This is a genomic window from Rhizobium sp. CB3171 (assembly GCF_029714265.1).
Taxonomy (GTDB): domain Bacteria; phylum Pseudomonadota; class Alphaproteobacteria; order Rhizobiales; family Rhizobiaceae; genus Rhizobium.
Genome location: NZ_CP121652.1, coordinates 2,332,796 through 2,388,615, shown reverse-complemented (window position 1 = coordinate 2,388,615; position 55,820 = coordinate 2,332,796). Strand labels below are relative to the sequence as shown.

Below are 55,820 nucleotides of genomic sequence, written 5' to 3'. Positions count from 1 at the left end.
GGGCTGGTGCATGAAGTCAAATTTTGCCGTGCGTACAATGCGGGCTGGGGAATTGGAGCTCGCTCTCGAATGGGCGCGGCAGGAGGGATGGAATCCCGGTGTCGATGATGCCCTGGCATTTTGGGAGGCGGATCCTTCCGGCTTCTTTATAGGCGCGATCGGCGAAGTGCCGGTCGGCTGTATTTCCGTCGTGCGTTATGGCGAAAGCTTCGCCTTTCTCGGCCTCTACATCGTCCACCCCGAATTTCGCGGCAAGGGTTATGGCAAGGCGCTGTGGAAGAAGGGCATGGCGTTTGCGGGCAATCGTACCATCGGTCTCGACGGCGTCGTTGCGCAGCAAGAAAACTACCGCAGCAGCGGCTTTGAAATGGCCTATCGCACCGTGCGCTATGGCGGTGTCCCGAGAATGCCTGATATAGGCGAAGCAAAGGTGGACGTCGTTCCGGTCACGCAGGACAAGCTCGAAGGCTTGCTGCGATATGATGCCGCCATCTTTCCAGGGCTGCGCTACTCCTTCCTCACGGCCTGGTGCGGCGCGCCGGAAAAACGAAAATCCGTCATGGTCGGCAGCGGCAGCAAGATTCGCGGCTACGGCACGATCCGGCGCTGTTTCGAGGGGTACAAGGTCGGTCCGCTGTTTGCAAACAGTTCCGATGTGGCATCGGCCTTGCTGGCCAAGTTGCTGCCGGAGGCCAAGGGCCGGCCTGTATATATGGACGTGCCTACGGACAACATCGACGCGATCAGGCTTGCCGAAGCGGCCGGATTGTCGCCGGTGTTCGAAACGGCGCGAATGTATCGCGGCGAACCACCCAAAATGCCACTCGACCGCGTCTTTGCCGTCACCACGCTTGAGCTTGGCTAGTTCCATGTCCTCTCGCGTAGGGTGGGCGAGCGATTTTCTTCGCGTACCCAGCTCCAATATTTCGCATGTGGATATGCGCCGACGGGAAAAATCCTGTTAGGCGCGCTGATTCGTCACGTAAAAAGCCGAATCTCCTGAGACAACAGGGTCGCTTTCCCAAAAACAAAGTTTTATAGATGCGCGGGTTTGAGCAAGGCGCACCGCTGTGCGCAGGAAGCGGGAATGGATAAATGACGAACGTTGTAGTGATCGGCTCGCAATGGGGTGACGAAGGCAAGGGCAAGATTGTCGACTGGCTTTCGGAACGCGCAGATGTGATTGTACGCTTTCAGGGCGGTCATAATGCCGGTCATACGCTTGTTGTCGACGGTGTCAGCTACAAGCTTGCGCTGCTTCCCTCGGGCCTCGTGCGCGGCAAGCTCAGCGTCATCGGCAACGGCGTCGTCGTTGATCCCCATCATTTCGTCGCTGAAGTCGAAAAGCTGCGCGCCCAGGGCATCGCGGTTACGCCCGACGTTCTGCGTATTGCCGAGAACGCCCCGCTGATTCTGTCGCTGCACCGCGATCTCGACGCTCTGCGCGAAGATGCCGCTTCCAACAGCGGCACGAAGATCGGCACGACCCGTCGCGGCATCGGCCCGGCCTATGAAGACAAGGTCGGCCGCCGTGCGATCCGCGTCATCGATCTTGCCGAACCGGATACGTTGCCGGGCAAGATCGACCGGCTGCTGACGCATCACAATGCGCTACGCCGCGGCATGGGCCTCGATGAAATCTCGTTCGATGCTTTGCACAACGAACTCACCTCTGTTGCTGAGCATATTCTTCCCTATATTGATCAGGTCTGGCGGTTGCTCGACGAGCAGCGCAAGGCTGGCGCCCGTATCCTTTTCGAGGGTGCGCAGGGCGCTTTGTTGGACAATGACCATGGCACCTATCCGTTCGTGACGTCGTCCAACACGGTCGCCGGCCAGGCAGCAGCCGGTTCCGGCCTCGGCCCGACGGCGCTCGGCTATGTGCTCGGCATCACCAAGGCCTATACGACGCGCGTCGGCGAAGGGCCGTTCCCGTGTGAACTGCATGACGAGATCGGCAAACACCTGTCGACGGTTGGCCGAGAGGTTGGCGTCAACACCGGCCGTCCGCGCCGCTGCGGCTGGTTCGATGCCGTGCTGGTTCGCCAGACGGTGAAGACTTCCGGCATTACCGGCATTGCCTTGACCAAGCTCGACGTGCTCGACGGTCTCGACGAACTGAAGATCTGCGTCGGCTACAAACTAGATGGCAAGGAGATCGACTATCTGCCGGCCAGCCAGGCGGCGCAAGCCCGCGTCGAGCCGATCTACATCACGCTCGAAGGCTGGAAGGAATCGACCGTCGGCGCCCGCAAATGGGCCGATTTGCCGGCACAGGCGATCAAATATGTCCGGCAGGTGGAGGAGCTGATCGGCGCTCCGGTGGCGCTGCTTTCGACCAGCCCGGAGCGCGAAGACACTATACTTGTGACCGATCCGTTTGAGGGCTAATGTCGCGGATCAATGACGAATCCCGGTTCGGCCACGTGCCGGGCATCATGAGAAAGTACTGATGGCGGATTTTGTAGCAGTCATTCGACGGGCCGTGGACGGCTTGGCCGATAATACTCCCGAGATGCGGGTCAAGGTTTACGAGCGGGCTCGTGGTGCCGTTCAGCGGCAGCTTGAGAGCATGAAGCCGCGCCCGCCGGAGGAGATGCTGCGCCGTCAGCTCGACAAGCTTGAAGCTGCGATCGTCGAGGTGGAAGCCGAGCATGCCGAGGCGCTGCCGCTGGCTGAAGAGCCAGTCGCGGAAACGCCTTTGGTGCAGGAGGAGCCGCAGCAGGAGCCTGCTGAAGAGCATCATGTTGCGCAAGAACACCATGTCGAGGAACCGGAGCCGGCCCATCCGGAGGTCGCTGCGCACGAGGAGCCCGCCGCTCACGAGCCGGTGCACGAAGAGCCGACCCATGAAGAGCCGGCTTATGCAGAGCCGGCCCATGAAGAGCCAGTTTACCATGAGCCAGCTCACCAAGAGCCTGCTTACGAGGAGCCTGTCTATGAGGAGCCCGCGCATGCTCAGCATCAGTCCGCTGAGCACCATGAGCCGGTAGAGGAATGGGCCGAGGCGCCGCAGGAGCAGGCGCCCGCGGCTGTTCACCACGTCGAGGCCTATGCGGAGCCGGTCCAAGAGCAGGTGCATGAGGAAGCGCCGGAGCACTATGCGGAGGAGGTGCCGGCCGTTGCCGCCGAGCCCGCGCATGCCGCTCCGCAGACGCATACTGCTCATCAGGCGCCTGCCGATGATGTCATGAGCCAAGTCGAGGAAATTTGGGCCGAGGTGGATGCGCCTGCGAAGCGGGCCGAATCCGAGCCGGTGGCGGTACCCGTCATGCCCGCCGCCGCCTTTGCGCCTGCCGTCTTCGGCCATCCCGTGGAGCCGCCCGCCCCGACGAAAGCGCCGGCGAGCGACAAGGCTTTTGCCTGGGATGCGGATGTTTTCGAAGAGCTGCAGTCGGTGCCGGCGCCAGCCGCCAAGTCGGCACAGCCCGCCCGGCAGCAGATGCCGGACAACGCCTTTGACGATGTCGATCTCTTCGCCGATGTGCATTCTCCGTCCAAGTCAGCGCCGAAGAACGATGCAGGCGAGGATGGCTGGCGCGAGCTCAAGGAGCTTGCCGGCTTTGACAAAATCGCCGAGGGGGACCGCGGCGGCGGCTCTTCCATCCCGCCGGATCTCAACCGGGCCATGGCGGCGAAGCTGCAGGGCAAGAGCTTCCGTATGGAGCCGAAGCGCCGCCGCTTCAGCGTGACCAGTATTATCGTGGCCCTCGTTGGCCTCGCGATCGTCGCCGGCGGTGGCTATGCCGCCTGGCTGAACCGTGAAGCGCTCAACAAGATGGTCGCCGACCTCATCAGCTCGGCACCGAAGACTGCGACCACTCCGGCTACCGAGACGGCCAAGAACAACAATACGGCCGCTCCAGCCACAAATGCGCCTGCCGTCTCGACACCGGGCGCGACCGCTCCGGCGCAAAACAATAATGCCGCCACGCAGCCGCCGGCAGCGGGCAACACCAATGTCGCCTCGCTCGACAACGACGCCAACACGGTCAACAGCAAGTTCACGCAGCGCCTGTTGGCGAATGGCACGGAAGAGGATCAAGGTCCGGCAGCGGGCGCTCAGCCGGGTGTCGCTGAAGGCAAGTCCGTGGCCGAGCAGAATGTAGCCTCCGCTGCCCCGGCAAGAGCGGCAACGGCGCCCGCCAACAATGCGAATGGCGCGCAGGCGCCCGCCGCGACCGCGCCGACCACGACGCAGCCTTCAGCCGATCAGCAATCCTCCGCTCCCACCCAGCAATCGCCTGTCGCTCAGCAGCAGCCACAGGCTAATCAACAGCAGACGGCGCCGGCCACGGATGGGCAGAAGGTGTTCCTCTATGAGGAGCGTCTCGGCCAGACATCGCCGACGGCTTTCGAAGGCACCGTCACCTGGTCTCTGCAGGAGGGTAAGGGTGAGGATGGCCGTCCGGAACCTTCCGTCCAGGGCCTCATCAACGTGCCTGAGCGCGGTCTGACGGCGACGATCACCGTGTCGCGCAATACCGACGCCTCGCTGCCGGCAAGCCATCTGGTAGAGCTCGCCTTCCAGGTTCCGCCGAATTTCGAAGGCGGCGCCATCGACAACGTGCAGCGGATCGCGCTCAAGTCGACCGAACAGGATCGCGGCGACGCCTTGATCGCTGTGCCGGCCAAGGTTACCGACGACGTCTACATGGTCGCGCTCAACGATTTTCCGGATGCGCGGAAGACCAATCTCGATCTCCTGAAAACCCGCAATTGGATGGACATTCCCGTGGTCTACCGCAATGGCCGTCGTGCATTGCTGACCATGGAGAAGGGCCCCGCCGGCACCGACGCCTTCAACAAGGCGATTACAGAGTGGCAGGCGCTTGGCGGTGTCGCTTCGAGCGGCCAATAAGCGGTCTCAAATCACCGGAATCAAAAAAGGCGGGCCTTGCGGTCCGCCTTTTGTTTGAATTCGTACTGTAATGTCTGAAATCGGAAGCGTTAAGCGGTGGCTTCGACCACCCGCAGAGCCTTGGCGCGTTCCAGCGCATCCTTCTGCACGGCTTCCTGCACCTTCTCGAAGGCGCGGACTTCGATCTGGCGGACGCGTTCGCGGCTGATATCGAACTCGGCCGAGAGGTCCTCCAGCGTCACCGGCTCTTCCGCAAGGCGGCGAGCCTCGAAGATGCGGCGCTCGCGATCGTTCAAGACGCTCATGGCGCGAGCCAACATGCGGCGGCGCGTATCAAGTTCGTCCTGCTCGATCAGCACGTCTTCCTGGCTGTCATGATCGTCCACCAGCCAGTCCTGCCACTGACCCGAATCGCCCTCGGCAGCCTTGATCGGCGCGTTCAGCGAAGCGTCGCCCGAGAGGCGGCGGTTCATCGAAACGACCTCTTCCTCGGAGACGTTCAGCTTGGTGGCGATCTCGGTGACATGCTCCGGCTTCAGGTCGCCGTCATCGATGGCCTGGATGCGGCCCTTCAGACGACGCAGATTGAAGAACAGACGCTTCTGATTGGCGGTCGTGCCCATCTTCACCAGCGACCACGAGCGCAGAATATATTCTTGGATCGAGGCCTTGATCCACCACATGGCATAGGTTGCCAGGCGGAAGCCACGTTCCGGGTCAAACTTCTTGACGGCCTGCATCAGGCCGACATTGCCTTCCGACACCACTTCGCCGATCGGCAGGCCATAACCGCGATAGCCCATGGCAATCTTCGCCACGAGGCGCAGATGGCTGGTGACGAGTTTATGGGCCGCTTGACGGTCGGCATGTTCCGCGTAGCGCTTAGCGAGCATGTACTCTTCCTGCGGCTCCAACATCGGGAACTTGCGAATCTCGTCGAGATAGCGGTTGAGGCCGGCTTCACCGGCGGTAATGGACGGCAAGGTATTACGGGTCATGAATGCACCCTCCTATTCGAGATCTGGCCCCTTCTGGAGACGTATTGCGCGCCCTTTGCGAAGCAGACCAAGGCGTGCAGGTCGTGAAGACCCCGCACTAAACCAATGTGTAGATAAGTACGGCAAAACAGTGATTCAAGAACGTAGTCACGCAAGAGTTACCCCGGCGCGACAGCTATGCCCGCCGTAACGTTTGTCTCTGAGACTATCTTCCCGAATACTCCGGTCCTGTGAGATTTGGCGACTTCAGCATCAAAACGCTTCGCGTTTTGGATAACTGCGTGACGCACGCCGGAGATCGGTTCCCCCCAATTATAGGCGGCGAAGGGGCCGGCGTCCAGTCGCGCATTTGTGGAGCTCGGTAGCAGTCTTTTCTTTCGATCCATCAGGGCGAGCCATGCATATGAATAAAAATAGTTGAATATAAGAGCATATGCTCCTATATCGATCTAAGTAAGAGCATATGCTCTCATTTAACGACGGAGAAGCGATCATGAGCGAAGCTGAGATACTTGTAAGCGGTGCGACGGGACGGACTGGGGGCGCCGCCATCGGCGAACTCTTGAAGATGGGCAAGAGCGTGCGTGCCTATATGCGCTCGTACGACGAGCGGGCAGCGGCGCTGAGGCAGCGCGGTGTCGATATAGCCGTCGGAGATTTCACCGACATCGATCACATTCGGACGGCCATGGAAGGCATCCGGTCGGCGTATTTTCTTCACCCGATCGCACCAGGCATCCTTGGCGCTGCGACCTATTTCGCACAGGCTGCAAAGGAAGCGGGTGTTAGCGCGATCGTCAACATGTCGCAGATTTCGGCGCGCCGAGAGTCGGCAAGCCATGCGGCGCAGGACCATTGGATCTCGGAGCGGGTCTTCGACTGGTCAGGCGTTTCGACGACGCATCTTCGCCCTACGTTTTTTGCGGACTGGCTCGCTTATCCCCATTTCGCAAAGGAAATCTGGGCGACGAAGAAGATCTCGTTCCCCTTCGAGAACGGGCGGCATGCGCCTATCGCCTCCGATGATCAGGGCCGGGTGATCGCCCATGTCCTGGCTAATCCGAAGGGCCACGAAGGCAAGATCTATCCGCTCCATGGTCCAGTCGAGATGGACTACACAGAAATCGCTGCCGTCGTGAGCGACGTGCTTGGAGCGAAGATCGAATATGCGCCGTCCTCGATAGAGGCGTTCAAGGATAGGATGGAAAATCTCTACAAGTTCCCGCCGTTCCTTGTGCAGCACCTCGTCGAAGTCGCCCAGAACTATCGTGACGGCATCTTCTCGGGCACCAACGATTTGGTCGAGGCGATTACCGGAACGCCGGCGCTCTCGGTCCAGCAGTTCGTCTCCAACAATCGCGCCGCCTTCGCGTGAATGCCGCGAAGACAAATCGGGGATTTTACAATGTCACATGCTCAAGAAGAACGTCATCCCTTTCTGGACGACCTGACCGCCGACGCGGAGCTTACCAGCTCCGTGTTGCGAGGTTCCGTCATCGGACGCGACGAAATCAGGCTCGCCGTGAACGCCGTCGGAACTTTCTATGCATCACAGACGCCGACGTTCCTTCAGACCGTCGGCTCCCGGCTCTTCCTTGAATATGAGGCCGTTCTGACGAACGGAGAGAAGCTGACCGCCGTCATGGTCGTCGATCGCGCCTCCGACGGTTCGGTACCGCGGGTCAGCGTGCGGATGAGTCCGCTCGGCGCTGTTCTGTCGCTCGGCGCCCATTTGCGCGGGGCGCTCTGCGGGCAGTTGCCCGAAGAGCTTTTTCTTTGAACCCAACCGACCGCCGGGCCAGCGACAGAGATCGTTTGCCCCGAGCTGCTGCCCCAGAAAGGAAATTCGTTATGGACGTCGCCAACAACACAGTCTTCATCACCGGTGCCAATCGAGGTCTGGGCCTAGCATTCGCACGCGAGGCACTCCGCCGCGGAGCATCGAAGGTTTACGCAGGCATGCGCAACACGAGCGGCTTCGACGAGCCGGGCATCGTTCCGGTCAGGATCGATGTCACGGATAAGGCATCGATTGCCGCAGCCGCAGAACTGGCAGCAGATACCACGCTATTGATCAACAATGCGGGGATCGCCGCCCTGATCGACGGGCCTCTGGCAGACGATGTCGAAGCGCAGTCGCAACGTCTTTTCGATACCAACTATTATGGCGTGGTGCGCGTCTCGCAGGCCTTCGAGCAGATCCTTTCAGCCAAGCCCCATGCCGCCATCATCAACGTGCTGTCTGACATCGTCTGGCTTCCACGGCCCTATCTGACACCTTATGCCGCTTCCAAGGCGGCGGCATGGAGTTATACGAACCAGCTTCGCTTCCATCTTCGCGATAGCGGCATCGAGGTCCTTGGCTTGCATGTCGGATTCGTGGATACCGATCTGACCAACGGCATCGACGTGCCGAAGGCGAGCCCAGAGGACGTGGTGCGCCAAACCTATGACGCCCTCGCCGCTGGCAAGAGCGAGATCATGGCCGATCAGGGCACTGCGTTACTGAAGAGCACGCTTGCGGCCGACGTGCCCGGCTATATCACTCCGCCGGAAGGGGTATTCTAACTTCGGCGATGGCGGAATTGCTGTGGAGCGCGGAGATTCTTCGGCTTCGCGCCTGCGGCGCTTTGGTTAGGAATGGGATTCGAAAGGAACATAGAATGCTGTCGGCCAACCAACCACTCGGAATCGATCAGTGCAACTGCTCCGCCATGAGAAAGGCGAGCCGACAGATCACGCGGTTTTATGATGATCATCTTGAGCCGGTCGGGCTGCGCATCACGCAGTTTCTGATTCTGGCGGCTCTCGGGGAGGCTGGCGGCGCCACGGTCAACGTTCTCGCCGAACGGCTCGATATCGAGCGGACGGCGATGGGAAAGATGGTCGGATTCCTGGAGCGAGATGGGTTTGTTACCATCAAGCCGTCTCCGGCAGACGGAAGGGTTCGTGTCGTTGAACTCACCAAGGAGGGTCGCCTCCTGCACAAGAGGGCCGAGCCTCTCTGGGAGAGGGCCCAGCAAGAATTCGAGCAATTGAACGGGGCCGCAAACGTCGCAACTCTGCGCCGGGGACTGAGAGAAATCGCCGTCGGCGATTCTGCGAAGGTTTCACCCGAAGACTAAAGCTTCGGACTGATTGCTGGGCAGGGGCCAATCACCAATCCGCTGTTGGCCCCTTCAAGCAATTTGGAGGCGCTTCTCAAGCACGCAACGCTGCCACCAGATCCTCCATATCATCCGGCAGCGGCGCTTCGAAGTGCATGACTTCGCCGGTGCGAGGGTGTTCGAATTGCAGGAGGTAGGCGTGGAGTGCCTGGCGGGGGAAGCGGTTGACCACCTGCTTGGCGGCATCCGGCAGCAGGTTGGCCTTGGTCTTGAAGCCGCCGCCATAGACGGCGTCGCCGAGCAGGGGATGGCCGATATGGGCCATGTGAACGCGGATCTGGTGGGTGCGGCCGGTTTCGAGGTGGCAGTCGACCAAGGAGGCGAGGGCGGTGGCGTCCGGAGCCTCGTGAAAACGTTCAATCACTTCATAATGCGTGATCGCCTCGTCGGCATCCTGATTGTTCGGGCGCTTGACGGCACGGCGGGTACGGTCGCCGGTGGAGCGGCCAAGCGGCGCGTCGATGGTGCCGATCAGTTGGCGGGGGCGGCCCCAGACGATCGCCTGATAGGCGCGTTCCAGCGACCGCGTGCGGCCGTGGTCGGCGAATTGCAGGGACAGGTGGCGGTGGGCGATATCGTTCTTGGCGACGACCATGACGCCGGTGGTGTCCTTGTCCAGCCGATGGACGATGCCCGGCCGGCGCACACCGCCAATACCAGAGAGACTTTCGCCGCAATGATGGATCAGCGCGTTGACCAGCGTGCCCGTCCAGTTGCCGGCGGCGGGGTGAACGACGAGGCCGGCGGGCTTGGAGATGACAATGACGTCGTCATCCTCGTAAAGCACATCAAGCGGAATGTCTTCGCCGAGTGGCGTCGGGTCTTCGGGCTCGGGCAGGGTGATCTCGTAGGTATCGCCAGAGCGCACCTTGCGTTTGGCGTCAGTAACCGGGGTCCCGTTGAGCAGGACGGCGCTATCCTTGATCAAGGCCTGGATGCGGCTGCGGGAAAATTCCTCGCCCACCTGCGCAGTCAGCCATGCATCGAGGCGGCCTTCGGCTGTTTCATCGGCGGTTAGGACTTTTCTAATGCCCGCGGCTTCTTTAAAGGGGTCGCTCAAACGCATTCTCCGGCGCACTGGGCGCTCTCTAGGAAATAGGACGCATCGATGACGAATCTCGAGCCAGACGATCAAGAGGAAAAGCCCCTCGATCCGGCCCTGGAAAATGTCCGACGCAAGATGGTTCGCCTGCAGATCGTCTCGGTCGCCATCATGGTGGTGAGCCTTATGGCGGTGTTCGGCGCCGTTGTCTACAAGACGATGCGGCCTGCACCGAAGGCAGCGGGTCAAGCCGCCTCGAATATTCCCGCCGACGCACCCGTTGCGGTGAGCGCAGCGCTGCCGCAGGGCTTTACCGTGCTGTCCACGGCACTCTCCGGAAACCAGGTGCTGTTTTATGGCACGCTCGCCAGCGGCCAGCGCCAGGCCGTTGTTTTCGACTACGGTATCGGCCGCATCGTCGCGACCATATCGCTTTCCAACTGACGGTTTGGCGATGACGGGCGACCGGTTGATCGAGATCACCCATCCCGACGATCCTCGCATCGCCGAATTCCGTAATATCCGCGAGCGTGATCTCGTGGGCCGCGAGAACCGCTTCATTGCCGAGGGCACGGTGGTGCTGCGGCTTCTTGCCGAGGCGCATGCGGCTCAAGGAGACTTTGTCGGTGAAAAAGTGCTGCTGTTGCGCAACCGCGCCGCGGGATTGGAAGAAATCATCGCCGCCTTTCCGCCTGACGTGCCGGTCTATGTTGCGGAGGCTTCGGTGCTGGATGGCATTGTCGGTTTCCACCTGCATCGCGGCGTGCTGGCGCTCGGCCGGCGCAAGGCGGAGCCGGATATCGGCGCCTTTTTAGACCGCTTGCCGGAGCGGGCGCTCGTCCTTGCGGGCTGCGGTATTTCCAATCACGATAATGTCGGTTCAATGTTCCGCAATGCTGCCGCCTTCGGGGCCGATGCGGTGCTGCTCGACGAAACCTGCTGCGATCCGTTGTATCGCAAGGCGCTGCGCGTCTCGGTCGGCTCGGCGCTGACGGTGCCCTATTGCCGTCAATTGAGCGATGTCGATCTGCTGACCGCGCTGGCGGAGCGCGGCTTTGCCATCTGGAGCCTTTCTCCGCGCGGCAACACCGATATCCGCGCCGTTCCGCCGGCCGATAGGATGGCGCTGGTGGTCGGCACCGAAGGGGCGGGGTTGCCGCAGAAAATTCTGTCGACCTTTGGCAGCCTGCGGATACCGCAGGCGCCGAGCCTCGACAGCCTGAACGTGGCAACGGCGAGCGGCATCGCACTCTTCGCCATGGCGTCGTTGATTAAACGCGTCTGAAATTTCCGTCTTTGTAGAGAGCGCTTATTGCTGCTTGGGCAGCAGGGCCGCGGCGCGGTCGGCAAGGCTGATACGCGCGCCGTGCTCGGCGGCGCTCGTCTCCTTTGGCAGGAGATCGAAGATCGGCGATTTTTCGCCCTCTTTGAGGGCGGTCATTGCCACCATGTTGGCGGCGATGTTGGCGATCTCTTCCCGCATGGCCTGATCATGCGAGGGCGAGCGCGATTTGAGCAGGCGGTCGGAAAGGGCGGCAGCACGGTTGCGCACTTCCTCCGTCATTTGAGCGATATCGTCTTCCACGTTGCGCTCCGGTTCTGCTGCGTTGGCATCATGATCGGCAATTTCGACGATCCTCGGTTTGGTCGAGGGCTTCGAGCCGTTCATCGGCTTGGCTTGAGGGGCAAGACCCGCGGCCTGCAGCGCGCGGCCGGCTTCCTCCGCCTCGGCATGTGCCGTTTCCAGTTTTTCCTTCAAGCGGGCCACATCCTGAACGTGGCGTTCGATTGCGGTTTCCTTGTCGGCATTGCCCGCGATCTCGCGATCCAGCCGCTCCTCGAGGTGCTGGGCTTTGTCGCTTTCCTGACCCAGGCGTAATTCTGCATCCTTAGCGCGGAGACTTGCAAGGTTCAGATCCTGGCGCAGCGTGTCGCGCTCGTCCCGCAGCGTTTTGATGCGAAACTTCAGGCTCTCGATCTCGGTCTCGCGAGTTGCCAGATCGATCTTCAGATTGTCCGCGTCGGCGGCCATTTTCGTCATCCGCTTGCGCAAGCCGTCGATATCGGCATCCTTCTCCGCGCCGACTTGTTCAGCCGTATGAATACCGGATTTGAGCTGGCTGATATAGCTTTCCTCGCGGCGCAGGCGAGAGCGCAGTTCACCGGCTTCGACTTCGAGATCGTCGATCCGGGTTCGCAATTCGCTGTTTTCAGAGGCGAAGCGGCCGGCCTCCTGCTGGAGCTTGCCGTTGTGAATCTGCAGGGCGACGCTCTTATCGCGCTCCTGCGTCAGCGCCTGCTCGGTCCTGGCGTTTTCGGCCGCGAAAAGGGCGCGCGCCATGTCCTTCTGCGCGCGTACTTCTTGCGGGCTCAGGGGCATGGTCGCTTTCAGCCGCTTTTCCGTGAACCAGACGATGCGGCGGTGCACTGCGGGCGCGATAAGGAAGACCAGAAAGGCGGCGGTCAGAAAGCCCAATCCAAACAGTAGAGCGAATTCAATCACGGCGCAGCCAGCATCTAAGAGGTGTTTTCAATCTCAATAAAGTGATTAAGTAAATGATTAAGCATGAGGCCGGCGCGCGGGCAAGCATTTAAATCGGATATGGTTTACCGGCGTATCGGGAGTTCGCGACAAGAAAAGGCCCGCGAACTGCGCGGGCCAGGCGGCGAAATATGGGGGAATATCGCCAAAAGATCAGAAGGGATTCCAGGTCGGGTTCGGCGTGACCTTGAGGTAGCCGAGGTTGACGCCGAGACGAGCGCCGAGGCCGGTGCGGATCGGCACCAGCACGATGTCGTTGTTCTTCAGCACGGTCATTCCGACGCCGGCGACAACGAAGGCCTGCCCGCTGACGCCGCCAAAGCGGGTGTAGACGCTGTTGATGTTCGGCAGGTCATAGACCAGCATCATGACGCGGGTGCCCTGGCCGCCGTAGTCGAGGCCAAGCGACGGGCCCTGCCAATAGAGCGGGTGCTCGCCGGCGTTCTTGGTGTTGAGCTGGCCTTCGCCATAGGTCAGCCCGGCGATGAAGGCGCCGGAGCCTTCCTGCCCGAGGATATAGCCGTTCGGCAGGCCGTATTGCTGAAAGGCCCGCTCGACTACCTTTGCGAGGCCGCCGCTGGTCGAGCCGAAGAAGGAATGGCCGGCGTCGACGATTTCCTGCATCGAATATTGGTTGTTGGCCGCAGCCGCCGCCTGACGAACCGGCAGCGCGAAGCTTACGAACGCAACGATGGCTAAGATCAAGCCGAGGCCGACCGTTCTCGAGCCGAGGCTGGGCATTCTCTTCAGGAGTTGATAGCGCATGACATTCATCCGTTCATCATGGTCGGTGCAATCGGGAACGGATGCGCCGCGCATTCGCACGAACGCGCCAAGTACACCTCGCCCCTCAGTCCAGACCGTTCCGCCCATGTTCGGCATCGCGAATCGTGCGCGAAAGGGTCTGGTGGTGATGAATGCATTTTGCGGCGATCATCTTAACAATCGGTTTACCAAATATGGTGTCTTTATGGCGTGCGGTACGCCCGCCTGCGGCAATCCTCGGGCAATCTTGCCGTGGCAACGTAGAATCATACTGCGTTCCGCCTTGTCAGCATTCAGGAGACAATGAATGTCGAAGAATCCGAACCTCACCTTGACCGGACCGGATCTGGCCGCGCTGCTATGCAGCCGCGTTTGCCATGATGTGATCTCTCCGGTCGGTGCGATCAATAACGGTCTGGAGCTGCTCGATGAGGGCGGTGCCGATGCCGATGCGATGGAGTTGATCCGCACCAGCGCTCTCAACGCGTCTGTTCGCCTCAAATTCGCACGCCTCGCCTTCGGTGCGTCCGGCTCGGTCGGCGCCTCGATCGATACGGGCGAAGCCGAGCGTGCCGCCAAGGATTTCGCCGCTGCCGAAAAGAAGACAGAGGTCAGTTGGATCGGCCCGCGCGCCATTGTTGCCAAGAACCGCGTGAAGCTGCTGCTCAATCTCTTCCTGGTCGCTTACGGCTCGATTCCGCGCGGCGGCAATATCGAGGTGACGCTGGAAAATCCAGATCTCGACGCCAAGTTCACGATTATTGCCAAGGGCCGGATGATGCGCGTGCCGCCGAAATTCGCGGAGATTTGCTCGGGTGCATTGGAAGAAGCGGTCGATGCCCATTCCATCCAGCCCTACTACACCGTGCTTCTGGCGGACGAGAGCGGCATGGAACTCTCCTACAACGCCACGCCGGAGGAGCTTACTTTCAGCGCTTCCATGCGCAGCGAATAAACGCCAGTCGCACGATTTATACCGATAATCCCGCCACCGGACGTCCGGCGGCGGGATTATCTTTAGGTGTATCGTCGTTCCTGCGCATTCTTTTGGTTGTCGGCACAATTATGAACACAACGGTAACGATTCCTTAGCCTCGTGCGCCTATCGTCCCAATTTGATGATGGCGCCAGACAGATGGCGACCGGGCGCGAAGGAGTTGGTGATGCAGCGATTCATGATTACGGACGCGTCGGATGTCGTGCGTAAGGTCGGCAAGCGGATTCTCTCCGAACTCGATTTTCTCGTCAGTGAAGCCGCCGATGCCCGTGAAGCGCTGACGCGGTGCCAGGCTGAACTCCCGGACTACCTGATCGTCGACGCCGGCATGGAAGGCGCTCTCGATCTCATCGCCAGTATCCGCGGCATGCCGAACGGCAAAGAGGTCAAGATCTATTACTGCGTCGTCGAGGCGGATTTGCGCAAGCTGATGGCCGGCAAACGCGCCGGCGCCACCGATTTCCTGCTGAAGCCCTTCGATCGCAAGATACTGACGGCGGTTTTCGGCAATCGGGCCATCGCAGCCTGATCATATCCGCCGACTGTTGAATGCGTCTGGGCCGCCTGTTTGGGCGGCTTTTGTTTTTGATGTTTGAAAATGCAACACAAAAAATCCCGCCTGAAGAGGCGGGATTTTTTGTATCGGCGGTGATCGGGGAGGGCGTCTTAGGCGCTTTCGGCGAAATCGCTGCTGTCGGGCTCGCGCAGCACATAGCCACGGCCCCAGACGGTTTCGATATAGTTGGCGCCGCCGGCGGCGTTGGCGAGCTTCTTGCGCAGCTTGCAGATGAAGACGTCGATGATCTTCAGTTCCGGCTCGTCCATGCCGCCATAGAGGTGGTTAAGGAACATTTCCTTGGTGAGCGTGGTGCCCTTGCGGAGCGAAAGCAGCTCCAGCATCTGGTATTCCTTGCCGGTCAGGTGCACGCGCTGGCCGCCGACTTCGACGGTCTTGGCGTCGAGATTGACGATCAGTTCGCCAGTCATGATCACCGACTGGGCGTGGCCCTTGGAACGGCGGACGATGGCGTGGATGCGGGCGACCAGCTCGTCCTTGTGGAAAGGCTTGGTCATGTAGTCGTCGGCACCGAAGCCGAGACCGCGAACCTTGTCTTCAATGCCGGCCATGCCGGAGAGGATGAGGATCGGTGTCTTGACCTTGGACAGTCGCAGCGTGCGAAGCACTTCGTAGCCGGACATGTCGGGAAGGTTAAGATCGAGAAGAATGATGTCGTAGTCGTAGAGCTTGCCGAGATCGACGCCTTCTTCACCGAGATCTGTGGTGTAAACGTTGAAACTTTCGGATTTGAGCATCAGTTCGATGCTCTGCGCTGTCGCGCTATCGTCTTCAATAAGTAGAACCCGCATAATTATCCCCTTTACCGCCGCCGAAAGGTCGTCAGCCCCCTTACGCGATACCGATCAAATCACTGCCTGATTTGGAAGCTGCCACGGAATGGTTAACAAATTCTGATTCACTCTGGCAAGACGTATCGAATTTATTAAATAATTTTTCCATTGCACTGTTTTCCAATGACAATCAGCAAATATCTTTCCTAAAGTGTTGCATTAAGAAGACACGCCAAGTGATTCATTCGACTCGCCAATGTCAACATCTCGAATTCTGAGCGCGACATTTACTGACCCTTAAATGATCGTCCCTATCATTAACGATGCCCGTAAACGAAAGGTTACCAGCGGTAGGTTTTTATTAAGATCGCTGGAAATTTTTTTAACCAAGCCGTTTCAAAGCGGTGCGGCGGGTCAAAATATCGAGAGCCGGGGTCTCGCATCACGGGAGTAATGCGTATGAAGTCACGTGAGAGCCTAACGCGCCTGAAGGAGTTTCAGGTGAACGAAAAACGCCGTCAACTGCAGCAACTGCAGATGATGATGGCGGAATTCGACCGTATGACAAAGGATCTGGAGAGCCAGATCGTGCTGGAAGAGAAAAAGTCCGGCATTTCCGATCCGAACCACTTTGCCTACCCGACCTTTGCCAAAGCCGCACGGCAGCGCGCGGACAACTTGCAGGTGTCGATCCGGGAATTGCAGGTGCAGGAAGAGGCGCTGGAAACATCGCTGGAAGAAATGCAGGCCGAATATGCCAAGGCCGCAGCGCTGGAAGAGCGCGACGGTTCGGGGCCGGTGAGGGCACGCGCCTAATTAACTATTCCGTCGCCATTTCTTGATCTTCGCATCGGACCGATGTTCGGGATTATGCGAGAAGCGGCGGAAACGGCTCGAAAGCCGTGCATGACTGGCCATGGTGGGTGGCCGGCCATGCACGGCTTTTGGTGTTTTGTCAGCAGTGTGGGGCGTTGGTCGATTGGCGCTACAATTCAAGCCGAATAATGCTGCGACTCGGAACGATAGCTTGAATGATCACGCCATCGTCCGTGCGTTCATAGAGAATAATATGACTCTTATGTTCATGGCGCCGTGCACTTGGCGCAATTTTTTCCGCCTTGCGACCCATAAAAGGATTGTCGGCCAATAACTCAAAGCAATGGATCAATTCGTCCAGATATCGATCAGCCTGCCGCAAGCCAAATTTCTCGATGCCATCCAAATATAGTTCTTTAATTTCTCTATTCGCGCGGGCGGACAGCTCGTATTTAGTCACGTATCAAACCCCGAGCGCGAGCAATCTGTAACGCTTCGGCGCGGATTTCCTCTATCGTCTGGGTACTGATGCCACTGGCTTTGGCGTCTGCAAAAATTTCTCGCAATTCTCCGATCGTATATTCCTCACCGCGACGTGCGCGGTCCTTGCGAACCAGATCGCGAACATAATCACTGGTACTTGCATATTCGCCCTTGCGAATTTGGGCCTCGATCCAATCCTTCATCTGATCGGGAAGGGATACGGTCATGGTCGCCATCTCGGGTCTCCTTTTACGGAGCCCATGTTAGCCGAGATAAGCAAAATTCACAAATTTTCTTATCCGCTGCCTACATATTCACCACATCGCGCCATTCCTCATGACGCTGGGCTTGCGCTTTGAAAAATGGGCAAAGTGGAATGATCTTCCAGCCGCCATTGCGGGCCTCGTCGACGGCATGAAGGGCGAGCGCCTGGCCGACGCCCTTGCCGCGAAGTGCATCCGGGACGGCGGTATGGTCGATGATGATCAGCTTGGGAGAGGCGCGGGAAAAGGTCATCTCGGCCTCATGGCCTTCGATCGTTGCAGCGTAGCGTCCACCCGATGCGTTGTCTTCGTTGCGGATGTCCATGATTGTCCTCGGATTTCCAATATTTTTGGATCGACGTCGGTTAACGTCTCTTGTCTCAGATCGATGCTAACAAACCTGTCGCCGGTGGCAAGCAGCGCTCGCGGACAGCGTCCACCGATCGAAAAACGGTTTGGATTTCCGATCTTCTGCGCTATGCGGCTGTGATAAGGGTGATGCAGCCATTTGGGAGGTTTCCGGCACCGATGCGCAATCTGCAAGCCGTGCTTCTGGTCACTGTCCCGTTCCTGCTGGCCTTTGGCCTCGTATTGCCGCTGGTTCGTTTCGAAAAGCTTTATTTCTTCAGCGACACGCCGTCCCTGCTCGGCATCATCGCTTCTCTCTGGGGAGCGGAAAACTATCTTCTCGCCACTATCGTGGCGCTCGTCTCGGTGGCGCTGCCAATCTTGAAGACCGTGAGCCTGGCGGTTGAAGCGATGGGGACGCGGAGAAAAAGCGAACGCGGGTTTTTCTTCGAGCATATCGTGCCGCAACTGGCGCGCTGGTCGATGGCGGACGTGCTGCTGGTGGCGATCGTCATCGCCGCCGCCAAAACCAGCGGGCTTGCGACTGCATTTACGCAGCCGGGCCTCTGGTTCTATGCGGGTTCCACCATGATTTCGGGCCTTCTTCATATCCTGTTGAGGAAGGAAAAAGGCCCGAACTGAAGATCAAACGAATGTCGCGTCTGTATGGCAGCCGTCAGTGACGATACTGCTGTATGCGGGTCGTCCGGAGGCCGGCGAGGCCATGGGTATTGATGGACGACTGCCAGGAGAGGAATTCTTCCACAGTGAGCGTATAACGCTCGCAAGCTTCTTCCAAGCTCAGCAAGCCACCACGGACCGCGGCGACAACCTCGGCCTTACGACGGATGACCCAGCGGCGCGTGTTCGGCGGCGGCAGGTCGGCAATCGTAAGCGGGCTGCCATCGGGGCCGATGACATACTTCACTCGGGGACGTATCATTTCGGTCATTGGACTCTCTACACATACTCAAGACCACGGGAGCCACTCTAACTTGCCACATTTAAAAATTGCCTAAGCGCATAGTAACACTTTGCTAAGAATTTTAAGGAAAGCCCGAGCGGACTGATTTGCGCATCTGATAATGACGCGGAAATCCGGCAATTCGCTGTTATCGCAGCGAAAAAGCCGGTTGTTGTATGAGTTTTCGTCAGTGAAAACTTACGCTTTTGATATGATGTTAGGCGTGGGCGAGGCTTTTCCCGCCGCCCCAGCAGATGAAATTGGGGTTGGCGAAATCGCTGTCATCGCTCTGATCGGTCTTGCCGTAAGAAAGCGGGCGGCCATCGAGCGTAAGGGTTGAGCCGCCTGCGGCGCGCAATACTGCATCACCGGCCGCGGTGTCCCATTCCATCGTGCGCGTGAAGCGCGGATAGACGTCGGCCTTGCCTTCGGCGAGGAGGCAGAATTTCAGTGAAGAGCCGATCGACGTGCAGGCGGTGACGGCATTTTCCGCCAGGAAACTATCCGTCTTCGGGCTGCTGTTGCAGCGGCTGGCAAGCGCCAGCAAATGCTCGGGGCGTGCGCGCACCGCGATTGCGGAACGGTCGGCAACGGTGAACTGGTCGGTGATGGCGAGCTTGCGCGCCTTGCCGGCCTCGCCGGTGAAGGCTATGCCGAGCGCCGGCGCAAAGACGATACCGGTGACCGGGACGCCGTTCTGGATATAGGCGATATTGACGGTGAACTCGTCGCGATGCTCGATGAATTCGCGCGTGCCGTCCAGCGGATCGACCAGGAAGAAGGGGCGGCCGCGGACGTCGGGAATATTGCCGGCAGCGACCGATTCCTCGGCAATTGCGGGAATGTCCGGAAAGTCGCGCGTCAGATGTTCGAGAATAATGTGCTCGGCGCGTTCATCGGCAATCGTGACGGGACTCATATCCTGCTTCAAAGCGACGGCATAACCGGCACGGTAGACCTCCAATATGGCCTTACCCGCCTCAAGGGCCGCTTTTTCAAATGTCGCGAGCATTCGCCTGCCGTCTTTCCGCAGCTCGTCCGTGGTTCGAGCTTAGAGATACAATAATTAAGAAGCCTTCACCGTAAAGTTTAGACCCCGCGCCAATCACGTTTTCACCGCCTAGCGCTTGGATCGTTATTCCGCAACGGAACTTCGCATCCATGCGCCGTTGTCAGCAACATCTCCGCTACCCCCGTGTTCTTTGAGATACAGTGCCTCGCTTTGCTGCGCATTCGGGAAAGAACATGTTCTGTTTGCGAAGGTTTTCCGCCCTTTCCGGACTTGTCGTTTTTATTGCTTATGCGAATGTGTGGCCGCGTAGAGACCGGGATTCATACATGCGTTATTCGGCATATCAGGTTCTGAAGCAGGCGCTTTCAGGAAACCGTCATTGGCAGCCTGTCTGGCGAACTCCGGAGCCGAAACCGCATTATGACGTCATCATCGTCGGCGGTGGCGGGCATGGGCTGGCGACGGCCTACTATCTCGCCAAGGAGTTCGGCATCACCAATATCGCGGTGCTGGAAAAGAACTATCTTGGCTCCGGCAATGTGGGCCGCAACACCACGATCATCCGCTCCAATTATCTCCTGCCCGGCAACGAGCCGTTCTACGAATTCTCGATGCGGCTTTGGGAAGGGCTGGAGCAGGATTTCAATTACAATGCCATGGTCTCCCAACGCGGCATCATCAATCTCTTCCACTCCGATGGGCAACGCGACGCTTATGCCCGGCGCGGAAATGCCATGCGCATGCACGGGGTCGATGCGGAGCTGCTGAACCGCGATCAGGTCCGCAAGATGATGCCCTATCTCAATTTTGACCATGCGCGCTTTCCGATCCTTGGCGGGCTGCTGCAGGCGCGCGGCGGCACGGCAAGGCACGATGCCGTCGCCTGGGGTTATGCGCGCGGTGCCGACAGTCGCGGCGTCGATCTCATCCAGCAATGCGAGGTGATCGGCATTCGCCGCGAAGGTGGTGCCGTGACCGGTGTCGAAACGACGCGCGGCTTCATCGGCTGCAACAAGCTGGCGCTGGCGGCGGCCGGCCATACCTCGATCCTTGGGCGCATGGCGGATCTGGAACTGCCGATCGAAACCCATGTGCTGCAGGCGTTCGTCACGGAGGGGCTGAAGCCGGTGATCGATCACGTCATCACCTACGGCGCCGGCCATTTCTATATATCGCAGTCGGACAAGGGCGGTTTGGTCTTCGGAGCCGATCTCGATTATTACAGCTCCTATGCCCAGCGCGGCAATCTCGCCACCGTCGAACATACGATGGAGGAGGGGGTGTCGCTGATCCCAGGCCTGTCGCGTGTCCGTGTGCTGCGGAGCTGGGGTGGGGTGATGGATATGAGCATGGACGGCTCACCGATCATCGACCGCACGCCGATCGACAATCTCTATCTGAACTGCGGCTGGAACTATGGCGGCTTCAAAGCGACGCCGGCCTCCGGCTTCTGCTTCGCGCACCTGATCGCCAAGGGCGAAAGCCATGAGGTCAGCCGCCTCCTGCGCCTCGATCGCTTCGAGCGCGGTTTTGCGATCGACGAAGGCGGCAAGGGTCCGCAGCCGAATCTGCATTGAGGGCACGAAACCAATGGCAAGCCTGATCACCTGCCCGCATTGCGGCACGCGCCCGAAAGAAGAGTTCACCATTCGGGGTTCTGCATCCGCCACCCGCCCGGCTCCATCCGCCCCGGATGAAGACTGGCATCGCTATGTCTATATCCGCGACAACGAGCGCGGGCGCATTCTCGAATATTGGCATCATGCGGCTGGTTGCCGCCGCTGGCTAGTCGTCGACCGCAGCAATGTCACCCATGAGGTCTTCTCCGTCACCGATGCTGCGGACAAGGCGCGGGAGGCGGCGCAATGACGGCCTATCGTCTTTCCTCCGGCGGGCTCGTCAATCGCAGCCGACCGCTTTCGTTCAAGTTCGATGGCAGGGATATGAAAGGGATGGAGGGTGATACGCTCGCCGCCGCGCTTCTTGCCAACGATCAGTTGCTCGTCGGCCGCAGCTTCAAATATCACCGTCCGCGCGGCATCCTGACGGCTGGCTCCGCCGAGCCAAACGCGCTGGTGACGATCGGCAGGGACGGACGCACGGAGCCGAATACGCGCGCCACCGTCGTCGAGCTCTATCAGGGCATGACCGCTGTCAGCCAGAACCGCTGGCCGTCGCTGAAATATGACATTGCCTCGATCAACGGCCTGTTCTCGCCTTTCCTCAGCGCGGGCTTCTACTACAAGACCTTCATGTGGCCGGCGGCTTTTTGGGAGAAGCTCTATGAGCCGCTGATCCGCCGCGCCGCCGGTCTCGGCAAGGCGGCGATGCGGGCTGATCCCGATCGCTATGAGAAGGCCTGGGCGCATTGTGATCTGCTGGTGATCGGCTCCGGCCCGGCCGGGCTGATGGCGGCGCTAACGGCGGCGCGCGCGGGGCTCCGCATCATTCTTGCAGACGAAGGATTTCGTCTGGGCGGATCGCTGCTGTCGGAGAGATTGTCGATCGGCGGCGCCTCCGCGGATGCCTTCGTGCATACGGCGCTCGACGAACTCCAGAGCTTCGAGAATGTCACTTTGATGCCGCGCACCACGGTGTTCGGCTGGTATGACGACAATGTCTTTGGCGCGGTCGAAAAAGTGCAGAAGCATGTGGCGATGCCTTCGCCCGATCTGCCGGCCGAGCGTCTTTGGCGTATCGCCGCCAAACGCGCCATCCTCGCCACCGGCGCGGAAGAGCGACCGCTGGTATTCGGCGGCAATGACAGGCCAGGCGTCATGATGGCTGGCGCGATGCGCAGCTATCTCAATCGATATGGCGTCGTGGCGGGGCAGAAGGTGGCGGTGTTCACCAGTGGTGGGTCCGGCTATCGCACGGCGCTGGATCTCGCGGCGGAAGGCGTCGAGATAGCGGCCATCATCGATACGCGCAGTACTTCTTCCGATCCTGCGCCTCTGGGCGTTCGCATCATTCACGCCGGCACCGTGCAGGCCACGAAGGGCCGGCATCGTATCAGCGGGGTGATTGCCGATCGTGGCGGCCTGGACGAGGTTATTGCGTGTGACGCGCTTGCCATGTCCGGCGGTTGGTCGCCGATCATTCATCTTGCCTGTCAGCGCGGCGCAAAGCCTGTGTGGTCGGAGGAAAAACAGGGCTTCATAGCGCCGACGGTCGGCGGCGAAATGGAGATTGCCGGATCGGCTGCAGGCATCGACAGTGTTTCGGGCTGTCTTGCCGATGGCGCGGAAAAGGCGCGGTTGATTATTGAAAGCCTGGGGCGCACCGCACATGAGGCGGAGATACCGGAGGTCGAAGGCGATTACGATCCGTCCTTTGCAGCCATCTGGCATGTGCCGGGCGCCAAGGACAAGGCCTTCGTCGACTTCCAGAACGACGTCCATGCGAAAGACCTGGGCCTGGCCCTGCGCGAAGGCTATGGTCACGCGGAGCACGCCAAGCGCTATACGACGAGCGGCATGGCGACGGATCAGGGCAAGCTTGGCAATGTCAATGCCGCCGGCCTCATCGCCGGCATGCGCGGCGTCAGCCCGGCTGCTGTCGGCACGACGACCTTCCGGCCTTTCTATACGCCCGTCTCCTTCGGCGCCCTGGCGGGTACGGCGCGCGACAAGCATGCGCAGCCGGTGCGGGAATCGCCACTTCATGGCTGGGCGAAGAAGAATGGCGCGACATTCGTCGAAGCCGGCCTTTGGTTTCGCTCGGCTTGGTTTGCACGCGCAGGCGAGAAAACCTGGCGCGACAGCGTCGACCGCGAGGTGCTGAACGTCCGCAACAATGTCGGTCTTTGCGACGTCTCGACGCTCGGCAAGATCGAAGTGTTCGGCAAGGATGCGGCGGAGTTTCTCAACCGGATCTATTCGAACGCCTTCTTGAAACTGCCGATCGGCAAGGCACGCTATGGGCTGATGCTGCGCGAGGACGGCATGGTGTTCGACGACGGGACGACGAGCCGACTGTCACCGAATCATTTCTTCCTCACCACGACGACCGCGATGGCCGGCGAGGTGATGGCGCATATGGAATTCTGCGCCCAGACCCTATGGCCACAGCTCGACGTCCGTTTCGTCTCCTCGTCGGATCAATGGGCGCAGATGGCAATTGCCGGTCCGAGGGCGCGTGAGGTTCTGGAACAGATTGTCGAGGACGATATTTCCGACGCGTTCTTCCCATTCCTCGCCGCCGCAGAGGTGATGTTGAAAGGCGGTCTGAAGGCCAGACTGTTCCGCATCTCCTTTTCCGGCGAACTGGCCTATGAGCTCGCCGTTCCCGCCGGCTATGGCGAGGCGGTGGCGGATGCGATCATGGAGGCGGGCAAGGCGCACGGTATCTGCGCTTACGGGGTCGAGGCGCTGAATGTGCTCCGCATCGAGAAAGGACATGTCACCCATAACGAACTGGATGGCCGCACTACGCCGGATGATGTCGGGCTCGGCCGGATGATGGCGACGCAGAAGCCGGATTTCATCGGCAAGCGGCTTTCGACCCGCTTCGGCCTGACCGCTGCCGATCGTGTTCAGCTTGTCGGGCTGAAGCCGGTCGATGCCACCAAGGAAATCCGGGCGGGTGCGCACCTGCTGAGGGAAGGTGCCAAGCCTTCGACGGCGAATGATCAGGGCCATGTTTCTTCCGCCTGCTTCTCCCCGGTTCTCGGCCATTTTATCGCATTGGCCTTCCTGAAATCCGGGCGCGAGCGGATCGGTGAACATGTGATCGTCTGGGATGGGTTGCGTGGCGAGGAAGTGGTTGCCGAGGTCTGCAATCCGGTCTTCGTCGATCCCGCCAACAAGAAACTTCTGGGGTGAGGGATCGATGAGCGTCGCATATCTAAACCGGCACGTGCTGGAAGATCACATCTCCGGCTTCGAGGCGGAGCCCAATCCGAACCATCTCGCCGTCATCCGCCGCCCCGCCATATTCTCTGTGCTCGCCCATGCCAGCCAGGAAGCCTGGACGTTGGCGGCGTTGAAGGCGATGTCGGATATTTCCGTGCGCCATGCGGGGCCGGGCGAGTGGCTGTTGGTATCGGAAGTGTTGGGGGCCGAGAGCCTGGCGCGTGACCTCGCCATGTTGGATGCCGGCCGCATCTCCTTCTTCGAACAGAGCGACGGCCGTGTAGTGCTGCGCCTTTCGGGGCCGAGTGTCCGGCGCATTCTGGCAAAATGCGTCGCCGTCGAGTTGCATTCGCAGGTATTTGCCGAGGGGCAATCGGCCAACATGCTTTTCTGCCACGTCAGCGCCAACCTCGCCCGCACCGGTCCTGACCATTTCGAGATCATCGTTCCCCGCTCCTATGCCGGGAGCGTGTTCGAGGAGTTGATGGAGATGGGACGGGAATTCGCGCTGACGGCGGGATTTGGCGATTGAGCACATGAGCCGGGAAAGCGCAAAGCGATTTCCGGTTTGTGCTAGGAAGAAATGGCGCGATCCGAACAATTGCGATGGCGCAAACAGACGGATCGGTTTCGCAGTTCGGGCTATTTGGCCTTCTGGATAGTCTCTAGGCTGCCCTGCAAATACGGCCGGTCGGCTGGGAAAATTCCCGCCGACTTCGCGCCGAACACAGGGGATTTTTAGATGAAAAGCCATGCCAAGGTCGTCGTCATCGGCGGCGGGGTCGTCGGATGTTCAGTGCTTTATCACCTGACGAAATTCGGCTGGACGGACGTCTTGCTGCTCGAGCGCTCGGAGCTGACATCGGGTTCGACCTGGCACGCGGCCGGCGGCATGCACACGATCAATGGCGACCCCAACGTTGCCAAGCTGCAGAAATACACGGTCGAGCTCTATAAGGAGATCCAGGATTATTCCGGCCAGGATATCGGCCTGCACATGACATCAGGCCTGATGCTGGCGGCAACGCCGCAGCGTTTCGACTGGCTGAAATCGATCCTCGCCAAGGGCCGGTATAACGGCCTGGAGGCGACGTTGCTGACGCCGAAGGAAGCGCACGCAATGATGCCGCTTCTCGATCCCGACCAATTCGTCGGCGCACTCTACGATCCCGTCGAAGGTCACCTTGACCCCTATGGCACCACTCATGCCTATGCCCGCTCGGCAAAGAAGAACGGTGCTGAGATTTACCTGCACACCAAGGTCGAGGAGCTGGTGCAGCGCGAGGACGGCTCGTGGCGGGTGATTACCAATCAGGGCGAGATCGTTGCCGAGCATGTCGTCAATGCCGCCGGCCTCTGGGCGCGCGAGGTCGGACGCATGGTTGGGCTGGAGCTGCCGGTGCTCGCCATGGAGCACATGTATCTGATCACCGAGGACATGCCGGAAGTCGCCGACTTCAACAAGTCGACTGGCAAGGAGCTGATGCACTGCGTCGATTTCGACGGCGAGATCTATCTGCGCCAGGAGCGGCAGGGCATGCTGATGGGCACATATGAAAAGGCCTGCCGTCCCTGGTCGCCGGTGACGACGCCCTGGGATTTCGGCCATGAGTTGCTGGCCGAGGATATCGAGCGCATCACGCCGGAGCTGGAAGTCGGCTTCCGCCATTTCCCCGCCTTCAACAATGCCGGCATCAAGAAGATCATCAACGGCCCGTTCACCTTCTCGCCCGACGGAAATCCGCTGGTCGGACCGGTGCGGGGGCTGACGAACTACTGGTCGGCTTGCGCGGTCATGGCCGGTTTCAGCCAGGGCGGCGGCGTGGGGCTGGCGCTCGCCAACTGGATGATCCATGGCGACCCCGGCTTCGACGTCTTCGCCATGGACGTCTCACGTTACGGCGACTACGCGACGCTTGCGTATACCAACGCCAAGGTGCGCGAGAACTATGCGCGGCGCTTCTCCATCCGCTATCCCAACGAGGAATTGCCGGCGGCGCGGCCGCTGCTGACGACGCCGATCTACGATAAGCTTAAGGCTGCGGGCGGCGTCTTCGGCGCGTCCTACGGGCTGGAGCAGGCGCTGTGGTTCGCACCCGCGGGCGAAATGGACGAGTTCTCCTGGCGGCGCTCCAACGATTTCGATGTGGTGGCGAAGGAGACGAAGGCGGTGCGCGACAGCGTCGGCCTGATGGAAACCTCCGGCTTTGCCAAATATTCGGTTAGGGGACCGGGCGCGGAAGCCTTTCTCGACGGGCTGCTCGCCTGCCGTATTCCAGCCGTCGGCCGCATGACGCTGGCGCCGATGCTGAAGCATGACGGCAAGCTGATCGGGGACTTCACACTCGCCAAACTGGGCGAGGGGGATTTCCTCGTCATAGGCTCCGGCGTTGCCGAAGCCTATCATATGCGCTGGTTCGAAAGCCATCTGCCGAAGGATGGATCGGTGGAGCTGAAAGCGCTCGGCCTGTCGCTGCTTGGACTTTCGATCGCCGGACCGAATGCGCGCAAGCTCCTGGAAAAGCTGACGCATCAGGATGTTTCCGCTGCCGCGTTCCCCTTCATGTCCATTCGCCGAATGGATCTCGGCATGGCGCCTGCCATCGTCGGCCGCGTCTCCTACACCGGCGATCTCGGTTATGAGATCTGGATGAAGCCGGAATATCAGCGCTACCTCTTCGATCTCCTGATGGAGGCCGGCGCCGAATTCGGCATTACGCTTTTCGGCCTCAGGGCATTGAACGCCCTGCGCCTCGACAAGTCCTACGGCAGTTGGGCGCGCGAATACCGTCCGCTCTATGGGCCGCTGGAAGCCGGGCTCGGCCGGTTCGTTGCGCTCTTCAAGGAGGCTGATTTCATCGGCAAATCAGCGGCGGCCAAGGAAAAGGTGGAGGGCGGAGCCTTGCGGCTACGCTCCTTTATTCTCGCGGCTGACGATGCCGATGTCATTGGTGATGAGCCGATCTATCACAACGGCGCCGTCTGTGGCTGGGTGACCTCGGGCGGTTATGCGCATGCCTCCGGTGTCTCGGTTGCCGTCGGTTATGTGCCGAAAGAGATTGCCGACGAAACGCAGGGATGGTCGATCGAACTGCTCGGCGACATATTGCCAGCGACATTGCAGCCGCAACCTTTGTTTGATGCCGATGGTGCGCGCATGCGCTCGTAAGCGTCGGGCTCGGAAGGAACGGAACGGGCTTTTCGGGAGCCCGTTTCTGAAGAGATTTTTTTCAGCGAACCAAGTATGCGGATTGTCTGGCTATTTTTGAGCCAGAGAATGCCGTTTTTCTATTTTTTGTGGCTCGAATTGCGTCATTGCGCGAAGATTTGAAAAGATTTTGTCAATTTCCTGCCTTTTTGGCTTCACATTTCCTTCGAAAACAGTATGGAATCGCCCCTACGGGCCCTCTCAAAGGAAAACCCTAACCAATAAGAGATGCGGTCGACGAACTGCGCATCCAGGGGAAATGACATATGGATTATTTTATCCAGCAGCTCCTTAACGGGCTGACTCTCGGGTCTATCTACGGCCTGATCGCCATTGGCTATACCATGGTTTACGGCATCATCGGCATGATCAACTTTGCCCATGGCGACGTGTTTATGCTTGGTGGCTTCGCCGCTCTTATCACCTACCTGGTTCTCGTATCGCTCGTCGCCGGCCTGCCGGTGGCGATCATGCTCCTGGTGATGCTCATCGTCGCCATGCTGATGACGAGCCTGTGGAATTGGGTGATCGAGCGTATCGCTTACCGACCTCTGCGCGGTTCGTTCCGTCTGGCGCCGCTGATCACCGCAATCGGCATGTCGATCGTGCTGTCGAACTTCATCCAGGTCGCACAGGGCCCGCGCAACAAGCCGATCCCGACGCTGGTGGGTGATGTCTACAATATCGGTGGCGTATCGCTGTCGCTGAAGCAGATCATCATCTTCATCTGCACGGTCGTTCTCCTCGCGGCATTCTGGTATCTGGTCAACAAGACCGCGCTTGGCCGCGCCCAGCGCGCCACCGAGCAGGATCGCAAGATGGCGGCGCTGCTCGGTATCAATGTCGACCGCACCATTTCCGTCACCTTCATCATGGGCGCGGCGCTCGCCGCCGTCGCCGGCACGATGTACCTGATGTATTATGGCGTCGCCAACTTTACCGATGGCTTCGTCCCCGGTGTCAAGGCGTTCACCGCTGCCGTTCTCGGAGGCATCGGCTCGTTGCCGGGTGCCGTTCTCGGCGGGCTGATGATTGGTTTCATCGAGTCGTTCTGGTCGGGCAATTTCGCTATCGCGTACAAGGATGTCGCGACCTACGGCATCTTGGCCTACGTGTTGATCTTCAAGCCGACGGGTATTCTCGGACGGCCGGAAGTCGAGAAGGTATAACGCCATGGCAAGTTCAAATTTCGTTCCAGGCAAGACCGCGCCCGGCCTTGTCCAGAAAGGCATTACCGACGCCCTTTGGACAGCGGTCATCGCATTCGGCATGTTCGTGCTCTATATCGGCCTTAAGACCGATCAGAACATCGACAACCAGCTCATCATCGTTCAACGCTGGGGCCTCTTGGCATCCATCGTCGCGATTGCCGCCGCAGGGCGGTTCGTCATGACGGTGTTCGTGCAGCCCAGGCTGGCGGCCATGAAGGCGGCCAAGGCGAAGGCTCCGCCCGTCGAAGCCGAACCCGGCTTCATTTCGAAGAATTTCAACGCGATAGCGCTGGGTTTCCTGCTCATCTATCCGCTATTGGCGCTGGCGATTTTCGGTGCTCAGGGATCGCTGACCTATGTCGACAATTTCGGCATCCAGATCCTGATCTACGTGATGCTTGCCTGGGGTCTGAACATCGTCGTCGGCCTGGCCGGCCTGCTCGACCTCGGTTACGTCGCCTTCTATGCCGTCGGAGCCTATTCCTACGCGCTGCTGTCGACGCATTTCGGCCTGTCCTTCTGGATCCTGCTGCCCTTGTCCGGCATCTTCGCCGGGTTGTGGGGCATGATCCTTGGCTTCCCAGTGCTGCGTCTGCGCGGCGACTATCTGGCCATCGTGACGCTGGCTTTCGGCGAAATCATCCGCATCGTCATCACCAACTGGACGGATGTCACACGCGGTAGTTTCGGCATTTCCAACATCACGAAGGCCTCGCTGTTCGGCCTTTATACGTTCGATATGAAGGATCCGCACAATTTCGTTCGGACCTTCGGCCTGTCGATCTCGTCGGCTTGGTACAAGATCTTCCTGTTCTACGTCATCCTGGCGCTCTGCATGCTGACCGCCTATGTGACGATCCGGTTGCGCCGGATGCCGATCGGCCGTGCGTGGGAAGCCTTGCGCGAAGATGAAATCGCCTGCCGCTCGCTCGGCATCAACACGGTGACGACCAAGCTGACGGCATTCGCGACCGGCGCGATGTTCGGCGGCTTCGCCGGCTCGTTCTTTGCAGCCCGTCAGGGCTTCGTCTCGCCGGAATCCTTCGTCTTCCTCGAGTCCGCGGTCATCCTCGCGATCGTCGTTCTCGGCGGCATGGGCTCGTTGAAGGGCATCGCCATTGCCGCGATCGCCATGGTCGGCGGCACGGAATTGCTGCGCGACATGGGCTTCCTGAAGATAATTTTCGGTGCCGATTTCACCCCGGAACTCTATCGCATGCTGATTTTCGGCCTGGCCATGGTCGTCGTCATGATCGTGAAACCGCGCGGCTTCGTCGGCACTCGTGAGCCCACCGCCTTCCTCAAGGAGCGGAAAGCGGTCTCCGGCAGCTTTACAAAGGAGGGCCACGGCTGATGAACGCTGTGACCGCAACCCCCGACGACATCCTGCTGAAAGTCGATCACCTGTCGATGAAGTTCGGCGGCCTGATGGCGATCAACGACTTCTCCTTCGAGGCCAAGCGCGGCGATATCACCGCGCTGATCGGCCCGAACGGCGCCGGCAAGACCACCGTCTTCAATTGCATCACCGGTTTCTATAAGCCGACGATGGGCATGATCACGCTCAACCAGAAAAGCGGCAAGCAATTCCTCCTGGAGCGGCTGCCGGATTTCCGGATCACGCGTGAAGCCAAGGTGGCGCGCACGTTCCAGAACATCCGCCTGTTCTCGGGCCTGACCGTGCTTGAAAACCTGCTGGTTGCTCAACACAATAAGCTCATGCGCGCGTCTGGCTTTACCGTGCTTGGTCTGCTCGGCATCGGCAAATATCGCGCCGAGGCCAAGAATGCCATTGAGCTGGCGCGCTTCTGGCTGGAGAAGGCCGATCTCGTCGATCGCGCCGACGACCCGGCCGGCGATCTTCCTTACGGCGCGCAACGCCGTCTCGAAATCGCCCGCGCCATGTGCACCGGGCCTGAGCTTCTGTGCCTGGACGAGCCGGCCGCCGGTCTCAACCCGCGCGAGTCGCTGGTGCTCAACGAATTCCTGCGCAGCATCCGCAAGGATGCCGACACGTCGATCCTTCTGATCGAACACGACATGTCGGTGGTTATGGAAATCTCCGACCACGTCGTCGTGCTCGAATACGGGCAGAAGATTGCCGATGGTACGCCGGACGAGGTCAAGAACGATCCGAGGGTGATCGCGGCCTATCTGGGTGTGGAAGATGAAGAAGTGGAAGAGGTGATTGCCGAAGTCGAGCACCTCCAAGAGGGCGAACAGCGATGACGGGGCAACCGCTTCTGAAAGTTGAAGGCGTCGAAACCTATTACGGCAATATCCGCGCCCTTGCCGGCGTCAATGTCGAAGTCAACAGCGGCGAAATCGTCAGTCTGATCGGCGCCAACGGTGCCGGCAAGTCGACATTGATGATGACGATCTGCGGCAGCCCGCAGGCCCGCAATGGTTCGGTGACCTTCGATGGCCGCGACATTACCCATATGCCGACCCACGAGATCGCCCGGCTGCGTATTGCGCAGTCGCCCGAAGGGCGGCGCATCTTCCCGCGCATGACGGTTTACGAGAATCTGCAGATGGGCGCGAGCCTCGACAAACTCAAATATTTCAATGAGGACGTCGAGAAGATCTTCACCCTGTTTCCGCGCCTGAAGGAACGTCAGTCGCAGCGCGGCGGTACGCTGTCGGGCGGCGAACAGCAGATGCTGTCGATCGGCCGCGCGTTGATGGCGCGCCCGAAGCTGCTTCTGCTCGACGAGCCGTCGCTCGGCCTTGCGCCGCTGATCGTCAAGGGGATTTTCGAAGCCATCAAGGTTCTGAACAAGAGCCAGGGGCTCACCGTCTTCCTGGTCGAGCAGAACGCGTTTGCGGCCCTGAAGCTCTCCGACCGCGCCTATGTCATGGTCAACGGCCGGGTGACGATGAGCGGCTCCGGCAAGGAACTGCTTGCGAATCCGGAAGTGCGCTCCGCCTATCTCGAAGGCGGCCACCATTGAGCCTCGTTTTGCGGAGAATTTGATATGCAGGGACTTTTCTTCGAAAGCGATACCGGCGGGCGCCTCGTCATTCGTGTGGTTATCGTTCTTTTGGGTTTCTGGACGGCGTGGCGCGCCGGCCGCGCCGTGGCGAGCAACTGGAACTCCTACCCGCTGGCGGTCATCTATACTTTCCTGATCGGCCTCGGGCTGCAATTCCTGCATCACGCGCTGTTCAACGGCCCGGTATTCGACCTCGGCAACTATATTCTCGACGTGGTCCTTCTCCTCATCTTCTCGACGGCCAGCTATCGCTACCGCCGCACCTACCAGATGGTGAACAACTACTACTGGCTCTACGAAAAGACCTCAGCCTTTTCGTGGAAGAAGAAGAATTGACAGTGCGCCGAAACTAGGCTCAGTCTGAATACAAGGTGGGCTTGATCCTATCCGAAAACCGCTCGACATTTTTCGGGATCCTGTCCTCCCTACTTCGAAATACAAGCTTACCGGCGCGATGATTGGTGGGTATTGCGCAGGGCAACTCAAACGGAACCCGCTCAAAAAATTGGGAGTAACAATATGAAGAAGTATCTTCTGTCGGCCGTGGCTCTGTCGGCGATGATCGCGCTCAGCGGCGTTGCGAAGGCTGACATCATCGTTGGCGTTGCAGGCCCGCTGACGGGTGCAAATGCTGCGTTCGGCTCTCAGCTCCAAAAGGGTGCCGAGCAGGCCGTAGCGGACATCAACGCTGCCGGTGGCATCAACGGTGAAAAGATCAAGCTCGAACTCGGCGACGACGTTTCCGACGCCAAGCAGGGCGTTTCGGTCGCCAACAAGTTCGTCGCTGACGGCGTCAAGTTCGTTGTCGGCCACTTCAACTCGGGCGTTTCCATCCCGGCTTCGGAAGTTTATGCCGAAAACGGCATCCTTCAGATCACCCCGGCTTCCACCAACCCGGTATTCACCGAACGTGGCCTGTGGAACACCTTCCGTACCTGCGGTCGTGATGACCAGCAGGGTGCCGTTGCCGGCAAGTACATCGCCGACAACTTCAAGGGTGCCAAGGTTGCCGTCGTTCACGACAAGACCCCCTATGGCCAGGGCCTTGCCGACGAAACCAAGAAGAACCTCAACGCTGCCGGCGTGAAGGAAGTTCTCTACGAAGGCATCACCCCCGGCGACAAGGACTATTCGGCCCTCATCGCCAAGATGAAGCAAGCTGGTGTCGACTTCGTCTACTACGGCGGTCTGCACACCGAAGCCGGCCTGATCATGCGCCAGATGGCCGACCAGGGCGTCAAGGCTCACTTCATGTCCGGTGACGGTATCGTCTCGAACGAGCTGGCTTCGATCGCCGGCGACGCCGTTGACGGCACGCTGATGACCTTCGCGCCGGATCCGCGCAAGAACCCGGCTTCCAAGGATCTGGTCGCCAAGTTCCGCGCTGCGGGCTATGAGCCGGAAGGCTACACGCTCTATGCGTATGCCGCCATGCAGGTCATCGCCGACGCCGCAAAGGCTGCCGGCTCCAACGACCCGATGGCCGTTGCCGACGCGCTGAAGGCAAAGGGTCCGTACAAGACCGCCATCGGCGAACTCGGCTTCAACGAAAAGGGCGACATCACCCGTCCGGACTACGTGATGTACAAGTGGTCGAAGGGTTCCGACGGCAAGTACAACTACGCCGAAATGGAAAAATAAGCATCTGCATCGCCGGCTTTCCGGTGATGCGTTCGATCTGGAAGCCCGGTCATTGGCCGGGCTTCTTTGCATTCAAGCTGTGATGACAGCATTTCCTTTGCGGCGATCGTGCTCTAAGTCTGAGCCTATCTCGGCAGGAGGAAGATGCAGCATGACCAGACCCCGTATTCTCGTCACCCGGCGCTGGCCGGCCGCGGTGGAGGCCGTACTTTCCGAGCGCTTCGAAGCGACGTTCAATTCGGATGATATAGCGCTCGATGCCCGGCAGTTGCGCGAGGCCCTGCTGTCTTATGATGCGGTGCTGCCGACCGTTTCCGATAGACTGCCGGCCGCGCTTTTCGAAGGCGATGCCATCAGGACAAAAATCGTCGGCAATTTCGGCGTGGGCTTCAATCATATCGACGTCGCTTCCGCCAAAGCCAAGGGCATCGTCGTCACCAACACGCCGGGGGTGCTGACCGATTGTACCGCCGATATCGCCATTCTGCTGCTGCTGTCCGTGGCGCGCCGCGCCGGGGAAGGGGAACGCGAGCTGCGTGCCGGCGAATGGAGCGGCTGGCGGCCGACGCACTTGATCGGCACGAAGGTCACCGGCAAAACCGTCGGCATCATCGGTTTCGGCCGTATCGGCAAGGCTTTCGCACAGCGCTGTCATTTCGGTTTCGGCATGGAGGTCGTCTTTTACAATCGCTCCGCGGTCGATCCGATGGAAGCAACGCGGTACGGCGCGGTGCAATTGCCGACGATCGAGGATGTGCTTGCAGCCTCCGATTTCGTGTCGCTGCATTGCCCTGGCGGCGCCGAGAACCGTCACCTGATGAATTCTGCCCGTTTCGCCACCATGAAGCCCGGCGCCTTCCTGATCAACACCGCCCGCGGCGATGTCGTCGACGAGGCAGCGCTGATTTCAGCCCTGGAGCAAGGTACCATCCGTGGCGCCGGCCTCGACGTCTACGAAACGGAGCCGAATGTGCCGGAGAAATTGAAGGCGATGGAGAATGTCGTGCTGCTGCCGCATCTTGGCAGCGCGACCGAAGAGACGCGCACGGCCATGGGAATGAAGGTGGTGGACAATATCACCGCTTTTTTCGAAGGGCGCGAGCCGCCGGATCGGGTGGCTTGATTCCGTCGGCGCTGCCTTTACCGCCGTAGAAGCGCAGCCATTGCCACTCTTTTCATCGTCTGGCGAAAAATGCAGCGGATGCCAGCCGCAGCAGACCGGTGTTCTAGGGCGTTGCATAAGGCACAGAAATTGCTTGCCTTTGCTCCTTGACAGGTTTCAAAGACCGGCGATGGCATGATGTGGGGAGCGCAGAGACAGGATGGCGATGGCAGCGGCGAGCACGAGACCGCAGAGGGCGCGCGGGCGCGGCCATCTGGCGGCCAAGGCGCTTCGTGGGCGCACGCGTCTTGCCGAACTTTTCCAGGAGGGTGCGGCGAAGATTCGTCTACCTGATACGTTCGATAATTCCATGGAAGCCGTCATCATCAACACCGCCGGCGGGCTGACCGGCGGCGACCGGATGGATTGGAGCATCGTCGCGGGACCGGGCACACGCATCGATGTGACCACCCAGGCCTGCGAGAAGATCTACAAGGCATCCGCGGGCACCGCCGAAGTCGTGACTTCGATCAAGGTCGATACTGGCGCGCGTGTCGATTGGCTGCCGCAGGAAACCATTCTGTTCGATCGCGCCTCGCTATCGCGCAGGCTCGATGTCGATCTTGACGAGACCGCCGAATTTCTGGCCGTCGAGGCAATTTTGCTGGGCCGCAAGGCGATGGGCGAGGCGATGGCGCGGGGGCTGTTTCGCGACCGCTGGCGCATCCGCCGTGCCGACCGGTTGATCCATGCCGAGGAGTTGAGGCTCGATGGCGATGTCGCAGCATTGACGGCCGAGCATTCCGTTCTGAGCGGCCAGGTTGCCTTTGCGACTCTGCTCTATGCCGGGCCGCTGGCGGAAACCTATCTCGCCAAGGTGCGGCCGCTCGTTGGGGAGCATATGGGCGGTGCCAGCCAATGGCGCGACAAGCTGGTGGTACGGCTGGCGGCGTCCGACGGCTTTGCACTTAGAAAAATCCTGATCCCGGTCATTTCCGCCTTGCGTAACGGAACGCCAGTGCCGAAAGTCTGGAATCTGTAGTTCGAGCAAATAGCAATTACATAGGTAGGCGATGAACCTCACTCCGAGAGAAAAAGATAAGCTGTTGATTTCCATGGCGGCAATGGTGGCGCGGCGGCGGCTGGAGCGCGGCGTCAAGCTCAACCATCCGGAAGCCATCGCGCTGATCACCGACTTCGTCGTCGAAGGCGCCCGCGATGGCCGCCCGGTCGCCGAACTGATGGAAGCGGGCGCCCATGTCATCACCCGCGAGCAGGTGATGGAGGGAATTGCCGAGATGATCCATGATGTACAGGTCGAGGCGACGTTTCCGGATGGAACGAAGCTTGTGACCGTGCACGAGCCGATCCGCTGAACGACGGCAAAGGAAAAACCATGATTCCAGGTGAAATTCTTGCCGCAAGCGGCGACATCGAACTGAACGCAGGCGCGCTGACGATAACGCTGGAGGTCTCCAATACGGGCGACCGGCCGGTGCAGGTGGGCAGCCACTATCATTTTGCCGAAACGAACGGTGGTCTTGCCTTTGACCGCGATAAAGCTAAGGGCATGCGTCTCGATATCCCCGCAGGGACCGCAGTGCGTTTCGAGCCGGGCCAGACGCGCTCGGTGATGCTAATCCCCCTCTCCGGCAAGCGCGAGGTCTACGGCTTCCGCCAGCAGATCATGGGCAAACTCTGAGGCTAACGGGGAGAGGCGGTATGTCTTTGAGAATGCTTGCGTCCGTCGCATGTGTTGCGATGGTTTTGATGTGCGGCTCGGCCCATGCGGAAAACGATACGGACCAGCCGAAGGTCGATTGCAATAATGCAGAGACGCAGATGGACATGAACATCTGCTCGCAGCGCGACTACGACAGGGCCGACAAGGCTTTGAATGAGCAATACAAAAAGACACGTGCGGCCATGGTTGCCACCGATGCCGATCTCGATGCCGACCAAAAGGGCGCCGAAAAGGCATTGGTCAAGGCGCAACGCGCCTGGGTCGACTATCGCGATGGCCAATGCGAAGCGGAGGGCTTCGAGGCGAGAGGCGGTTCGATGGAGCCCATGCTCGTTTCCGGATGCAAGGCGACCTTGACGAAGCAGCGGACCAAAGAGCTAAAGGCACTGGCCGATGGGCCGGAGGGTGCGCAGTGAGCGCAAAACGCAGGATCATGATCGTCGGCAACGGCGAGATCGCAGAAGCGGCGGCGAAAGAGATCGCCATCGCCGATCTGGTCGTGCGTTTCAACGATTGCCGTTCGGTTGCGGCCAGTGGCAGCCGCACGGATATCGTCGCGGTCTGCAATACCGGCCGGCCGGCACGCGCGATGCTCGGTTCCGCCGAATGGCGCAACAGTCCGCCGATCGCGGCCGCGTCGGAAATCTGGAGCGTCCGCGACCCCCGCAAGTTTGCTGCGCTGCGCGCGCCACTGGCGTTGTCGCATCCGGAACTCAACGATTTCTGCGATGACTACACGGATCAATTCACCGCTTTCTGCAATGCCACACGCAAACGTCATGTGGTCATCGACCAATCGGTTCATGAGAGCGTCGATGAAGCGCTCGCGGCGCACGAACCGGGTGCCTATATCGTGCCGAGCAGCGGCATGGTCGTCATTGCCGATCTGCTTTTGCGCTATCCAGATGATGACATCGCCATCACCGGCTTCAGCCATACCGGATGGGATGGCCATCCGTTTGCGGCGGAGAAACGGCTGGTCGACTTTTATATTTCCCTGGGTCGCCTGAGACGCATCGCGGACCAGATTTTCATCCCTTCCTCCCAAGGAGCCTGAGTTATGCCCTATAAGATCTCCCGCGCGGCCTATGCCAACATGTTCGGGCCGACCACCGGCGATAAGGTGCGGCTTGCCGATACGGAACTTTTCATCGAGGTGGAGAAGGATTTCACCACCTATGGCGAGGAGGTGAAGTTCGGCGGCGGCAAGGTCATTCGTGACGGCATGGGGCAGAGCCAGGTGACGCGGGCGAACGGTGCTGTCGACACCGTCATCACCAACGCGTTGATCGTCGATACCTGGGGGATCGTTAAGGCCGATATCGGCCTCAAGGATGGCCGTATCGTCGCGATCGGCAAGGCCGGCAATCCGGACATGCAGCCGGGCGTCAACATCATCGTGGGTCCGGGCACCGAGGCGATCGCAGGTGAGGGCAAGATCGTCACGGCCGGCGGCATGGACAGCCATATCCACTTCATCTGCCCGCAGCAGATCGAAGAGGCGCTAATGAGCGGGCTGACGACCATGCTCGGCGGCGGCACGGGACCGGCGCACGGAACGCTCGCCACCACCTGCACGCCCGGCCCATGGCATATTGCCCGCATGATCGAGGCTGCCGACGCCTTTCCGATGAACCTCGCCTTTGCCGGCAAGGGCAATGCCTCGCTGCCCGGCGCGCTGGAGGAGATGGTGCTTGCCGGCGCCACCTCGTTGAAGCTGCACGAGGATTGGGGGACGACGCCCGGCGCGATCGACTGCTGCCTCACGGTCGCCGATGCATATGATGTGCAGGTGATGATCCACACGGATACGTTGAACGAAAGTGGCTTCGTCGAAGACACGATCGGCGCCATCAAGGGCCGTACCATCCATGCGTTTCATACCGAAGGGGCAGGCGGCGGCCATGCGCCAGACATCATCAAAATCTGCGGCCAGTCGAATGTCATACCGTCGTCGACCAATCCGACGCGTCCCTATACGGTTAACACGATTGCCGAGCATCTCGACATGTTGATGGTCTGCCATCACCTGTCGCCGTCGATCCCGGAAGACATTGCTTTCGCCGAAAGCCGCATCCGCAAGGAGACGATTGCGGCGGAAGACATTCTTCACGATATCGGCGCCTTCTCGATCATTTCGTCCGACAGCCAGGCCATGGGCCGCGTCGGCGAAGTGGCGATCCGCACCTGGCAGACCGCCGACAAGATGAAGCGCCAGCGCGGCCGCCTTGCCCAGGAAACCGGCGACAACGACAATTTCCGCGTCAAACGCTATATCGCCAAATACACGATCAATCCGGCGATCGCCCATGGCCTCAGCCATGAGATCGGCTCGATCGAAGTCGGCAAGCGCGCCGATCTGGTGATCTGGAACCCGGCTTTCTTCGGAGTGAAGCCGGATATGGTCCTGCTCGGCGGCTCGATTGCAGCCGCCCCCATGGGCGATCCGAACGCCTCCATCCCGACGCCGCAGCCGGTGCATTACCGCCCGATGTTTGCCTCTTTTGGCAAGAGCCTGACGAACTCCTCGGTTACTTTCGTGTCGCAGGCTTCGCTCGACGCCGGTCTTGCCGGAAGGCTCGGCGTCGCCAAGAGCCTTGTTGCCGTCAAGAATACCCGCGGCGGGATTTCCAAGGCGTCGATGGTTCACAACAGCCTGACGCCGCATATCGAAGTGGACCCGGAGACCTATGAGGTGCGCGCCGATGGCGAGCTTCTGACCTGCGAGCCGGCGACGGTGCTGCCGATGGCGCAACGTTATTTCCTGTTTTAACGGGAACTGCGACGTTTCATCGCCTGTGGATTACGAGAGCCCCTGGATTTCAGGGGTTTTTCGTGAAGACCCCAAACTATTGCAGCATAATCAGAGACTTGTATCGGCGCTCGTTCGCGTCGCAACCTCACGTAAGGGCACGCGTGAGTTTGATGCCAAATCTCAGCAGTTCATAAGTTGAGAAATGTCCAGCATTTTAACGATCGCGTTAAAGACCTGGAAGAGCGTTCGCCCCTATCTCAAATCATCGAATTGATGGGCTGAGGAAGGTGATTCGCATGAAACGGTGGATTTCGCTGCAGGCCGAACTCGGTAATTTCCAGCAGCGTCGCACGATATATATTTTCGCGCTAAAGATGAGTTTTCTAGCGGTCATCCTGTCCGTCGCCATCATTCTCGTGATGCTGCCAGTCGTCGAATGGCTTGGCCTGTTGCCGTTGCCGATACTGGAGGCGATCCGCCTCTGCCTGCTGCTCGCCTGGCTCATCGGCGGAACGGTCTCCGGCGTATTGGCGCTGCTGGCCGGCTATGCCATTCACAAGCTCGCGGTCTCACGCGCCGAATTCGAACGGCTGAGCCGAACCGACATGTTGTCGGGATTGCTGAACCGTCGCGCTTTTACCGATGCGCTGGAGGAGGCGAAAGACGATGCCTCGCTGGTGATCTTCGATGTCGATCGATTCAAGACGATCAATGACCGCTACGGGCATGCTTCGGGCGATGCCGTCATCATCGCCGTGTCGCAAATCTTTTCTGGCATCTTCAAGGGCAGGGATGTGATTGCCCGCCTCGGCGGCGAGGAGTTTGGCGCCATCGTCCATGGCCGCGACATGGCCGAACGCATCGCCCGCATCGAGGGCGTGAAAACGCGGATTGCCGATCACGCCATCGCCGTCGAAGGCGGCGCAGTGAAGATCACTATTTCCGCAGGGATTGCGGATATGTGGGGCGAGCGCAAGAAGGAACTCGTCTATGCCGCCGCGGACAAGGCGCTGTATCTCGCCAAGGCGCTTGGCCGCAATCGTGTCGTTCATGAAAGCGAATGGCTGAACCATGTCTGGCAACGCCGGTCGGTCGAGGAGGGGCAAGAAACGGCGCCCGACCATGTGGAGCCGCATCGATACGGCCATGGAATATAGATCTGCGAAACCGGCACTGGTCCTTGCGCGGAAAGCGGCTATTTTGCATGGTCTGACAAAGTTTTGAACTGGACAGGTCATGCTACGCGTCACTTCCTATCTGCCGGCCGGCACCCCATCCTCCAATCCGATCGATCGTGTCGTGCTGCCGCATGATCTCCGGCATCTGCGCCGCAAACTGCTGCATCTCGAAAATGGCGAGATGGTCATGCTCGATCTGAAGGAGCCGGTTCTGTTTGCCAACGGTGATCTTTTGGTGCGCGAAGACGGCGAATTGATCGAAATCGTCGCCGCGGCGGAAAAGCTGTTCGAGATCAAGCCGCGCGATCGCCGGCATCTGATCGAGCTCGCCTGGCATCTCGGCAATCGGCATCTTTCGGCACAGATCGAGGAAGACCGTATCCTCATCCTGCGCGATCATGTCATTCGCTCCATGCTCGAAGGCCTCGGCGCAACAGTGACGGAGGTCAGCGAAGCCTTCCAGCCGGCGCGTGGCGCCTATCATGCGCATGGCGGCCATTCGCACGGTCACGATCACGGGCATCATGATCATGCCCATAATCATGATCACGGGCATGACCATCACGATCATTCGCACGACTGAACGTGATGGGTGGGATTTCAGCGGCGGAGGATGGCGATCTGCAGGCGCTTTTGCGGCTGATGGCCTGGTTGTCGCCGGCTTTCCCGGTCGGCTCCTTCGCCTATTCGGGCGGGCTTGAACGCGCTGTGCATGATGGCCTCGTGCGGGACTCGGCGAGTCTTGGGGATTGGATCGCGGCGTTGATCCGCCATGGCTCGGTCTGGAACGATGCTGTCTTGCTTGCTGAGGCGCATGGCGCGGCCGAGGATGCGGCGCGGCTGGCCGCGGCGGCCGAGCTTGCCGAAGCGTTGGCCGGCTCGAAGGAGCGTCATCAGGAAACCATGCTGCTCGGCGAAGCCTTTCTCTCCGCCGCCAATGCCTGGCCGCATCCGGTCTTTTCCATGCTGCCGGCGAAGACGGCTTATCCGGTGGCGGTCGGTGCTGTGGCTGGCGCGCATGACATCGCAAGGGAAAAGGCACTCGCGGCTTTCCTGCATGCGCTGGCGTCGCAGATGCTGTCGGCCGGTATTCGCCTCGGGGTGACTGGACAGAAGGACGGCGTCGCGATCCTGGCGGCGCTGGAAGACATCATCGCCGAGGTGGCAAAGCGGGCCGCGCAATCGAGCCTCGACGATCTCGGTGCCGCGACCGTGCAGGCCGATATTGCCAGCCTTCGTCATGAGACGCAGGGCACCCGGCTCTTTCGATCCTGAGGGAAGCGCGCAGGCAAATGTTGCAGGCGAAGCAGAGCCTACGTCATTCGCCGCTGTGCGAGACGCGTTTGCCTCGCTATTCTATGTTTTTATCGGAGTTTCGAGCATGAAATCGAGAAATGGACCCTTGCGCGTCGGCATTGGCGGGCCTGTCGGCTCGGGCAAGACGGCGCTGACCGAAAAGCTTTGTAAGGCAATGCGCGACGATTATTCCGTCGCAGTGGTGACCAACGATATCTACACGACGGAGGATGCCGAGGCCCTGGTGCGCATGCAGGCGCTGACCTCGGATCGGATCGTCGGCGTCGAAACCGGCGGTTGCCCGCACACCGCCATTCGCGAAGACGCGACGATCAACCTGCAGGCCATCGCCGGCCTCAACGAGCGGCTTCCCGATCTCGACGTCGTCTTCATCGAATCCGGCGGCGATAATCTGGCGGCGACCTTTTCGCCGGATCTCGCCGATATCACCATTTATGTGATCTCGGTTTGCCAGGGCGAGGAAATTCCGCGCAAGGGCGGTCCCGGCATTACCAAATCCGATCTTCTCGTCATCAACAAGAAGGACCTTGCGCCCTTCGTCGACGTCAATCTCGACGTCATGGACCGCGATGCGACCCGCATGCGCCAGGCCCGTCCCTTCGTGTTCTCCGATATGAAACGCGGCGATGGCGTCGGAACGATCGTCGACTTCCTAAAGGAACAGGGCGGCCTTTAAGCCGCCCCGCCATTGTCTTCCGTTTCCCGACCTGCCGCTCTATTCGGCGGCGAACGGTGGCAGCTTCAGGATATTCGTCTTGGCGGACGCACCGCGCTGCGGGACGTCCTTGTTTTCCATGGCGTCGAAACGTTCTTCCAACGCTGTGAGCGACTTGCGGTTTTCGTCGACGGCGGCCGCCAGCTTTTCCTTGGTCAGAACCTCGTCATTCACATCCTTCTTGCCGACGAGACGGCCGAAGAGCCAGGCAAGCAGGCGCGACAGGTCGTCCATGATCAGGAAGAAGGACGGCACGACCACCAGGCTGAGGACGGTCGAGACGATGATGCCGCCGATCACCGCGATCGCCATCGGCGCGCGGAACGTGCCGCCTTCGCCGACGCCGAGCGCCGACGGCAACATGCCGGCGGACATGGCGATCGAGGTCATGATGATCGGCCGTGCGCGCTTGCGGCCGGCCTCGACCACGGCCTCCAGTCGCGGCATGCCATGGTGCATCATTTCGATGGCGAAATCGACGAGCAGAATGGCGTTCTTGGTGACGATGCCCATCAGCATCAGGATGCCGATCATGACGGGCATGGAGAGAGCATTGCCGGTCACGATCAGCGCCAGCGCCACACCACCGATCGCCAGAGGCAGCGACAGCAGGATGGTGAAAGGCTGGATCACGTCCTTGAACAGCAGCACCAGCACGGTCAGAACGAGCAGAAGTCCGAGCAGCATGGCGTTGCCGAAGCTTTGCTGCATTTCCTTCTGGACCTTGGTGTCACCGCTTTCGGCCAGATGGACGCTGGCCGGGATCTTGGCGCTGTTGACGGTGGCGAGGAAATGGCTTGAAGCCGTGTCCAGCGCCACGCCCTGCGGCAGGTCGGCACCGATCGCGACGACGCGATAGCGGTTGTTGCGCTTGATCGAAGAGAGGCCTTCCGAATAGTCGATATCGGCCACGCTCGACATCGGCACAGACGCGCCGGTGGCGGTCTTGATGCGCAATGCCCGGATCGCGGCAAGATCGCGGCGCATGCCGATCGCAGCCTGCACGCGGATGGGGATCTGGCGGTCATCGAGCGAAATCTTGGCAAGCGACGCGTCGATATCGCCGATGGTCGCAACGCGCACCGTGTCGGAAATCATCTGCGGCGTAATGCCAAGACGGGCAGCCTCGTCCTTGCGCGGATAGACTTGCAGCTCCGGCCGGGGCAGGGCGCCGTCGGCGCTGACATTGGCAAGCGCCGGATCGGTGCGCAACTTGGCTTCGAGGATGCCGACCGCTTCGTTCAGATCCTTCTCGTTGCGGGAGAGGAAGTTGTAGGTCAGGTCACGGTCGCCGCGGTCATTAAGCTTGGTGATGCGGACGTCGGGGATCGAGCGCAGCTTGGCGAAGACTTCCTTCTCGACCTCCCACTGCGGCTTCACGCGCCCATGGACGGCAACCTTCGGCAGGTAGGGGCCGATCACGGGCAGCGAACCCGCCACATCGTTGACCAGCTTCTTGACGAGCGATTGGTCGAGCTTGCCGAGCGTCAGCGTTACCGTGGCGCGGCGCAGCTCCAGATCGCCCTTCGGCGAGGCGCCGCCAAGGACGAACACATTCTCGACGCCATCGATATCCTTGACGCGCCTGTAAATCTCGTTGGTTGCCTGCTCTGTGTCGTCGAGCCGGGCATTCGGCGGCAGTTCGGCCGACAGCACGATGCGGGAGGAATCATCCGGCGGGATGAAGCTGCCGGGCACGAACATGATCAGAGCGAAGACGGAGGCAACGGAGAATGCAAAGGCCGCAAGCAATGTCGGATAGCGCGTATACCATCTCTTGGTCGTTATCCGAACCAGCCAGCTATAGCCGCGCATGAACCGGCCGTCATTGTCGTGATGGTCCTCGACGGCATCTTCGGCGCGCATGAAATAGGCGGCCATCATCGGCGTGATGAGGCGCGCGACCAGCAGCGAGAAGAATACCGAGAAGGCGACCGTCAGGCCGAACTGGATGAAATATTGGCCGGGAATGCCCGGCATGAAGGAGACGGGCACGAAGACGGCGATGATGGTAAAGGTCGTCGCAATGACCGCGAGGCCGATTTCATCAGCGGCGTCGATCGCAGCGCGATAGGGCGTCTTGCCCATCTTGATATGGCGGGCAATGTTCTCGATCTCGACGATGGCGTCGTCGACGAGAATACCGGTCGCCAGCGTCAGCGCCAGGAAGCTGACCAGGTTCAGCGAGAAGCCGATCTGGTTCATGACCCAGAAGGTGGGGATCGCCGAAAGCGGCAGGGCAACGGCCGAAATCAACGTCGCTCGCCAATTCTTGAGGAACAGGAAGACAACGATGACCGCCAGCAACGCGCCTTCCAGCAGCGTGTGCATCGCCGCTTCGTAGTTGCCGTAGGTGTAATAGACGGCGTCGTCGATCATCTCGATCGAGACATTCGGATTTTCGGCCCGCACCTTGGTCAGGGTGTCGTCCACGGTCTTGGCGACGGATACTTCGCTGGCACCCTTGGCGCGGAACACGCCGAAGGTCACGACGGGCGCGCTGTTGAAGCGCGAGAAGGACTTCGGTTCCTGATAGGTATCCTTGATGACGCCGAGAGCGGAGAGCTTGACGAAACGGCCGTTGGTCAAGGCTATGGTGGTGTCGGCGAGCTGGGCGACATCGCGGGCATCGCCAAGGACGCGGATTGCCTGCTCGCTGCCGGCCACCTGGCCGCGACCGGAGCCGAGATCGATGTTGGTGCCGCGCAACTGCTGGCTCACCGAAAGCGCGGTGATGCCATAGGCGTTCAGCTTGTTCGGATCGAGTTCGATGCGCACTTCGCGGTCGGCGCCGCCATAGCGGTCGACGCGGCCGATACCGGTCTGACCTTGCAGCGCGCGCTTGACTGTATCGTCAACAAACCAGGACAGTTCTTCGAGCGACATATTCGGCGAGGAAACGGCAAAGCTCTGGATCGCCTGGCCTTCGACATCCACCTTGGAGACAATCGGCTCGTCGATGGTCGACGGCAGATTACCGCGAATGCGGTCGATCGCGTCCTTGGTATCCTGAACGGCCTGCTGCGTCGGCACTTCCAGGCGGAAGATGACCACGGTCTGCGATTGGCCGTCGGTCACCGTCGATTGGATCTCGTCGATACCGTTAATGCTGGCGACGGCGTCTTCGACTTCCTTGGTCACCTGCATTTCGAGTTCGGCAGGCGAGGCACCGCTCTGCGTCACGGTCACGTTGACGACTGGCACGTCGATATTCGGAAAACGGGTGATCGGCAGATTGAAGAAGGCGTGCGCGCCCACCACCATCAGCAGGAAAAAGGCCAGAAGCGACGCGATCGGATTTCGGATGGACCAGGCGGAAAAGTTCATCTTGCCGTTCTCGTTCAGTTGGACGCTTGCGGAGCTTCTTTGACAGGCGTGATGTGATCACCGTCGCGGACATAGGCGCCGGCTTTGGCGACGACTTCGTCACCATCCTTCAAGCCCTTGACGATCTCGACGTAAGCGCCATCCTGAATGCCGGTCTGGACATTGACGAATTTGACGACGCCACTCTCTACCTTGCGGGCAGAAGAGCCGTTTTCGTCGCTGTTGACCGCCGTCAGCGGCAGGGAGACGCCCTGTGTCTCGCGGATGATGATCTCGGCGCTGCCATACATGCCCGCGCGCGCCTTTTCGTCGTCATCGATGGAGATGTGGACGGCGCCGAGGCGGGTAACGGCATCGACGATCGGCGCTACCAGGCGGACGGAGCCGGTGAGTTTTTCGCGGCTGCCGGAAAGCGAAATCAACGCCTTCTGGCCAAGGGTAATTTTGGTGATGTCGCTTTCCGAGACATCGACCACCAGCTCCAGATCGCTGTCGCGGATGATGGTAAACAGCGGGTCCCCACTGCCGTTGGCGATGGCTCCCATGCGAGCGTTACGCGAGGCGACCGTGCCGGCGACCGGGGTTTTGACGCCCGTGCGGGCGAGCTTCAGATCGGTATCGGCGATCTGGCTGTCGATGACCTTGAGATCGGCTTCGGCAACTGCGATCGCCTGTTCGGCGGAGGCCACGCGCGCCTTGTTGGCGGCGGCCGTCGCATTCGCCTGCTCGACCGAGGACGTCGAGACGGTGCCCTTGGCACCCATGGCGACCGCGCGGACGCGCTGCAATTCCGCCTCCTCGGCATTGGCATGGGCCTCGGTGAGCTGCGCGCGAAGTTGGGCGAGCGTTGCTTCGCCCTTGGCCTTCGTTGCTTCCATCTGGCTCTTCTGCAGGACCAGCGCATCGTCGTTCAGCGTGGCGAGCGTGCTGTTCGCCTCGACCTTGTCGCCGACATCGGCATTGAGCGAACGGATCGACAGGCCGTCCACCTGCGGCTGGATATAGACCTCGTCCACGGCTTTCACCGTGCCGGTTGCGACGACCTTGTCGGTCAATTTGCGCGTCACAGCCTGTGTAACGACGATTGCAGGCAGGTTCTGCTTCGGCGTGGTGACGGTGGGCTCTTCGGCAAAGGCCGCCGGCGCCGTCAGGAGAACAAGCAACATCGCAGTCGTGCTCAGAAATCTATGCGGCTTAAAGGCCATGCGTCCAATTCCAGTTCGGTACTTCGTGTAAAAGGGATCTCGCTGTTTTCCGTCGCGAGCACGGGGGATTAATGCGTGCGGGCCGGCTCTTTCCGGCGGATCAATATCCGTCTGTCATGCCTGCAAGTCCCTCATCCTCAATTTGCCCCATTAGGTGGGAACGATTTCCAAATCTTGCAAGATCACGAGAAAATGATTTCTGGCGCGCGCGTAATTCTAATGGGCGTTGCATCGCGAATCAATCACGCGCTCGTGATATTTGCATTCAGATGCTTGATCGACGCATGGCTTTTCAGGCAAATGCGGCGACAAAGCCAGCCTTTTATCATCCCTGTTACAAAATGAAAAAAACGCGCGTGGCATAGGCCCCGCGCGTTTCTCCCGTTTTTTGAAGCCAGCCCTATTTCAGCGCGGCGTCGGTGATCTCATGCGTATAAGCACCGGTCGGCTTCTTGCTGATGATCTTCTGGTCGAGAAGGGCGGCGACCGTGCGGTCGTAGAGTTTCTCGTCGAGCTTGCCGTTGCCGATCAGCTTGGCGACTTCGCCCATCATGCGCTTCTGATGGTTTTCGTCCTGACCGCCATTGTCCATGACGATTTCGGCGGCTTCATCCGGATGTTCGACGGCGTATTTCCAGCCCTTCATCGAAGCACGAACGAACTTGACCATGTTGGCCTTGAACTTAGCGTCCTTCAGCTTGGTCTCGTTGACATAGAGGCCGTCTTCCAGAAGGTCGTTGCCGAGCTTGCTATAGTTGAAGACGATCAGATCTTCCGGCTTGAAGCCGGCATCGACCGCCTGCCAGTATTCGTTATAGGTCATGACCGAGATGCAGTCGGCCTGCTTCTGGACGAGCGGCTGAACGTCGAAGCTCTGCTTCAGGACAGTGACGCCATCCTTGCCGCCGTCGGTTTTCAGGCCGATCTTGTGCATCCAGGCGAAGAAGGGATATTCGTTGCCGAAGAACCAGACGCCGAGCGTATGGCCCTTGAAATCGGCTTCGGTCTTCACCGGACCGTCCTTCGGGCAGATCAGCTCAAGGCCGGACTTGTCGTAGGGCTGGGCGATGTTGATCAGCGGCACGCCCTTTTCGCGGGCAACCAGAGCGCCGCCCATCCAGTCGACGATGACATCGGCGCCGCCGCCGGCGATCACCTGCTCCGGCGCGATATCCGGGCCGCCCGGCTTGATGTCAACGTCGAGGCCTTCCTCCTTGTAGAAGCCCTTGTCCTTGGCGACGAAGTAGCCGCCGAACTGACCCTGCGCCACCCATTTCAACTGGAGCGTCACCTTGTCGGCAGCCATCGCCGCCTGCGCTGCGGCCAACGCCATCGCGCTTGCCATCAATGCGACCATCAGTTTTTTCATATTTTTTGTCCTTTTCCCTCTGAAGTTATGCCCTGATCCCTTGGCAGGATCCTGAACTACGTCTTTCCACCACGGATAGACGGATGCCAGAACGTCGTCATCCGTTCGAGAACGGCGACGATACCGTAGAAGACGGAACCCGCAACCGCGGCAACCGCGATCTCGGCCCAGACCATGTCGAGGTTCAACCGACCGTTTTCGGTCGAGATGCGAAAGCCCATGCCCGACATGGGTGTACCAAAGAACTCTGCCACGATGGCACCGATAAGGGCCAACGTCGAGTTGATCTTTAGCGCATTGAAAATAAAGGGAGCCGCGGCGGGCAGGCGAAGCTTGAACAGCGTCTGCCAATAGTTCGATGCATAGGTGCGCATGAGATCGCGCTCCATATGACCGGCGGCGGCGAGGCCGGCAACCGTGTTCACCAGCATCGGGAAGAAGGTCATGATGACGACGACGGCCGCTTTCGACTGCCAATCGAAGCCGAACCACATGACCATGATCGGCGCGACGCCGATGATTGGCAGAGCGGAGACCAGATTGCCGATCGGCAGCAGGCCGCGACGCAGGAAGGCGAAGCGATCGGCAAGGATGGCGACGATAAAGCCGCTGGAGCAACCGATGATGTAGCCGATCAGAACCGATCGGAAGATCGTCTGTTGAACATCCGTCCAGAGGATCGACATGGAGCCGGCAATCCGCGCGCCGATGGCGCTTGGCGGCGGCAGGAGGATGAAAGGAATACCGGCCCCGCGTGTCACCGCTTCCCAGATGACGATGATCCACACGCCGAAGATCACGGGAATCAGCAACCGTAACGTATAGCCGTCGGCAGTCGAGGGAGACTGGATGATAGAAAGGATGGAAACGCAACGCCAGGCGAGCAGCCAGGCCGCGGCCAGCAGGAAGAAAAACGATGCAAGAGCGTTGCCTTCGTTGCCCGACATTCCAGCCAGCAACAGCCAGGCGGCTGCGTGCGCGGCAAAGAAGAGGATCGCCGCGCAGAGCGTTGCTGACAGGTTCATGAAGGAACTAATGGCCGCGGCACCAATGAGAATGAAAATGACAAAAGTGGTCCCGCTACTGAAGGGCGTGGCGGTATCGGTGGTAAGCAGCGGCAGAGCTGGGAGTGCCGCAAGGCAAAGAAGAAGGGAGAGCGTGCTTTGCCACGACAAATGAAGATTTTTCATGCCGCGCGACCTCCCATGGCGTGATCGACGATACGCGCTGCGATACTGACGACGGCAATCAACGCGGCCGCTAGTATCGAGCCGGCGACAAGCGTCGCCCATATATCGATCGTCAGGCTTTGGTAGGAGCCTGCGAGCAGCTTGGCACCGATGCCGGCGACGGCGCCCGTTGGCAGTTCACCAACGATGGTACCGGTGAGGCTCGCAGCGATTGCAACTTTCATCGAGGTGAAGAGGAAGGGGACCGAGGCGGGCACGCGCAGCTTCCAAAATGTCTGCGCGGCACTGGCATTGTAGGTGCGCATGAGATCGAGGTGCATGACCTCCGGCGACCGCAATCCCTTCACCATGCCGACGGCGACGGGGAAGAAGGAGAGGTAGGTCGACACCAGCGCCTTGGGAATAAGGCCGGTAATGCCGATCGAACCCAATACAACAACGACCATTGGCGCGATGGCGAGGATCGGCACGGTTTGCGAGGCGATGATCCAGGGCATCAGGCTGCGGTCGAGCGCGACGACATGCACGATACCGACGGCGATCAGAATACCGAGAAACGTACCGAAGGCGAAACCGACCGCAGTGGAGGACAATGTCACCCAGGCATTGTAGACGAGACTGCGGTTGCTTGTCGGCGCGCGAAGGAAGGTGTTTTCAAAGACATTTTGCGCCACCTGATGCGGCGCCGGCAGGATCGGCTTCGGTTGTGACAGCGTTTTGCCGATGAATTCCATCGTCGTCGGGGTGACGTTGGCGCGCCGGTCGAGATCGCGCTGGAAGGGCGTGTTGAGAATAACGGCAAAAGCGTACCACAACAGGATGATTGCCAGTATGATGGTCGTAACCGGCACGAATTTGTGCTTGAAGAATTGCTCCTTCTCCATGGTCACGCCCCTCTTTCCGTCGGAAACAGCATCAGCGCCATCGCGACGATGCCGAGCCCAACGCCGGCAAGCTGCGGCATGCTGAGCCGCTCGCCAAAGACGACGAAGGCAACGATATTGACGACCACGAGCTGGGCGATGGCGGAGGCGGAAATCGCCAGGCCCAGTCCGCCCTCGCGCATTAGCCGGACCATCATCAGATTGCCCACACAATAGAGAATGAGGGCCAGGATGAGGATCAATATGTTGTTGTTGGCGATATAAGCCCGCGAAGCGGTCGCGCCACCGATGAAAATCGCCATGGCGCCGGTGAGCCAGAGGAGGAATTGCGGGTTCATTGTGTGATCCTATTCCCCATAGCTGTGTCCTGCCCTCAGCCCTTCGCGGACACGATGGGCGATCTCCAGGAATTCAGGGGTTTCACGAATGTCCAGCGGGCGTTCGAGCGGAAGGGTGGAGTCGATGACATCGGTGACGCGGCCGGGACGGGGCGACATGACGACGATCTTCGTGGAGAGATAAACCGCCTCCGGGATCGAGTGCGTCACGAAACAGATGGTCTTGTTCGTTCGCTTCCAGAGCTTCAGCAGCTCCTCGTTGAGGTGGTCACGGACGATTTCGTCGAGGGCGCCGAAGGGCTCGTCCATCAGCAGCAGGTCGGCGTCGAAGGCGAGCGCACGGGCGATCGAGGCGCGCTGCTGCATGCCGCCGGAGAGCTGCCAGGGGTATTTGTGCGCGAAACCGGTGAGATTGACCAGATCCAGCGTCTGCGCGATGCGCTTGGCATGATCACTTCTGGGATAGCCCATAATTTCCAGCGGCAGAGCGATATTCTTTTCGATCGTGCGCCAGGGATAAAGGGCGGGCGCCTGAAAGACATACCCGTAGGCGCGGTTGGTGCGCGCCTCTTCCGGCGTCATGCCATTGACGGTGATGTCGCCGGAGGTCTTGCGCTCGAGATCCGCGATGACCCGCAGAAACGTGGTCTTGCCACAGCCGGACGGGCCGATGAAGGAGACGAAATCGCCCTTGCGCACGTCGAGATCGACATTGCTCAGCGCATGCACCGGCCCGTCATTTGTCTCGTAGGTGAGGCAGAGGTTCCGCGCGGAGACGACGGAGGGAGCGGATGACGTCATTAACACCTACCAGTCATGTTTTCGCCGCGCAGTCGGGGCGGATTGCGTGTTATTCTACGTGGCATCGCGGTGGTTTTAGAACCTAAGGACGCCGAAGATCTATCGAATTTTATGGAGGAATGGCATGAGCGTTTCATCGAAGCCCACCTGCCGCATCGTGCAGCCCGGCAGTACCTATGCCGGGAAACAGGGCTTCAACTACTTCGAAGGGATCGCCGCCGAGACAGTGGGCTCGACCGGCATCTGCATGCATCTCCTGACGATCCCGCCGGGCGGACGCGCCAAGGCGCATCTGCATGCTGCGCATGAGACAGCGATCTACGCGCTGTCCGGCGAGACGCATTGCTGGTTCGGCGATGAGCTTGAAGAGCATGTTGTCGTTCACGCCGGCGAGATGTTCTATATTCCGGCCGGTGTTCCGCATCTGCCCGCCAATCTCAGCGATCAGCCGGCGACAGCCATCATCGCCCGCACCGATCCGAACGAGCAGGAAAGTGTCGTCCTGCTGCCGGATCTGGAGCGGTATGTGCCGTTGTGAGCTGATGGAGCGGAACGCCGTCGCCAAGCGTCACACTCCGCTTGCCGGAATGCCGCTGCGCTGAACTTTGCGCGGCGCCGTGACGTCTTTCCAGGTCGAGAGTGCGCGGTTGACGGCGGTGAAAGGCTCGCGCTTGACGAACTCGCCATGGCCCTGCTGCGTTTTGACCGTGCTTTCCTCGATGGCAACCACGCCGCGGGTCAGCGTATAACGCGGCAGGCCCGTCACTTGCTTGCCTTCGAAGACATTGTAGTCGATCGCCGATTGCTGCGTCTTAGCGGTGATAGTCTTTGAACGCTTCGGGTCCCAGACGACGATGTCGGCATCGGCACCGACGAGGATAGCGCCCTTCTTCGGATAGATGTTGAGGATCTTGGCGATGTTGGTCGACGTCACCGCCACGAACTCGTTCATGGTCAGGCGGCCGGTGTTGACGCCATTGGTCCAGAGCATCGGCATGCGGTCTTCGAGGCCGCCGGTGCCGTTCGGGATCTTGGTGAAATCGCCGAGGCCGAAACGCTTCTGTTCCGTCGTGAAAGCGCAATGGTCGGTGGCGACCACCTGTAGCGAGCCGGAGGCGAGGCCGGCCCAGAGGCTGTCCTGATGCTGCTTGTTACGGAAGGGCGGCGACATGACGCGGCGGGCGGCATGGTCCCAATCGGCATTGGCATATTCGCTCTCATCAAGCGTCAAGTGCTGGATCAGCGGCTCGCCATAGACGCGCATTCCCTTCTGACGGGCGCGGCGGATGGCTTCGTGCGCCTGTTCGCAGGAGGTGTGAACGATATAGACCGGGCTGCCGGCCATGTCGGCGATCATGATGGCGCGATTCGTCGCTTCGCCTTCGACCTCTGCCGGACGGGAATAGGCATGCGCTTCCGGGCCGTTATTGCCCTCGGCGAGAAGTTTTGCCTGCATCTGCGCGACCACGTCGCCGTTCTCGGCGTGAACGAGCGGCAGGGCGCCAAGTTCGGCGCAGCGTTGGAAGGAGGAGAACATCTCGTCGTCATCCACCATCAGCGCGCCCTTATAGGCCATGAAGTGCTTGAACGTGTTGATGCCCTTCTCGCGGACGACGGCTTCCATCTCGTTGAAGACCTGCTCGCTCCACCAGGTAATCGCCATGTGGAAGGAGTAATCGCAGTTTGCCCGCGTCGACTTGTTGTCCCACATGGTCAGCGCTTCGAGCAGCGACTGGCCGGGCGAGGGCAGGGCGAAATCCACCACCATCGTCGTGCCGCCGGCAAGGGCAGCCCGCGTACCGCTCTCGAAATCGTCGGAGGAATAGGTGCCCATGAATGGCATTTCGAGATGCGTATGCGGATCGATGCCGCCCGGCATGACATAACAGCCCGAAGCATCGAGCACTTCATTGCCGGACAGGTTCTGCCCGATCTCGACAATCTTGCCGCCTTCGACCTTGACGTCGGCCTTATAGGTCAAATCGGCCGTGACGATGGTTCCACCCTTGATGACTGTGCTCATGGTGTCTGCTCCCGATATGTGAAATTCTGGTGCTGCGCGAGTAGGGCTGTCACGCCACAATCTCCGCAGTCTCCAAGACCGCGTGGAACAGCACATCCGCGCCCGCGGTCGCCCATTCCTTGGAAATCTCCTCGGCCTCGTTGTGCGACAGGCCGCCGACGCAGGGGCACATGACCATGGTGGCTGGCGCTACCTTGGCGGCCCAGCAGGCGTCGTGGCCGGCGCCGGAGATGAGGTTCATGTGGCTGTAGCCCAGCTTCTCCGCGGCATCGCGCACGGCGGTGACGAGCTTCGGATCGAAGGTCACGGGCTCGAAATGACCGATGGCTTCGACCGAGCAGCCGACGCCGAGGGCGTCGCAGATAACCGGCGCCTCAGCCTCGATCCTGGCGCGCATGCGGTCGAGCTTCGCCTTGTCGGGCGAGCGGATATCGACCGTGAAGACGACCTTGCCCGGCAGCACGTTGCGCGAATTCGGCGAGAAAAAGACCTGGCCGACACCACCGACGGCACCCGGCTGGCTGTCCATCGCGACGCCCTGCACCATTTCGATGATCCGCGACATGGCAAGCCCGGCATTGACGCGCATGTTCATCGGGGTCGAGCCGGTATGCGCTTCCTTGCCGGTGAGCGTGAATTCCAGCCACCACAGGCCCTGACAGTGCGTGACGACGCCGATGGTCTTGTCCTCGGCCTCAAGGATCGGTCCCTGCTCGATGTGGTATTCGAAATAGGCATGCATCTTGCGGCTTCCGACTTCTTCCTCGCCGAGCCAGCCGATGCGCTTCAACTCCTCGCCAAAGGTTTTGCCCTCCGGGTCCTTGCGGCCATAGGCGTAGTCCAGCGAATGCACTCCGGCGAAGACGCCGGAGGCGAGCATGGCGGGGGCGAAGCGCGCACCTTCTTCATTGGCCCAGTTGGTGACCACGATCGGATGCTTGGTCTTGATGCCGAGATCGTTCATCGTGCGAACAACTTCCAGCGCGCCGAGCACGCCGAGCACGCCGTCATATTTGCCGCCGGTCGGCTGGGTGTCGAGATGCGAACCGACATAGACCGGTAGCGCATCCGGATCCGTGCCGGGGCGGGTCGCGAACATCGTGCCCATCTTGTCGACGCCCACCGTCAAGCCGGCTTCGTCGCACCACGTCTTGAAAAGGCTGCGGCCTTCGGCGTCGGCGTCGGTCAGCGTCTGGCGATTGTTGCCGCCGGCGATGCCGGGGCCGATCTTCGCCATGTCCATCAGTGCGTCCCAAAGGCGGTCGCCATTGATACGCATGTTTTCCCCTGGCGCTGCCACCATGATGCAATCCTCACCTGTTTGTCCCGGGTCATGCAAGGCGCATGCCCAATTGTTCCCGATGGTCGCTTCCGGTGCGCTTGCTTGTTTTTGTCGCCCCGGAAAATCGCCGGTTGCCTTTAAAAGACATCTGGCAGATAATTTGACCGATTGGTAAACATTACAACTTCCGTGGCGGCGCTCAAGACGAAAAGCACGAAAATTCCCGACAAAATTAAAGGCAATTGCCCAAAATCGGAGCATGGGCAGGGGAATGAGGGCTTGGCCGAAGGGCTTGGATTTCAAGGAGAAACAAAGCAGACATGGCCATCCCCAGAGCCGCCAAGACGCAACGCCGCACTCGCATCCAGGAAGAAAAAGAGGAAGTGATACTCGAAGCCGCGCTGGACGTATTTTCAGTACACGGCTTTCGCGGCTCTACCATCGACCAAATCGCCGAAGTCGCCGGCATGTCGAAACCCAATCTGCTTTATTATTTCCGCACGAAGGAAGCCATGCATAGGGCGCTGATCGACCGCGTGCTGTTTACCTGGCTGGAGCCCCTGCGCGCCTTCAACGCCAATGGCAATCCCGAAAGCGAGATCCGCTCCTATATCCGCCGCAAATTGGAGATGGCCCGCGATTTTCCGCGGGAAAGCCGCCTGTTCGCGAACGAGATGCTGCAGGGAGCGCCGCATGTCGAGGACGAACTCCGAGGTCCGCTGAAGAGCCTTGTCGATGAAAAGGCCGAGGTCATCCGCGCCTGGGCGAAGGCCGGAAAGATCGCCAAATGCGATCCCTATCACCTGATCTTCTCCATCTGGTCCACGACGCAGCATTACGCGGATTTCGACGTGCAGGTGCGTGCAGTGCTTGGGCAGGAACATTCGGGCGAGGGGCGTTTCGAGGACGCGGCCCGCTATCTGGAGAAGCTCTTCGTCGATGGTCTCGGCATTCGGCGGTCGTAAGCGGCGGCGCAATCCCGCGAAAAGATTGCGCCGCACTTGGGGGCTGATGGAGCTCAGCTCCGCTCTCCAAAAATAGTAATCCCGTTCGATGCCGTCATAGCGGCCTGA

General features: G+C 60.1%; 57 protein-coding genes (1 of these 57 cut by a window edge). 37 read left to right on the top strand and 20 right to left on the bottom strand.

Features of this window, described 5'->3' with window-relative positions; all coding sequences use genetic code 11:
- Window positions 1–10 precede the first annotated feature (10 nt).
- The 3 genes from QA648_RS11725 to QA648_RS11715 all read left to right on the top strand — a co-directional run bounded on the left by QA648_RS11725 (window position 11) and on the right by QA648_RS11715 (window position 4,861).
- A complete protein-coding gene (locus QA648_RS11725) occupies window positions 11–865 on the top strand; it encodes a GNAT family N-acetyltransferase (protein ID WP_260303096.1) in 855 nt (284 codons plus the stop codon).
- 230 nt (window positions 866–1,095) lie between these two features.
- On the top strand, window positions 1,096–2,391 hold the full coding sequence (locus QA648_RS11720) for an adenylosuccinate synthase (RefSeq protein ID WP_104824028.1): 1,296 nt from the start codon (window positions 1,096–1,098) through the stop codon (window positions 2,389–2,391).
- Between the two features lie 61 nt (window positions 2,392–2,452).
- A complete protein-coding gene (locus QA648_RS11715) occupies window positions 2,453–4,861 on the top strand; it encodes a hypothetical protein (protein WP_283047053.1) in 2,409 nt (802 codons plus the stop codon).
- 89 nt (window positions 4,862–4,950) lie between these two features.
- Here the strand turns inward: QA648_RS11715 and rpoH are convergent, their stop codons facing one another.
- Window positions 4,951–5,859, bottom strand: coding sequence for an RNA polymerase sigma factor RpoH (gene rpoH / locus QA648_RS11710; RefSeq protein ID WP_283047051.1), 909 nt, complete (start codon window positions 5,857–5,859; stop codon window positions 4,951–4,953).
- A 493-nt stretch (window positions 5,860–6,352) separates the two neighbouring features.
- Here rpoH and QA648_RS11705 point away from each other — a divergent pair, with 493 nt between their 5' ends.
- From QA648_RS11705 to QA648_RS11690, 4 genes are all read left to right on the top strand, one after another.
- A complete protein-coding gene (locus QA648_RS11705; protein ID WP_283047050.1) occupies window positions 6,353–7,234 on the top strand; it encodes an NmrA family NAD(P)-binding protein in 882 nt (293 codons plus the stop codon).
- A gap of 30 nt (window positions 7,235–7,264) precedes the next feature.
- Window positions 7,265–7,639: a hypothetical protein gene (locus tag QA648_RS11700; RefSeq protein ID WP_283047049.1), complete on the top strand. Its 375-nt coding sequence runs from the start codon at window positions 7,265–7,267 to the stop codon at window positions 7,637–7,639.
- A gap of 71 nt (window positions 7,640–7,710) precedes the next feature.
- The gene (locus QA648_RS11695; RefSeq protein ID WP_283047047.1) at window positions 7,711–8,427 is read left to right on the top strand and encodes an SDR family oxidoreductase; all 717 of its coding nucleotides are present in this window, start codon (window positions 7,711–7,713) and stop codon (window positions 8,425–8,427) included.
- A gap of 95 nt (window positions 8,428–8,522) precedes the next feature.
- Window positions 8,523–8,984: a MarR family transcriptional regulator gene (locus QA648_RS11690; protein WP_104824022.1), complete on the top strand. Its 462-nt coding sequence runs from the start codon at window positions 8,523–8,525 to the stop codon at window positions 8,982–8,984.
- Between the two features lie 76 nt (window positions 8,985–9,060).
- Here QA648_RS11690 and QA648_RS11685 read toward each other — a convergent pair whose 3' ends face one another.
- Window positions 9,061–10,086 (bottom strand): RluA family pseudouridine synthase, encoded by a 1,026-nt coding sequence (locus QA648_RS11685; RefSeq protein WP_283047045.1) that lies wholly within the window; start codon window positions 10,084–10,086, stop codon window positions 9,061–9,063.
- Between the two features lie 48 nt (window positions 10,087–10,134).
- Here QA648_RS11685 and QA648_RS11680 point away from each other — a divergent pair, with 48 nt between their 5' ends.
- Complete coding sequence (locus QA648_RS11680) at window positions 10,135–10,512, top strand: hypothetical protein (protein ID WP_104824020.1); 378 nt, start codon at window positions 10,135–10,137, stop codon at window positions 10,510–10,512.
- Window positions 10,513–10,522: 10 nt separating this feature from the next.
- Window positions 10,523–11,353 carry an RNA methyltransferase gene (locus QA648_RS11675; RefSeq protein ID WP_283047043.1) on the top strand — a complete coding sequence of 277 codons (831 nt, stop codon included), beginning with the start codon at window positions 10,523–10,525 and terminating at the stop codon, window positions 11,351–11,353.
- Between the two features lie 24 nt (window positions 11,354–11,377).
- Here QA648_RS11675 and QA648_RS11670 read toward each other — a convergent pair whose 3' ends face one another.
- Complete coding sequence (locus QA648_RS11670) at window positions 11,378–12,571, bottom strand: hypothetical protein (RefSeq protein WP_283047041.1); 1,194 nt, start codon at window positions 12,569–12,571, stop codon at window positions 11,378–11,380.
- A gap of 192 nt (window positions 12,572–12,763) precedes the next feature.
- Entirely contained in the window at window positions 12,764–13,429 is a 666-nt protein-coding gene (locus tag QA648_RS11665) for an EipA family protein (RefSeq protein ID WP_104824017.1), read from the bottom strand.
- 253 nt (window positions 13,430–13,682) lie between these two features.
- On the opposite strand from QA648_RS11665, the gene QA648_RS11660 reads away from it, so the two are divergent.
- Together QA648_RS11660 and QA648_RS11655 are read left to right on the top strand one after the other, a co-directional pair.
- A complete protein-coding gene (locus QA648_RS11660; RefSeq protein WP_104824016.1) occupies window positions 13,683–14,330 on the top strand; it encodes a histidine phosphotransferase ChpT in 648 nt (215 codons plus the stop codon).
- A 208-nt stretch (window positions 14,331–14,538) separates the two neighbouring features.
- A complete protein-coding gene (locus tag QA648_RS11655) occupies window positions 14,539–14,901 on the top strand; it encodes a response regulator (RefSeq protein ID WP_283047039.1) in 363 nt (120 codons plus the stop codon).
- 137 nt (window positions 14,902–15,038) lie between these two features.
- Here the strand turns inward: QA648_RS11655 and ctrA are convergent, their stop codons facing one another.
- Window positions 15,039–15,740, bottom strand: coding sequence for a response regulator transcription factor CtrA (gene ctrA / locus QA648_RS11650; RefSeq protein WP_069611718.1), 702 nt, complete (start codon window positions 15,738–15,740; stop codon window positions 15,039–15,041).
- 441 nt (window positions 15,741–16,181) lie between these two features.
- Here ctrA and QA648_RS11645 point away from each other — a divergent pair, with 441 nt between their 5' ends.
- Window positions 16,182–16,538 (top strand): flagellar export protein FliJ, encoded by a 357-nt coding sequence (locus tag QA648_RS11645; protein WP_104824014.1) that lies wholly within the window; start codon window positions 16,182–16,184, stop codon window positions 16,536–16,538.
- 169 nt (window positions 16,539–16,707) lie between these two features.
- On the opposite strand, the gene QA648_RS11640 is transcribed toward QA648_RS11645, so the two are convergent.
- From QA648_RS11640 to QA648_RS11630, 3 genes are all read right to left on the bottom strand, one after another.
- Window positions 16,708–16,998, bottom strand: coding sequence for a type II toxin-antitoxin system RelE/ParE family toxin (locus QA648_RS11640; RefSeq protein WP_283047034.1), 291 nt, complete (start codon window positions 16,996–16,998; stop codon window positions 16,708–16,710).
- Window positions 16,991–17,257 carry a type II toxin-antitoxin system ParD family antitoxin gene (locus QA648_RS11635; protein ID WP_283047033.1) on the bottom strand — a complete coding sequence of 89 codons (267 nt, stop codon included), beginning with the start codon at window positions 17,255–17,257 and terminating at the stop codon, window positions 16,991–16,993. Before QA648_RS11635 ends, QA648_RS11640 begins: the two co-directional genes overlap by 8 nt.
- Window positions 17,258–17,327: 70 nt before the next feature.
- On the bottom strand, window positions 17,328–17,609 hold the full coding sequence (locus tag QA648_RS11630) for a GNAT family N-acetyltransferase (protein ID WP_283047032.1): 282 nt from the start codon (window positions 17,607–17,609) through the stop codon (window positions 17,328–17,330).
- A gap of 203 nt (window positions 17,610–17,812) precedes the next feature.
- Between QA648_RS11630 and QA648_RS11625 the strand changes: the two genes are divergently transcribed.
- Window positions 17,813–18,274: a paraquat-inducible protein A gene (locus QA648_RS11625; protein ID WP_283047031.1), complete on the top strand. Its 462-nt coding sequence runs from the start codon at window positions 17,813–17,815 to the stop codon at window positions 18,272–18,274.
- Between the two features lie 34 nt (window positions 18,275–18,308).
- On the opposite strand, the gene QA648_RS11620 is transcribed toward QA648_RS11625, so the two are convergent.
- Window positions 18,309–18,584: a DUF1153 domain-containing protein gene (locus tag QA648_RS11620; RefSeq protein WP_004107124.1), complete on the bottom strand. Its 276-nt coding sequence runs from the start codon at window positions 18,582–18,584 to the stop codon at window positions 18,309–18,311.
- 229 nt (window positions 18,585–18,813) lie between these two features.
- Window positions 18,814–19,608: a 3'(2'),5'-bisphosphate nucleotidase CysQ gene (cysQ, locus tag QA648_RS11615; RefSeq protein WP_283047021.1), complete on the bottom strand. Its 795-nt coding sequence runs from the start codon at window positions 19,606–19,608 to the stop codon at window positions 18,814–18,816.
- Between the two features lie 326 nt (window positions 19,609–19,934).
- Between cysQ and QA648_RS11610 the strand changes: the two genes are divergently transcribed.
- The 22 genes from QA648_RS11610 to ureG all read left to right on the top strand — a co-directional run bounded on the left by QA648_RS11610 (window position 19,935) and on the right by ureG (window position 42,289).
- Window positions 19,935–21,185, top strand: a complete 1,251-nt coding sequence (locus QA648_RS11610; protein WP_283047020.1) for a sarcosine oxidase subunit beta family protein — start codon at window positions 19,935–19,937, stop codon at window positions 21,183–21,185.
- Window positions 21,186–21,198: 13 nt separating this feature from the next.
- Window positions 21,199–21,477 carry a sarcosine oxidase subunit delta gene (locus tag QA648_RS11605; RefSeq protein ID WP_283047018.1) on the top strand — a complete coding sequence of 93 codons (279 nt, stop codon included), beginning with the start codon at window positions 21,199–21,201 and terminating at the stop codon, window positions 21,475–21,477.
- Window positions 21,474–24,431: a sarcosine oxidase subunit alpha family protein gene (locus QA648_RS11600; protein WP_283047016.1), complete on the top strand. Its 2,958-nt coding sequence runs from the start codon at window positions 21,474–21,476 to the stop codon at window positions 24,429–24,431. The genes QA648_RS11605 and QA648_RS11600 overlap by 4 nt, the downstream gene beginning before the upstream one ends.
- A gap of 7 nt (window positions 24,432–24,438) precedes the next feature.
- Window positions 24,439–24,993, top strand: a complete 555-nt coding sequence (locus QA648_RS11595) for a sarcosine oxidase subunit gamma family protein (protein WP_283047014.1) — start codon at window positions 24,439–24,441, stop codon at window positions 24,991–24,993.
- Between the two features lie 210 nt (window positions 24,994–25,203).
- Window positions 25,204–27,630: an FAD-dependent oxidoreductase gene (locus QA648_RS11590; RefSeq protein ID WP_283047012.1), complete on the top strand. Its 2,427-nt coding sequence runs from the start codon at window positions 25,204–25,206 to the stop codon at window positions 27,628–27,630.
- Window positions 27,631–27,935: 305 nt separating this feature from the next.
- On the top strand, window positions 27,936–28,838 hold the full coding sequence (locus QA648_RS11585; protein WP_104824005.1) for a branched-chain amino acid ABC transporter permease: 903 nt from the start codon (window positions 27,936–27,938) through the stop codon (window positions 28,836–28,838).
- Between the two features lie 4 nt (window positions 28,839–28,842).
- Window positions 28,843–30,234 carry a high-affinity branched-chain amino acid ABC transporter permease LivM gene (gene livM, locus QA648_RS11580; protein ID WP_104824004.1) on the top strand — a complete coding sequence of 464 codons (1,392 nt, stop codon included), beginning with the start codon at window positions 28,843–28,845 and terminating at the stop codon, window positions 30,232–30,234.
- Window positions 30,234–31,109: an ABC transporter ATP-binding protein gene (locus QA648_RS11575; RefSeq protein ID WP_283047009.1), complete on the top strand. Its 876-nt coding sequence runs from the start codon at window positions 30,234–30,236 to the stop codon at window positions 31,107–31,109. Before livM ends, QA648_RS11575 begins: the two co-directional genes overlap by 1 nt.
- The gene (locus QA648_RS11570) at window positions 31,106–31,834 is read left to right on the top strand and encodes an ABC transporter ATP-binding protein (RefSeq protein WP_028751911.1); all 729 of its coding nucleotides are present in this window, start codon (window positions 31,106–31,108) and stop codon (window positions 31,832–31,834) included. The genes QA648_RS11575 and QA648_RS11570 overlap by 4 nt, the downstream gene beginning before the upstream one ends.
- A 24-nt stretch (window positions 31,835–31,858) precedes the next feature.
- Window positions 31,859–32,212, top strand: coding sequence for a DUF6867 family protein (locus QA648_RS11565; protein ID WP_104824002.1), 354 nt, complete (start codon window positions 31,859–31,861; stop codon window positions 32,210–32,212).
- 183 nt (window positions 32,213–32,395) lie between these two features.
- Window positions 32,396–33,517, top strand: coding sequence for a branched-chain amino acid ABC transporter substrate-binding protein (locus QA648_RS11560; RefSeq protein ID WP_104824001.1), 1,122 nt, complete (start codon window positions 32,396–32,398; stop codon window positions 33,515–33,517).
- A 151-nt stretch (window positions 33,518–33,668) separates the two neighbouring features.
- Window positions 33,669–34,640, top strand: coding sequence for a D-glycerate dehydrogenase (locus QA648_RS11555; protein WP_283047005.1), 972 nt, complete (start codon window positions 33,669–33,671; stop codon window positions 34,638–34,640).
- A 199-nt stretch (window positions 34,641–34,839) separates the two neighbouring features.
- Complete coding sequence (locus QA648_RS11550) at window positions 34,840–35,661, top strand: urease accessory protein UreD (RefSeq protein ID WP_283047003.1); 822 nt, start codon at window positions 34,840–34,842, stop codon at window positions 35,659–35,661.
- Between the two features lie 31 nt (window positions 35,662–35,692).
- Window positions 35,693–35,995 (top strand): urease subunit gamma, encoded by a 303-nt coding sequence (locus QA648_RS11545; RefSeq protein WP_104823998.1) that lies wholly within the window; start codon window positions 35,693–35,695, stop codon window positions 35,993–35,995.
- A 20-nt stretch (window positions 35,996–36,015) separates the two neighbouring features.
- On the top strand, window positions 36,016–36,321 hold the full coding sequence (locus QA648_RS11540) for an urease subunit beta (protein ID WP_283047001.1): 306 nt from the start codon (window positions 36,016–36,018) through the stop codon (window positions 36,319–36,321).
- Window positions 36,322–36,341: 20 nt separating this feature from the next.
- Window positions 36,342–36,779, top strand: a complete 438-nt coding sequence (locus QA648_RS11535) for a lysozyme inhibitor LprI family protein (protein WP_283047000.1) — start codon at window positions 36,342–36,344, stop codon at window positions 36,777–36,779.
- 17 nt (window positions 36,780–36,796) lie between these two features.
- A complete protein-coding gene (locus QA648_RS11530) occupies window positions 36,797–37,420 on the top strand; it encodes a Urease operon accessory protein (protein WP_283051311.1) in 624 nt (207 codons plus the stop codon).
- Between the two features lie 3 nt (window positions 37,421–37,423).
- Window positions 37,424–39,136, top strand: a complete 1,713-nt coding sequence (gene ureC, locus QA648_RS11525; protein ID WP_283046998.1) for an urease subunit alpha — start codon at window positions 37,424–37,426, stop codon at window positions 39,134–39,136.
- Window positions 39,137–39,414: 278 nt separating this feature from the next.
- The gene (locus QA648_RS11520) at window positions 39,415–40,275 is read left to right on the top strand and encodes a GGDEF domain-containing protein (protein ID WP_104823994.1); all 861 of its coding nucleotides are present in this window, start codon (window positions 39,415–39,417) and stop codon (window positions 40,273–40,275) included.
- Window positions 40,276–40,354: 79 nt separating this feature from the next.
- The gene (ureE, locus tag QA648_RS11515; RefSeq protein WP_283046997.1) at window positions 40,355–40,879 is read left to right on the top strand and encodes an urease accessory protein UreE; all 525 of its coding nucleotides are present in this window, start codon (window positions 40,355–40,357) and stop codon (window positions 40,877–40,879) included.
- 5 nt (window positions 40,880–40,884) lie between these two features.
- On the top strand, window positions 40,885–41,571 hold the full coding sequence (locus QA648_RS11510; RefSeq protein WP_283046996.1) for an urease accessory protein UreF: 687 nt from the start codon (window positions 40,885–40,887) through the stop codon (window positions 41,569–41,571).
- A 106-nt stretch (window positions 41,572–41,677) separates the two neighbouring features.
- Complete coding sequence (gene ureG, locus QA648_RS11505) at window positions 41,678–42,289, top strand: urease accessory protein UreG (RefSeq protein WP_104823992.1); 612 nt, start codon at window positions 41,678–41,680, stop codon at window positions 42,287–42,289.
- A gap of 39 nt (window positions 42,290–42,328) precedes the next feature.
- On the opposite strand, the gene QA648_RS11500 is transcribed toward ureG, so the two are convergent.
- The 7 genes from QA648_RS11500 to QA648_RS11470 all read right to left on the bottom strand — a co-directional run bounded on the left by QA648_RS11500 (window position 42,329) and on the right by QA648_RS11470 (window position 51,442).
- Entirely contained in the window at window positions 42,329–45,655 is a 3,327-nt protein-coding gene (locus QA648_RS11500; protein WP_283046995.1) for an efflux RND transporter permease subunit, read from the bottom strand.
- Between the two features lie 14 nt (window positions 45,656–45,669).
- The gene (locus QA648_RS11495) at window positions 45,670–46,821 is read right to left on the bottom strand and encodes an efflux RND transporter periplasmic adaptor subunit (protein ID WP_245463884.1); all 1,152 of its coding nucleotides are present in this window, start codon (window positions 46,819–46,821) and stop codon (window positions 45,670–45,672) included.
- A 439-nt stretch (window positions 46,822–47,260) separates the two neighbouring features.
- Complete coding sequence (locus QA648_RS11490; protein WP_104823989.1) at window positions 47,261–48,229, bottom strand: ABC transporter substrate-binding protein; 969 nt, start codon at window positions 48,227–48,229, stop codon at window positions 47,261–47,263.
- A 56-nt stretch (window positions 48,230–48,285) separates the two neighbouring features.
- Window positions 48,286–49,419: an ABC transporter permease gene (locus QA648_RS11485; protein WP_283046994.1), complete on the bottom strand. Its 1,134-nt coding sequence runs from the start codon at window positions 49,417–49,419 to the stop codon at window positions 48,286–48,288.
- Entirely contained in the window at window positions 49,416–50,303 is an 888-nt protein-coding gene (locus tag QA648_RS11480; RefSeq protein WP_104823987.1) for an ABC transporter permease, read from the bottom strand. The genes QA648_RS11485 and QA648_RS11480 overlap by 4 nt, the downstream gene beginning before the upstream one ends.
- 2 nt (window positions 50,304–50,305) lie before the next feature.
- Window positions 50,306–50,641, bottom strand: coding sequence for a hypothetical protein (locus QA648_RS11475; protein WP_104823986.1), 336 nt, complete (start codon window positions 50,639–50,641; stop codon window positions 50,306–50,308).
- A 9-nt stretch (window positions 50,642–50,650) separates the two neighbouring features.
- Window positions 50,651–51,442, bottom strand: a complete 792-nt coding sequence (locus tag QA648_RS11470) for an ABC transporter ATP-binding protein (protein ID WP_104823985.1) — start codon at window positions 51,440–51,442, stop codon at window positions 50,651–50,653.
- Between the two features lie 124 nt (window positions 51,443–51,566).
- Here QA648_RS11470 and QA648_RS11465 point away from each other — a divergent pair, with 124 nt between their 5' ends.
- Window positions 51,567–51,980, top strand: coding sequence for a cupin domain-containing protein (locus QA648_RS11465; RefSeq protein ID WP_283046992.1), 414 nt, complete (start codon window positions 51,567–51,569; stop codon window positions 51,978–51,980).
- Window positions 51,981–52,010: 30 nt separating this feature from the next.
- Here QA648_RS11465 and hydA read toward each other — a convergent pair whose 3' ends face one another.
- On the bottom strand, window positions 52,011–53,465 hold the full coding sequence (hydA, locus tag QA648_RS11460; RefSeq protein ID WP_283046990.1) for a dihydropyrimidinase: 1,455 nt from the start codon (window positions 53,463–53,465) through the stop codon (window positions 52,011–52,013).
- A gap of 49 nt (window positions 53,466–53,514) precedes the next feature.
- The gene (locus QA648_RS11455) at window positions 53,515–54,768 is read right to left on the bottom strand and encodes a Zn-dependent hydrolase (RefSeq protein WP_283046989.1); all 1,254 of its coding nucleotides are present in this window, start codon (window positions 54,766–54,768) and stop codon (window positions 53,515–53,517) included.
- Between the two features lie 299 nt (window positions 54,769–55,067).
- Here QA648_RS11455 and QA648_RS11450 point away from each other — a divergent pair, with 299 nt between their 5' ends.
- The gene (locus QA648_RS11450) at window positions 55,068–55,712 is read left to right on the top strand and encodes a TetR family transcriptional regulator C-terminal domain-containing protein (protein WP_104823981.1); all 645 of its coding nucleotides are present in this window, start codon (window positions 55,068–55,070) and stop codon (window positions 55,710–55,712) included.
- 94 nt (window positions 55,713–55,806) lie between these two features.
- On the opposite strand, the gene QA648_RS11445 is transcribed toward QA648_RS11450, so the two are convergent.
- Window positions 55,807–55,820, bottom strand: the end of a protein-coding gene (locus QA648_RS11445) for an SEC-C metal-binding domain-containing protein (RefSeq protein ID WP_245276515.1). Its footprint extends 73 nt past the window's final position; the window shows 14 of its 87 coding nt (coding positions 74–87); its start codon lies off the right edge, out of view — the gene reads right to left on this strand; its stop codon occupies window positions 55,807–55,809.

What these genes read in the sequence shown, in the direction of transcription:
- QA648_RS11465 (WP_283046992.1), top strand. Translation starts at nt 51,567, where the DNA reads ATGAGCGTTTCATCGAAGCCCACCTGCCGCATCGTGCAGCCCGGCAGT.
- QA648_RS11565 (WP_104824002.1), top strand. Translation starts at nt 31,859, where the DNA reads ATGCAGGGACTTTTCTTCGAAAGCGATACCGGCGGGCGCCTCGTCATT.
- QA648_RS11520 (WP_104823994.1), top strand. Translation starts at nt 39,415, where the DNA reads ATGAAACGGTGGATTTCGCTGCAGGCCGAACTCGGTAATTTCCAGCAG.
- livM (WP_104824004.1), top strand. Translation starts at nt 28,843, where the DNA reads ATGGCAAGTTCAAATTTCGTTCCAGGCAAGACCGCGCCCGGCCTTGTC.
- QA648_RS11490 (WP_104823989.1), bottom strand. Translation starts at nt 48,229, where the DNA reads ATGAAAAAACTGATGGTCGCATTGATGGCAAGCGCGATGGCGTTGGCC.
- QA648_RS11660 (WP_104824016.1), top strand. Translation starts at nt 13,683, where the DNA reads ATGTCGAAGAATCCGAACCTCACCTTGACCGGACCGGATCTGGCCGCG.
- QA648_RS11690 (WP_104824022.1), top strand. Translation starts at nt 8,523, where the DNA reads ATGCTGTCGGCCAACCAACCACTCGGAATCGATCAGTGCAACTGCTCC.
- QA648_RS11560 (WP_104824001.1), top strand. Translation starts at nt 32,396, where the DNA reads ATGAAGAAGTATCTTCTGTCGGCCGTGGCTCTGTCGGCGATGATCGCG.
- rpoH (WP_283047051.1), bottom strand. Translation starts at nt 5,859, where the DNA reads ATGACCCGTAATACCTTGCCGTCCATTACCGCCGGTGAAGCCGGCCTC.
- QA648_RS11635 (WP_283047033.1), bottom strand. Translation starts at nt 17,257, where the DNA reads ATGGCGACCATGACCGTATCCCTTCCCGATCAGATGAAGGATTGGATC.
- QA648_RS11705 (WP_283047050.1), top strand. Translation starts at nt 6,353, where the DNA reads ATGAGCGAAGCTGAGATACTTGTAAGCGGTGCGACGGGACGGACTGGG.
- QA648_RS11680 (WP_104824020.1), top strand. Translation starts at nt 10,135, where the DNA reads ATGACGAATCTCGAGCCAGACGATCAAGAGGAAAAGCCCCTCGATCCG.
- QA648_RS11555 (WP_283047005.1), top strand. Translation starts at nt 33,669, where the DNA reads ATGACCAGACCCCGTATTCTCGTCACCCGGCGCTGGCCGGCCGCGGTG.
- QA648_RS11540 (WP_283047001.1), top strand. Translation starts at nt 36,016, where the DNA reads ATGATTCCAGGTGAAATTCTTGCCGCAAGCGGCGACATCGAACTGAAC.
- QA648_RS11480 (WP_104823987.1), bottom strand. Translation starts at nt 50,303, where the DNA reads ATGGAGAAGGAGCAATTCTTCAAGCACAAATTCGTGCCGGTTACGACC.
- QA648_RS11575 (WP_283047009.1), top strand. Translation starts at nt 30,234, where the DNA reads ATGAACGCTGTGACCGCAACCCCCGACGACATCCTGCTGAAAGTCGAT.
- QA648_RS11595 (WP_283047014.1), top strand. Translation starts at nt 24,439, where the DNA reads ATGAGCGTCGCATATCTAAACCGGCACGTGCTGGAAGATCACATCTCC.
- QA648_RS11695 (WP_283047047.1), top strand. Translation starts at nt 7,711, where the DNA reads ATGGACGTCGCCAACAACACAGTCTTCATCACCGGTGCCAATCGAGGT.
- QA648_RS11485 (WP_283046994.1), bottom strand. Translation starts at nt 49,419, where the DNA reads ATGAAAAATCTTCATTTGTCGTGGCAAAGCACGCTCTCCCTTCTTCTT.
- QA648_RS11450 (WP_104823981.1), top strand. Translation starts at nt 55,068, where the DNA reads ATGGCCATCCCCAGAGCCGCCAAGACGCAACGCCGCACTCGCATCCAG.
- ureE (WP_283046997.1), top strand. Translation starts at nt 40,355, where the DNA reads ATGCTACGCGTCACTTCCTATCTGCCGGCCGGCACCCCATCCTCCAAT.
- QA648_RS11590 (WP_283047012.1), top strand. Translation starts at nt 25,204, where the DNA reads ATGAAAAGCCATGCCAAGGTCGTCGTCATCGGCGGCGGGGTCGTCGGA.
- ureG (WP_104823992.1), top strand. Translation starts at nt 41,678, where the DNA reads ATGAAATCGAGAAATGGACCCTTGCGCGTCGGCATTGGCGGGCCTGTC.
- QA648_RS11605 (WP_283047018.1), top strand. Translation starts at nt 21,199, where the DNA reads ATGGCAAGCCTGATCACCTGCCCGCATTGCGGCACGCGCCCGAAAGAA.
- QA648_RS11645 (WP_104824014.1), top strand. Translation starts at nt 16,182, where the DNA reads ATGAAGTCACGTGAGAGCCTAACGCGCCTGAAGGAGTTTCAGGTGAAC.
- QA648_RS11570 (WP_028751911.1), top strand. Translation starts at nt 31,106, where the DNA reads ATGACGGGGCAACCGCTTCTGAAAGTTGAAGGCGTCGAAACCTATTAC.
- QA648_RS11655 (WP_283047039.1), top strand. Translation starts at nt 14,539, where the DNA reads ATGCAGCGATTCATGATTACGGACGCGTCGGATGTCGTGCGTAAGGTC.
- QA648_RS11675 (WP_283047043.1), top strand. Translation starts at nt 10,523, where the DNA reads ATGACGGGCGACCGGTTGATCGAGATCACCCATCCCGACGATCCTCGC.
- QA648_RS11625 (WP_283047031.1), top strand. Translation starts at nt 17,813, where the DNA reads ATGCGCAATCTGCAAGCCGTGCTTCTGGTCACTGTCCCGTTCCTGCTG.
- QA648_RS11715 (WP_283047053.1), top strand. Translation starts at nt 2,453, where the DNA reads ATGGCGGATTTTGTAGCAGTCATTCGACGGGCCGTGGACGGCTTGGCC.
- QA648_RS11610 (WP_283047020.1), top strand. Translation starts at nt 19,935, where the DNA reads ATGCGTTATTCGGCATATCAGGTTCTGAAGCAGGCGCTTTCAGGAAAC.
- QA648_RS11455 (WP_283046989.1), bottom strand. Translation starts at nt 54,768, where the DNA reads ATGGTGGCAGCGCCAGGGGAAAACATGCGTATCAATGGCGACCGCCTT.
- cysQ (WP_283047021.1), bottom strand. Translation starts at nt 19,608, where the DNA reads ATGCTCGCGACATTTGAAAAAGCGGCCCTTGAGGCGGGTAAGGCCATA.
- QA648_RS11530 (WP_283051311.1), top strand. Translation starts at nt 36,797, where the DNA reads ATGATCGTCGGCAACGGCGAGATCGCAGAAGCGGCGGCGAAAGAGATC.
- QA648_RS11725 (WP_260303096.1), top strand. Translation starts at nt 11, where the DNA reads ATGAAGTCAAATTTTGCCGTGCGTACAATGCGGGCTGGGGAATTGGAG.
- QA648_RS11550 (WP_283047003.1), top strand. Translation starts at nt 34,840, where the DNA reads ATGGCGATGGCAGCGGCGAGCACGAGACCGCAGAGGGCGCGCGGGCGC.
- QA648_RS11700 (WP_283047049.1), top strand. Translation starts at nt 7,265, where the DNA reads ATGTCACATGCTCAAGAAGAACGTCATCCCTTTCTGGACGACCTGACC.
- QA648_RS11495 (WP_245463884.1), bottom strand. Translation starts at nt 46,821, where the DNA reads ATGTTGCTTGTTCTCCTGACGGCGCCGGCGGCCTTTGCCGAAGAGCCC.
- ureC (WP_283046998.1), top strand. Translation starts at nt 37,424, where the DNA reads ATGCCCTATAAGATCTCCCGCGCGGCCTATGCCAACATGTTCGGGCCG.
- QA648_RS11665 (WP_104824017.1), bottom strand. Translation starts at nt 13,429, where the DNA reads ATGCGCGGCGCATCCGTTCCCGATTGCACCGACCATGATGAACGGATG.
- QA648_RS11545 (WP_104823998.1), top strand. Translation starts at nt 35,693, where the DNA reads ATGAACCTCACTCCGAGAGAAAAAGATAAGCTGTTGATTTCCATGGCG.
- ctrA (WP_069611718.1), bottom strand. Translation starts at nt 15,740, where the DNA reads ATGCGGGTTCTACTTATTGAAGACGATAGCGCGACAGCGCAGAGCATC.
- QA648_RS11535 (WP_283047000.1), top strand. Translation starts at nt 36,342, where the DNA reads ATGTCTTTGAGAATGCTTGCGTCCGTCGCATGTGTTGCGATGGTTTTG.
- QA648_RS11585 (WP_104824005.1), top strand. Translation starts at nt 27,936, where the DNA reads ATGGATTATTTTATCCAGCAGCTCCTTAACGGGCTGACTCTCGGGTCT.
- QA648_RS11475 (WP_104823986.1), bottom strand. Translation starts at nt 50,641, where the DNA reads ATGAACCCGCAATTCCTCCTCTGGCTCACCGGCGCCATGGCGATTTTC.
- QA648_RS11500 (WP_283046995.1), bottom strand. Translation starts at nt 45,655, where the DNA reads ATGAACTTTTCCGCCTGGTCCATCCGAAATCCGATCGCGTCGCTTCTG.
- hydA (WP_283046990.1), bottom strand. Translation starts at nt 53,465, where the DNA reads ATGAGCACAGTCATCAAGGGTGGAACCATCGTCACGGCCGATTTGACC.
- QA648_RS11470 (WP_104823985.1), bottom strand. Translation starts at nt 51,442, where the DNA reads ATGACGTCATCCGCTCCCTCCGTCGTCTCCGCGCGGAACCTCTGCCTC.
- QA648_RS11600 (WP_283047016.1), top strand. Translation starts at nt 21,474, where the DNA reads ATGACGGCCTATCGTCTTTCCTCCGGCGGGCTCGTCAATCGCAGCCGA.
- QA648_RS11720 (WP_104824028.1), top strand. Translation starts at nt 1,096, where the DNA reads ATGACGAACGTTGTAGTGATCGGCTCGCAATGGGGTGACGAAGGCAAG.
- QA648_RS11510 (WP_283046996.1), top strand. Translation starts at nt 40,885, where the DNA reads ATGGGTGGGATTTCAGCGGCGGAGGATGGCGATCTGCAGGCGCTTTTG.
- QA648_RS11630 (WP_283047032.1), bottom strand. Translation starts at nt 17,609, where the DNA reads ATGGACATCCGCAACGAAGACAACGCATCGGGTGGACGCTACGCTGCA.
- QA648_RS11620 (WP_004107124.1), bottom strand. Translation starts at nt 18,584, where the DNA reads ATGACCGAAATGATACGTCCCCGAGTGAAGTATGTCATCGGCCCCGAT.